Origin of the sequence: Nocardioides sp. zg-1230, assembly GCF_013155335.1 — a bacterium.
GTDB lineage: Bacteria > Actinomycetota > Actinomycetes > Propionibacteriales > Nocardioidaceae > Nocardioides.
Map to the genome: position 1 here is coordinate 1 of NZ_JABJQZ010000004.1, position 56193 is coordinate 56193.

The window sequence follows — 56193 nt, forward strand, 5'->3', positions numbered from 1 at the left end:
AAGAAGCTGGTCACCAGGAGCTCTGACATCGGCGCGCGCGTCGACGGACTCGAGCGCGCCGCCGAGGCGGCGCGCGGTCGGGTCGACGACGCGGTCGTCGACGACGCCAGCGCGGTGGCCGCCCGCGCCGCGAGCCGGCTCAAGCTGTCCGCGGAGCACACGGTGGTCGCACTCGGCGGCGCCACCGGCTCCGGCAAGTCCTCCACCTTCAACGCGCTGAGCGGCCTCGAGCTCGCCGCGGTCGGCGTACGCCGTCCCACGACGTCGTGGGCCACCGCGGTCGTGTGGGGCAAGCAGGGCGCCGAGGAGCTGCTGGAGTGGCTCGGCATCCCCGCCCGCCACCAGGTCACCCGCGACTCCATGCTGTCCAAGGCCGACGAGGACGTCGAGATGCGCGGCGTCGTGCTCCTCGACCTTCCCGACCACGACTCCACGGAGGTGTCCCACCACCTCGAGGTCGAGCGGCTCGTCCAGCTCGCCGACATGATGGTGTGGGTCCTCGACCCGCAGAAGTACGCCGACGCCGCGATCCACGACCGCTTCCTCAAGCCCCTCGCGGGCCACCAGGACGTGATGCTGGTCGTGCTCAACCACATCGACACCGTCCCGGAGGACCGCCGCGCGGGCATGGTCGACGACGTACGCCGCCTCCTCGAGGCCGACGGCCTCGCCGGGGTCCCGGTGCTGCCGGTCAGCGCTCGCCACGGCTGGGGCATCGAGGAGCTGCGCGGCATGATCGCCAAGCGCGTCGCGGAGAAGAAGGTCACGCGCTCGCGCCTCGAGGCCGACGTGCGCTCCGCGGCCCAGCGCCTGGAGACGGCGACCGGCGCCGGCAAGGTGCCGACCCTGTCGAAGGAGCGCGTCGCCGCGCTCAACGACGCGTTCGCCGACGCGGCCGGGGTGCCCACCGTGGTGAAGGCGGTGGCCGACTCGACCCGGATGCGTGCCAACCGCGCGACCGGCTGGCCCGTCACCGCGTGGTTCTCGCGCCTCAAGCCCGACCCGCTCAAGCGCCTCCACCTCGACCTCGGCTCGGCGGGCAAGGAGCTCACCGGCGCCGCGCGCACCTCCGTGCCGCAGGCGACCGGTGTGCAGCGTGCGCGCGTCGATACCGAGGTGCGCGCGCTCGCCGACCAGGTGGGGGAGGGCATGGCGCCGTCCTGGGCCAGCGCGGTGCGCGCTGCGTCGGTGTCGCGTCTGCCCGACCTCGGTGACCGCCTCGACCGCGCTGTCGCCGCGACCGACCTCGGCGCGACGAAGATCCCGTGGTGGGCCGGCGTCGTGCGCGTCCTGCAGTACGTCCTGATCCTCGCCGCGATCGTCGGCGCCGGCTGGCTCGCGCTGCTCACCCTGGGGTCCTACGCCCGGCTGCCCGAGCCGCCCACCCCGGAGGTGGGCGCCTTCCCGCTGCCGACCCTCCTGCTGCTCGGCGGGATCGGCCTCGGCCTGCTCCTCGCCCTCGTCTGCCGCTGGCTCGTCGCGCTCACCGCGCGCTCGCGCGCCCGGGCTGCCGACAAGCGGCTGCGCGACGGGATCTCCGAGGTCTCGGCGGAGCTGGTCGTGGCCCCGATCGAGGCCGAGCTCGCCTCCTACGCCGCCGTCCGCGACGGGCTGTCGGCCGCCCTGCGCTGAGCTGTCGCCACTCGGCCGCGCTGGGCCACGAATCGTCCACAGCCCGGGCCGATCTCCCGTCGTCCACAGGATCGACGCGACCGCAAGCTCCGGCGTCGGTCGTCGGCCGGAGCCTTGGGGCAGGTGCGGCGGACCAGCTGCCGCGGACGACCAGGAGGCACACACATGAACGACACGCGGATCACGCTGACCGGATGGATCGGCGGCGACGTCACCTTGCGAGAGCTCACCGACGGGCGGGCCGTCGCCAGCTTCCGGATGGCGTGCACCCCGACGCGCTACCGCGACGGCGAGTGGGTCAAGGGCACCCCCACCTGGCACACCGTCAAGGCATGGAACCGCTTGGGCCGCCACGTCGCCAGCTCGCTCGCGAGCAGCGACCCCGTGGTCGTGCACGGTCGGCTGGTTGCCGACGTGTGGGAGCGAGACGGAAAGCCGCAGACGTCCTTCGAGGTCGTCGCCTCCGCGGTGGGCCACGACCTCTCGTTCGGCACCACGGTCCTCACGCGCCCGGTCCCGGCGAGCGAGCCCGCGCCCGAGGTGGAGCAGCCGGCCCGGGCGGCCTGACGCCGGGCGCCTGACGGGTCGTGGGCCGACGGGTGCGATTGTCGGGGCGGGGTCGCTTCCCCGTAGGCTCGCCCGCATGGCTGAGTACGTCTTCACACTGCGCAACGTGCGCAAGGCCCACGGTGACAAGGTCGTCCTCGACAACGTCACCCTCTCGTTCCTCCACGGCGCCAAGATCGGCGTCGTCGGACCCAACGGCACGGGCAAGTCCTCGTTGCTCAAGATCATGGCGCAGCTCGACCACGCCAACAACGGCGACGCGATCCTCGACCCCGAGGCGACCGTCGGCATGCTCCAGCAGGAGCCGCCGCTCAGCGAGGGCAAGACCGTGCTGGAGAACGTCGAGGAGGCCGTCGGCGAGCTCAAGGCCAAGATGAAGCGCCTCGAGGACGCCTACATGGAGATGGGCGACCCCGACGCCGACCAGGACGCTCTCATGCAGGAGACGGGCGACCTCCAGACCGAGCTCGACAACGCCAGCGCGTGGGACCTCGACAGCCGTCTCGACCAGGCCATGGACGCCCTGCGCTGCCCGCCGCCGGACGTGCTCGTCGACAACCTCTCCGGTGGTGAGCGCCGCCGCGTCGCGCTGTGCAAGCTGCTCCTCCAACAGCCCGACCTCCTGCTCCTCGACGAGCCCACCAACCACCTCGACGCCGAGTCCGTCCAGTGGCTCGAGGGCCACCTGGCGTCCTACCCCGGTGCCGTCCTCGCCGTCACCCACGACCGGTACTTCCTCGACAACGTCGCGCAGTGGATCCTCGAGCTCGACCGCGGCAAGGCGCACCCCTACGAGGGCAACTACTCGACGTACCTCGAGACCAAGAAGGACCGTCTCAAGGTCGAGGGGCAGAAGGACGCCAAGCGCGCCAAGATGCTCGAGAAGGAGCTGGAGTGGGTCCGCTCCAACCCCAAGGCCCGCCAGGCCAAGAGCAAGTCGCGTCTGGCGCGCTACGAGGAGATGGCGGCCGAGGCCGACCGGATGCGCAAGATCGACACCTCCGAGATCAACATCCCAGCGGGTCCGCGCCTAGGTGACGTCGTGCTCGAGGCCGAGAAGCTCGGCAAGGGCTTCGAGGGCCGCACGCTCATGCACGACGTCTCGTTCAAGCTGCCCCGCGCCGGCATCGTCGGCGTCATCGGCCCCAACGGCGTCGGCAAGACCACGCTCTTCCGGATGATCACCGGCCAGGAGCAGCCCGACGAGGGAGACCTCACCGTCGGTCAGACCGTGAAGATCTCCTACGTCGACCAGAGCCGTGGCGGCATCGACCCCAACAAGAACGTCTGGGAGGTCGTCTCCGACGGCCTCGACTTCATCAAGGTCGCCAACTTCGAGATGAACTCGCGCGCGTACGTCGCGTCGTTCGGCTTCAAGGGTCCCGACCAGCAGAAGAAGGCCGGCGTGCTCTCCGGTGGTGAGCGCAACCGCCTCAACCTGGCGCTGACGCTCAAGATGGGCGGCAACATGCTGCTGCTCGACGAGCCCACCAACGACCTCGACGTGGAGACCCTGTCCTCGCTCGAGGACGCGCTCCTCGACTTCCCGGGCTGTGCCGTGGTCACCTCGCACGACCGGTGGTTCCTCGACCGCGTCGCCACCCACATCCTGGCGTGGGAGGGCGACGAGGAGGACCCGGCCAAGTGGTTCTGGTTCGAGGGCAACTTCGCCGCCTACGAGGAGAACAAGATCGAGCGGCTCGGCATCGAGGCCGCCCGCCCGCACCGGGTCACCCACCGGCGCCTCACCCGAGACTGAGTGCTACTGGCGGATCTCCGACTCCGGGTGCCGGTTGACGAGGTGGTCGGACACCCGGTCGAAGACCCGTCCCACCGCCGCGAAGTCCTCCGCGGGCACGAGGTCCACGATGTTGCGTCGCACGCTCTCGACGTGGCACGGGGCCGCCCGCACGAGCAGGTCGTAACCCGTGTCGGTCATGGTCGCCACGACGCCGCGCCCGTCCTCGGGCGTCGTGCCGCGGGTGACGTAGCCGACCGCCTCCATCCGGGCGACCGTGTGCGTCACCCGGCTGCGCGAGTGGGCCATCGCGTCGGCGAGCTGGGCCATCCGCATCGCCCGCCCAGGTCGCTCGGACAGCCGGACGAGCACCTCGTACTCGGTCAGCGACATGCTGAACTCGCGCCGGAGGTCGTCGTCGAGACGCTCCAGCAGCAGGGTGATCCCCATCATCAGGGCGCGCCAGGAGTGCTGCTCGTCATCACCGAGCCAGCGCGGCTCCCCCGTCGTGGTCATGGGGCAAGCCTAGTGCGCGAACGCCCCGGAACGGCTCAGGAGAGCCGTTCGAGGATCATCGCCATGCCCTGGCCGCCGCCCACGCACATGGTGATCAGGCCGGTCGTCTTGTCGTGCCAGTCCAGGCTGTTGAGCATCGTGTTCTGGAGCCGGGCGCCGGTCATGCCGAAGGGGTGGCCGACGGCGATCGCGCCGCCGTTGACGTTGAGCCGGTCGAGGTCGATGCCGAGGTCCTGGTAGGACGGCACGACCTGTGCGGCGAAGGCCTCGTTGATCTCGACGAGGTCGATGTCGCCGATGCTCATGCCGGCGTACTTCAGCGCGTTCTTCGTCGCCTCGACCGGGCCGAGGCCCATGATCTCGGGGGAGAGGCCGGACACGCCGGTGGAGACGATGCGGGCGAGCGGGGTGAGACCGAGCTCGGCGGCCTTGGTGTCGCTCATGACGACCACCGCGGCCGCGCCGTCGTTGAGCGCGCAGCAGTTGCCGGCGGTCACGACGCCGTCGGGGCGGAACACCGGGTCGAGGCCGGCGATGGCGTCGTACGTCACTCCGGCGCGGGGGCCGTCGTCCTTGGTCACGATCGTGCCCTCGGGCGTCGTGACCGGGGTGATCTCGCGTTCCCAGAAGCCGTCGGAGATGGCCTTCTCGGCGAGGTTCTGCGAGCGGACCGCGAACTCGTCGAGCTCCTTGCGGTCCAGTCCGCGCAGCCGGGCGACGTTCTCGGCGGTCTGGCCCATGGCGATGTAGATGTCGGGCAGCTGGCCGTCCTCGCGCGGGTCGTGCCAGTCCTGGCCGCCCTTGGCCATCTCGTCGGTGCGCCTGCCGGCGTCGGCGAAGAGCGGGTTGCGAGTGTCGGGGAGGTGGTCGGAGGTGCCCTTGGCGAACCGGGAGACCGTCTCGACGCCGGCCGAGACGAAGATGTCGCCCTCGCCGGCCTTGATGGCGTGGAAGGCCATCCGGGTGGTCTGCACCGACGAGGAGCAGTAGCGCGTGACCGTCGCGCCGGGGACCTCGAGGCCGAGGAGGGTGGTGACGACGCGGGCCATGTTGTTGCCCGACTCCCCGCCGGGCAGGCCGCAGCCGAGGAGGAGGTCCTCGATCGCGGTCGGGTCGAGTCCGGGGATCTTGTCCAGCGCGGCCCGGACGGCCAGGACGGTCAGGTCGTCGGGGCGGAAGTCCTTCAGCGAACCCTTGTTCGCGCGTCCGATGGGGGTGCGCGCTGCGGAAACGATCACTGCCTCGGGCATGGAGAACTCCGGTTCACTGGCGGTTGCACGGTCTCTGCGCACCCTAGTGCGGTGTGGGGGATCAGGTCTGCGCAGGGTTGGGTCCGAGCCCCGACAGGAGCTGCTCGACGCTGTCGCTGACGAACGTACGACGTCGTCGCCGGGGGAGGAGGAGCGACGCGAGCAGCACGCCGTCCAGCGCCGCGACGAGGGTCTCGGCCGATGCGCCGCCGTCCTCGTCCGCTGCCTCCATCACCCCGCGCACCATGCCCACGAGGTCGTCGCGCCACTGCGTGAAGCGCTCGGCGAGGGCCGGGTCGCGGGTCGCGGCGACGGTCAGCTCGAGCCGGGCGGCCAGCAGGTCGGGCTCGCCGAGCCACCGCGAGAACAGCCGGGACACCTCCGTGACCGCGCGCTCGTGGTCGCCGGGGCACGAGGCGAGCCTCGCACCCAGGGCGGCCACGTCGGCGGCCAGCCGGTCCGCGACGACGTCACCCAGGGCTCGGAGCAGTGCGTCGCGGGTGCGGAAGTAGGCCGACGAGCTCCCCTCGGGCAGCCCCGCCTCGCGGTCGACGGCACGGTGGGTGAGCCCGCGGTTGCCCTGCTGCGCCAGCACGGTCGTCGCCGCCGCCAGGATCTGCCGGCGACGCGGTGACAGCTCCTCGCGCGCGTGGCTCACGCTCTCCTCCTCGTACGCCGCCCGGGACGGGGCGCGCGGTGACGCAGGACACTACCGGCCCGACTTGCGATCGGGCGACGTCGGCGTACGCTTCTACATACGTAGAAGTTCTACACCTGTAGAAAGGAACCGACATGCAGCTCCTCGACCCCGTTGCCGCCATCGCCCTCCTGGTCCTCGTCGGCGTCGCCGCCCTCGCCGCCCTCGTCCTGGCCCTGGTCGCCGTTCCGCCCGCGCTCCGCGAGACCCGCAGCGACCGCATCGGTCGCCGGGAGTCCATCCCGACCTACTACGGCCGCCTGCACTTCGCCCACTGAGCCTCGACCGGCTGGCGGCCGATCATCTGCGACGATCGGGGCGTGCGCCATCTCTACCGCTGCCCCCTGAGGTGGGCCGACCTCGACCTGCTCGGCCACGTCAACAACGTCACCTACGTCGACTACCTCCAGGAGGCGCGGGTGGACATGTTCCGCACCCACGCCCCGGACAGCCGTGCGGAGGACCTGGCCGAGGGCGTCGTGGTGGTCCGGCACGAGGTCACCTACGTCGCCTCGCTGACGTTCGGCTTCGAGCCGGTCTCGATCGAGTGCTGGGTCACCGAGATCCGCGCCGCGAGCTTCACGATGGCCTACGAGGTCTTCGAGGAGGACGAGTCGGGCGAGCGCACCGTCTTCCTCCGCGCGCGCACCGTGCTCACCCCCTACGTCTTCGCCACCGAGCGACCGCGGCGGCTCCACCCCGAGGAGCGCGAGTCGCTCGGCCGGTTGCTCGAGCCGGACGAGCCGGTGCGGCCCCCGGCCCCGTCGGAGGTCGTCGAGGTGCCGGGCGGGCGCTACCCGGTGCACGTGCGATTCAGTGACGTCGACGTCTACGGCCACGTCAACAACGTGAAGTACTTCGAGTACTTCCAGGAGGCGCGCATCCAGCTCATGGTGGCCAGCGGCCGCGAGCTGGGCCAGGGCTTCCACCTCGTCGTCGCCCAGACCGACGTCGACTACCGACGCCCGATCCTGTTCCGTGCCGAGCCCTACGACTGCTCCACCTGGGTCTCGCACGTCGGCAGCACGTCGGTCGTCTTCGAGTCGGTCGTCCGGGACGGTGACGAGGTGCTGGCCCGGGCGAAGGTGGTCGGCGTGTGCATCGACAGCGCGACCGGGCGACCCGCGCCGGTGCCCGAGGAGCTCCGCGGGATGGTCGCCGCGGTCACTCCATCGAGTTGACCATGAACTGGGCCGCGTGCGTCACGTAGTCCCAGAACCTGGCGTCCTGCTCCTCGGTGAGGCCGGCCTCGTCGAGCCCGGCCCGGAAGTGCACGAGCCACCGCTGCGCCGCGTCGGGCGTCACGCGGAACGGGGCGTGGCGCATCCGCAGCCGCGGGTGCCCCCGCGTGTCGCCGTACGTCGTCGGGCCGCCCCAGTACTGCATGAGGAACAGCGTGAACCGCTCCTCCGCGGGACCGAGGTCGGCCTCGGGGTACATCGGCCGCAACACCTCGTCCTGCGCCACGCCGGCGTAGAAGCGGTGCACGATCGTGCGGATCGTCTCCTCGCCGCCGATCTCGTCGTAGAACGTGGTCGTCACGCCACCATCCTCCCGGCTCGCCCCAGCGCGACGCGCACCGGGGCTACGCCTCCTCCGCCGGCTCGGCGTTCGCGGCCGACGGCGCACTCTCCTGCCACTGCACGCGCTGGGCCACCGCGAGGTTGATGCCCTCGTGCTCGAAGCGCGCCTTCACCCGCTCGCGCATCGCCCGGGCGATGCCCCACTGCTCCATCGGCGCGGTCTTCAACGTCACCCGGACCACGACGCCGTCGACCCCCATCGACTCCACGCCCCAGACCTCCGGCTCCTCGATGACCAGGCCCTTGAAGTCCTCGTCCTCCCACAGGTCGTGGGCGACCTCCTCCAGCACGCTGCGGACCTTGACCAGGTCCTCGGTGTAGCCGACCGTGACGTCGATCACGGTGCGCGCCCAGTTCTGGCTCATGTTGCCGACGCGGAGGATCTCGCCGTTGCGGACGTACCAGACCGTGCCGTTGACGTCGCGCAGCCGCGTCACGCGCAGGCTCACGGCCTCGACGGTGCCGGAGGCCTCGCCGAGGTCGACGACGTCGCCGACGCCGTACTGGTCCTCGAAGATCATGAAGATGCCGGACAGGAAGTCCTTGACCAAGGCCTGCGAGCCGAAGCCGATCGCCACGCCGATGATGCCGGCGCTCGCGATGAGGGGGCCGATGTCGTAGCCGAGCTCGGCGATGAACATCAACGTGACGACGGTCAGGACGACGCCGGTGACGATGCTCTTGAGCAGGGAGCCCATCGTGGCCGCGCGCTGGACACGTCGGGTGTAGCCCGGGTCCTCACGCAGGTTGAGGGCAGCCCCCATGCGGCCGCCCGAGACGGCACGGCTGAGGCGGTCGGGCAGCACCCCGTGCTCGGCCTTGCGGACGACGCGGTCGATCAGGCGGTGGAGCACCCACCGGACGAGGAGCCCGATGAGGATCAGTCCCAGCAGCGCCGACGGCTTGCCGACGACCCAGTCCACGGCCGTCGACAGCGTGGCGTCGCCGGTCTGGTCGTACGTCAGGTTGCACAGGCTCGCGTCGTCTTCACAGGGATTGGTCTCGCTCCCGGAGACCTCGGTCATGTTCATGATCGGGGTGGTGAGGGGGTGAGGCATGCCGGCCAGTATGGGCGATACCCTGTTGCCCGTGACCACGCACGTCAGTCCCGCCCGCTCGTCCCGCAGCCCGCGTGCCCGCCGGACGGGCCGTGCCGCGGCCCTCGCCGCCGGCGCCGTCCTCGCCCTGCTCGCGGCGCCGGCCCACGCCGACGTCCCCGAGGGCTGGGGCGGCCAGACCGAGCACTCCAGCCTCGACGTGCTCGGCGCCCTGGGCCTGTTCGTCGGCGCCCCGCTGCTGCTCTTCGCGCTCATCGCGGTCGCCGTCTACCTGCCGGCCATGGTCCGCGGCGAGAAGCTCCTGCCCGACCACTCGGCGGGCGAGGTCCAGTGGATCGGCGGACCCCGCCAGGGCGTCGCCGAGCTCCCCGCCCCCGATGGCGACGACTCCCGAGCAGGTGGCGCAAGTGGCCGCTGGTGAGGTGCTGAGCGAGACCGACCGGCTCGCCCTCGACAAGACGATCCGTCTGGCCGAGCAGACCTGCCGGTTCGAGTTCTCGGTCTACGTCGGCCCGGTGGAGGGCGAGGACACCCGCGCCTGGGCGACCCGGCTCCACAACCGGCTCGTGGTGCCGGCCCGCAGCGTGCTGGTGCTCGTCGACCCGCGCCGCCGCGTCATCGAGGTCGTCACCGGCGGTGAAGTACGCCGACACCTCAGCGACGCCGAGGTCGAGCTCGCCGTCCTGGCCATGTCGTCGGAGTTCGCCGCCGGCAACCTGCTGGTCGGTCTCCAGCGCGGCATCGCCATGCTCGCCGAGCACGCCCGGCCGCAGAAGACCCTCCACGCCTGAGGGCTGGTCACCCCCCGGCGCGACGCTCGAGCCCGAGCGTGGCGATGAGATCTTCGTGCAGCTGCATCCACACGACGTGGCACGAGTCGATGCCGACACCGTCGACCCACCGGTGCTGCCCACCCACCGACCGCGCCAGCGCGGCGTCGTACCGCGACACGTAGCCCGCGAACCTCGGCAGCGCGCCGACGAGCTCGGCCTCGAGGTGGCCGAGCCGGCGACCGATCGCCGCCAGTGAGGCCAGGACACGGTCGTCCCAACGGAAGTCGCTGTGGTCGTTGGCCGCGAACGCGTTCGCGCCGACCGGACGCAGCTGCCACCGCGTCACCGCGTCGAGGAGCCGGCCGTTGAGCGGGAGGAAGAGCGTGTGGGCCTCCGCCACGGCGTCACGAGCGCCGGTGGCGTCCAGCTCGGTGGCGAGCAGTCGCTCGTCCTCGCATCGGCCGCGGTCGGTGAGGGACCAGCCGCTGGTCCCGGCGAACTCGCTCCTGGTCACCCAGCCGCGGGCCCGGAGGTCCTCGAGGTGCGACCCGACGCCGTCGCGATCGAGCCGGTAGCGCGCGGCCACTCGCGCCGTGTCCGCGAAGCCCAGCAGCCGTACGGCGTGCAGCGCCAGCAGGGCGGGGTCGGTCACCGCCAGCTCCTCTCGACGTGAGGACGGCGGAGCCCTGAGGTCATCGGGTGACTTCAGGGCTCCGCCGTGTGCTCTGGAACCGGTCAGCGGGCGTCGTAGCGCTGCGCCGCCAGCGCGCGGGCGATCTCCGCGCGCGCCTCGCCGACGTAGCGCTGCGCCTGCTTGGGCGCCGAGCTGTCCGCGAGCCACTCGTCGAGCCGGGTAAGCGTGGCCTCCGAGCCGAGCGGCCGGGGGAAGCCGTACTCGAGGATCGTCGAGGCCTTGTGGAAGCCCAGCACGTCGACGAGCGTCTCCGACGCGGTGAGGAACTTCTCCAGGTACGGCTCGAGCACGTCCTCCTGGCCGAAGCGGAAGATCGAGAACGCGATCTCGCGCGACGTCTCGTTGGGCGTCGTGGGGTCGAGGAGCGCGTCCCACGCGGCCGCCTTGGCCTCCGCGGTCGGCTGGGCGGCGCGGGCCGCGGCTGCCTGCTCCTTGCCCGAGATGGTCCTGTCGACCTCGAGCTCGGCGTCGATCTCGGCGTCGCCGAAGCGACCCTGCTTCGCAAGGGCCGTGATGAGCGCCCAGCGCATGTCCTGGTCGACGGCGAGGCCCTCGACCTCGAACGACCCGTCGAGGAGGCCGATGAGGTCGTCGAGCGCGGCGTCGCTGTGGGCGGCGCCGGCGTAGGACCGGGCGAAGGTGAGCTGGTGGTCGCTGCCGGGCTCCGCGGCGAGCAGCAGCTCGCGCAGGCCCTTCTCCCAGGCTGCCTTCAGCTCACCGCGGTGCGCGGGGTCGGAGTAGAAGCTGATCGCGAGCGCGGTGGACGCCGGGATCCGGGTCACCGCCCATGCGTCGCTCTCCTGGCCGATGTTGGCCAGGACCAGGTCGGCCCAGTCGCGGGTGCGCATCTCGCCGTCGCGGGTCATGTCCCACGCGGCGCCCCAGACGAGCGCCCGCGGCAGCGAGTCCTCGAAGGTGGACAGCGACCCGATCGCGGTGGCCAGCGACCGCTCGTCGAGGCGGATCTTGGCGTAGGCGTGGTCCTCGTCGTTGAGCAGCAGCAGCGCCGGCTGCTTCACGCCGATGAGCTCGGGCACCTCGGTGCTGGCGCCCTCGACGTCGATCTCGAGGTAGTCGCGCCGGACGAGCCGGCCACCTACCTCGTCGTACAGGCCGATGCCGAGGCGGTGGCGGCGCAGCGTCGGCCAGTCCTCGTGGGCCGTCTGGCTGACCGCGAAGGACGAGTAGGCGCCGGCGCCGTCGAGCTCGAACGACGGGGCGAGGGTGTTGACGCCGGCCGTCTGGAGCCATTCCTGCGCCCAGCCCTGCAGCTCACGGCCCGAGGACTTCTCCAAGGTGGTGAGCAGGTCCTTGAACTCGGGGTTCCCGTACTCCCACTCCTTGAAGTAGGCGCGCAGGCCCTCGAGGAAGGGCTCGATGCCGACCCACGCCACGAGCTGCTTGAGCACCGAGGCGCCCTTGGCGTAGGTGATCATGTCGAAGTTGACCTCGACCGCGTGCAGGTCGACGTTGTCGGCCGCGATCGGGTGGGTCGAGGGCAGCTGGTCGGCGCGGTAGCCGGTCTGCTTGCGGGCGTTGGCGAACCCGGTCCAGGCGTCGGTGAACTCGGTGGCGTTGGCCTCGCACCAGTAGCAGGCCCACTCGGCGAACGACTCGTTGAGCCAGAGGTCGTCCCACCACTTCATGGTGACGAGGTCGCCGAACCACATGTGGGCCATCTCGTGGGTGATGACGGAGGCGCGGAACTCGAAGAACGAGCGCGGCTGGCGGCTGCGGGGGAGGTACTCGTCGCGCAACGTCACGCAGCCGGCGTTCTCCATCGCCCCGGCGTTGTACTCGGGGACGTAGAGCTGGTCGTACTTCCCGAACGGGTAGGGGTAGTCGAACTGCTCCTCGAACCACTCGAAGCTCTGCTTGGTGAGCTTGACCAGCTCGGCCGTGTCCATGTGCTCCTTGAGCGACTGGCGGCAGTAGTGGCCGAGCGGGATCGTGCCGAACTTGCCCTCGTAGGTGTCGAACTCGCCGTGGTACTCACCGGCGACGATCGCGGTGATGTAGGTCGACATCCGCTTGGTGGTGGGAAAGCGCCACACCGACGCGCCGTTCCCAGCCTCGACCGGCTCGGGAGTGGCGGCGTTGGAGACGACCACCCAGTGCGACGGCGCGGTGACGTTGAAGGTGAAGACGGCCTTCAGGTCGGGCTGCTCGAAGGTGGTGAACACGCGGCGGGCGTCGGGCACCTCGAACTGGCTGTAGAGGTAGACCTTGTCGTCGGCCGGGTCGACGAAGCGGTGCAGGCCCTCGCCGGTGTTGGAGTAGGCGCAGTCGGCGGTCACGACGAGCGTGTTGGTCGCCTCGAGGCCGTCGAGCGCGATGCGGTTGTCGGCGTACGCCGTGGTGGGGTCGAGGCTGCGTCCGTTGAGCGTGATCTCGCGGACGTGGGGGGCGACGAGGTCGGCGAACGTGTCGGTGCCGGGCTGCCGGCAGGTGAACTCCAGCGTGGTGGTGGAGACGAAGGTGGTCTCGTCCGGCTGGGTGGCTGACGTCAGGTCCAGGTCGACGGTGTACGCCGTGACGTCCAGGAGGGCGGCGCGGGTGGCGGCCTCGTCCCGGGTGAGGTTGGTTCCAGGCATGCGGGCATCCTGCCACCGGGCTCGAGGAATACCAGCGTCGGAGGGGCACTTGTGCCTGGCATGGCTACCGCTGATCTCTGGTTCGACCCGCTCTGCCCGTTCGCCTGGATCACCTCGCGCTGGATTCGCGAGGTCGAGCAGGTCCGCGACATCGACGTGCAGTGGCACGTGATGTCGCTGGCCTACCTCAACAAGGACAAGGACATCCCCGCCGACTACCGCGAGATGCTCCAGGGCACCGAGAAGCCGGTGCGCGTCGCGATCAAGATCGCCGAGCTCCACGACAACGCGACCCTGGGTGAGTGGTACACCGCCATCGGCACGCGGCGGCACAACAACGGCGAGGAGCTGTCGCGGGACACCGTCGCCGCCTCGCTGGCCGACGTGGGCCTGCCCGCCGACCTGATCGACGCGTGGGACGACGCGTCCCTCGACGACGCGGTGGCGAAGAGCCACCACGAGGGCATGGACGCCGTCGGCGACGACGTCGGCACGCCGACCATCCACATCAACGGCTCGGCGTTCTTCGGTCCGGTGCTCTCCAAGATCCCGCGCGGCGAGGAGGCCGGCGAGCTCTGGGACGGCGCCGTCGCCGTCGCGAAGTTCCCCTACTTCTACGAGCTCAAGCGCTCCCGCACGGGCGACCTCGACTTCAGCTGATGCCGGGGTCCGGGCCGGCGGCGCGCACGGCCTGGTCCGCCAGCTCGGCGCCCGCTGCGTCGTAGAGACCGACGACAGCGGCGCGCTCTGCGAGGTGGGCGACCTCCTCGTCGTAACGAGTCACCGCCGTCACCGCTCCACCGAACCCGCTGCGACGGAGCTGGTCGAGGGCCGCGACGTTGCTGCCGTGGAACGGCATTGCCAGGACGACGAGGCGTACGGTGCCCTCGTCGCTGACGCGTGCCCAGAAGAGCGGGTCGGTGGCGTCCCCCTCGACGACGTGGAGACCCTCGGCGCGCAGGTCGTCCACCCGCGTGGCGTCGGAGTCGACACCGGTGGCGCGCAGGCCGTACGTGTCGACGAGCCGCCCGCTCGCTGCTCGGCCGAGGCGCCCCATGCCCAGCACCAACGCATCGGCGCGTCCCAGGTCGATGGGTCGTTCCTCCGGATGGAGCCGCGCGGGGTCTGCCACCCGGCGCGACGCAGAGGACGACAGGAGGTCCACCGCGGCGCTCGTGACTGATGCGACGACGAAGCTCATGGCGACGGCCGTCGAGATCGTGGCGAGCCACTCGCGATCGACGGCGTCGGCAGCGGTCGCCGCGACGACGACGATGAGCGCGAACTCCGAGAAGCTCCCGAGGGAGGCGGCCGCCCGGGTCGCCGTGCGGACCCGGAAGCCGGAGGCCCGCAGGAGCAGCGCGAACAGGACGGCCTTGAGTGGCACCAGCGCGACGAGAGCCAACGCAAGGGCGATGCCTGACGGGTCGGGTGCTCCATGCAGGCCGACGGACAGGAAGAAGGCGACTTGGAGCAGTTCCTTGACCGAGAAGATGGACTTGGCCAGCTCCTCCGCCCTCGACGAGGGTGCCAGCAGGACGCCGACTGCGAGGGCCCCGAGGTCTCCCTTGAGCCCGGCGGCGTCGAACAGGGCGTAGCCGGGGACGAGCGCGAGGGTGATTCCGACGAGCGTGAGGAGCTCGCCGTGGTCGAGCCCGTCGAGCATGCGGCGGACCAGCCAGGAGGCGGGCACCAGGAGCAGGAGCAGCGGCGCCCACCAGCTGGGGGCCTCGCCCTCGACGACGGCGAGTGCGGCCACGGCGACCAGGTCCTGGACGACCAGGATGCCGATGGTCGTGCGCCCGTGGAGCGAACGTGTCGCGTTCTGCTCCTCGAGGACCTTGACCGCGACCACCGTGCTGGAGAACGACAGGGCGAGGGCGACCAGCAGCAGGTCGGTGACCTCGACTCCCGCGAGCAGGCGGAGCCCGAGGGCGCCAGCTGTCGCGAGCACGGTCAGCACCAACCCGATGCTCAGGAGGGCGTGCACGGCACCCACCCCCAGCACTTCGCGGCGTACGAGCACGCGCACGTCGAACTTGAGCCCGATCGCGAAGAGCAGCAGCACCACTCCGAGCTCCGCCAGCGCGTCCAGCGCAGACGTCCCGGTCACACCCGCCCCGGCCATGGCGAAGCCGGCGACCAGGAAGCCGACCATCGGCGGCAGGCGCAGGGCATGTGCCAGCAGGCCACCGGCCGCGGCCGCCGACAGCATGAGCACCAGGTCGACCGACATCCCACCTCCCACGGACCGTCGGCGCCACCCTAGGTGCTGGGCGATCCCCGCGTGCCGCACTCAGGACCGGCTCGGGACCGGTCGGTGTGCCTCACTAGGCTTGCGCCCATGACTCGTGTCCTGTCCGCCGTCGCCTGGCCGTACACCAACGGCCCGCGCCACATCGGCCACGTCGCCGGTTTCGGCGTGCCCTCCGACGTCTTCAGCCGGTTCATGCGGATGGCGGGACACGACGTCCTGATGGTCAGCGGCACCGACGAGCACGGCACGCCGATCCTGGTGCTGGCCGACAACGAGGGGCTGCCCGCCCGCGAGCTGGTCGACAAGTACAACCAGGTGATCGTCGACGACCTCTGCGGCCTCGGCCTGTCGTACGACCTCTTCACCCGCACCACCACCGGCAACCACTACGCGGTGGTGCAGGAGATGTTCGAGACGTGCCGCCGCAACGGCTACATGGTCGAGGAGACCACCAAGACGGCGATCAGCCCCTCCACGGGTCGCACCCTGCCCGACCGCTACATCGAGGGCACCTGCCCCATCTGCAAGTACACCGCGGCGCGCGGCGACCAGTGCGACAACTGCGGCAACCAGCTCGACCCGACCGACCTGATCGACCCGCGCTCGAAGATCAACGGGGAGACCCCGGAGTTCAAGGACACGCAGCACTGGTTCCTCGACCTGCCGGCGCTCGCCGGGGCGCTGGGGGAGTGGCTCGACCAGCGTGAGGCGACCGGCCTGTGGCGCCCCAACGTCATCAAGTTCAGCCAGAACATCCTCAAGGAGATCCGGCCGCGCGCGATGACCCGCGACATCGACTGGGGCATCCCGGTCCCGGGCTGGGAGGACCAGCCGACCAAGCGCCTCTACGTCTGGTTCGACGCCGTCATCGGCTACCTGTCCGCCTCCATCGAGTGGGCCCGCCGCTTCGGTGAGCCAGACAAGTGGCGCGAGTGGTGGAACGACGCCGACGCCGAGTCGTACTACTTCATGGGCAAGGACAACATCGTCTTCCACTCCCAGATCTGGCCGGCCGAGCTGCTGGCCTACAACGGGAAGGGCGACAAGGGTGGCGAGCCGGGGACGTACGGCACGCTCAACCTGCCCACCGAGGTGGTCTCGAGCGAGTTCCTCACCTTCGGCGACTCCCAGTTCTCCACCAGCCGCGGCAACGTCATCTACGTCGGCGACTTCCTCGCCCGCTACGGCCCGGACGCGCTGCGCTACTACATCTGCGCCGCGGGACCCGAGACCTCCGACGCCGCGTTCACCTGGTCCGACTTCGTCACCCGCAACAACTCCGAGCTCGTCGCGGGCTGGGGCAACCTGGTCAATCGCACCGCCACGATGATCGCCAAGAACTTCGGCGAGATCCCCGCAGCCGGCCCGCTGGAGGAGGTCGACGAGCAGGTGCTCGCGACCGTGCGCGAGGGCTTCGCGACCGTCGGCGGCCTGGTGGAGAAGCACCGTCTGCGCGCGGCCATCGCCGAGGCGATGCGGGTCGTCGGCGAGGTCAACAAGTACCTCACCGTCACCGAGCCCTACAAGATGAAGGACGACGCCCAGCGCGAGCGGCTCGGCACCGTGCTGCACGTCGCGGCGCAGTGCGTGAGCGACTGCAACACGCTGCTCTCCCCGTTCCTCCCGCACGCGGCCAACAAGGTGCACGCGGTGCTCGGCGGCGAGGGCGACTTCATGCCGATGCCGCGCATCGAGCAGGTGGAGGAGCTCGAGACCGACAACGGCGCCGGCCACATGTCGTACTCGGTCATCACCGGTGAGTACACCTCGACGCCGGCGTGGGAGTCACGCCCGGTCGTGGTCGGGGCGAAGGTCGACAAGCCCACGCCGGTCTTCACCAAGCTCGACCCGTCGGTCGTCGAGGAGGAGCTCTCCCGATGACGTCCGGGACGCCCGCCGAGATGTACCTGCCCCACTTCGTGGTGAAGCAGAAGCTCACGATGATGGTCAACCGCTACGAGGTGTCGGAGTCGGACGAGTCAGGCAACCCGACGCGGCTGATGGCGCTCGCCGAGCAGAAGCGGATGGCCTTCAAGGAGCAGGTCACCTTCTTCTCCGACGCGAGCAAGTCGCGCGCGGTGTTCGGCTTCAAGGCGCGCAGGAAGCTCGACCTCAACGCCGGCTACGACATCACCGACGAGTCGGGCGCCCAGATCGGCTTCTTCCGGAAGGACTTCGGCGCCTCGCTGCTGCGCTCGACCTTCCACATCGAGGGCCCCGGCTACGCGGGCACCGGCCAGGAGCGCAACCAGGTCGCCGGCCTGCTGCGCCGCTTCACCGAGCTCGACTTCATCCCCATCCACTTCGACTTCGTCGACGCGGGTGGTGCGCCGCTCTTCTCGGTCGAGCGCAAGATGTCGATCGGTGACCGCTACCGCGTGACCGTGCCGGACCAGCGGGTCGACTTCCGCGTCGCCGCTGCTGTCGCGGTCGCCCTCGACGCGCTGATGGCGCGCTGATCCCGTGATGTACCCCGAGGTCCGCGCGGCCGTCGAGGCCGACGCCGGTCCCGACCTCAGCGCGCCCGGCTTCGACCTCGCCGCCCACCGCGAGGACGTACGTCGCTTCAACCTCCGCCAGCCGCGGGAGGACGTCGCCCGCGTGGAGGACGTCGACGCCGACGGTGTCCGCTGCCGGCTCTACGTCCCGGCCGACGCGGTGCCGGGGCTCGTCGTCCACGCCCACGGCGGTGGGTTCGTGCTCAACGACGTCGACGTCCACGACGGCATCTGCCGGCGCATGGCCAACCGCGGCCGCCGGGCGGTGCTGAGCGTCGACTACCGCCAGCCGCCGGAGCACCCGTTCCCCGCCGCCCCCGACGACCTCGACACGGTCGTCGGCTGGCTCCGCCGGGAAGGTGCCGGGTCGGGCCTGACCGGGCCGTACGCCGCCCACGGCGACTCGGCCGGCGCCAACCTCGCCGTCGTGGCTGCCCTGCGCAACCCGGGCTTCTTCGCCGCGGTCGCACTCATCTACCCCTTCCTCGACCCGCGCAACGCCTTTCCGTCGTGGGAGCTGGGGGCCGCGTCGGGCTTCGACCCCGCTGAAGCGACCTGGTATTGGGAGCAGTACGCCCGCACCGAGGCCGACTACGACGACCCCGACCTCGCACCGCTGCTCTCGGAGCGCCTGCACACCCTGCCGCCCACCTTCGTCGCCACGGCGGAGGCGGACCCGCTCCGTGACGAGGGGGAGGAGCTCGCCCGGCGCATCGCGGAGGCCGGGGTCGAGGTCGTCGGCATCCGCTGCCTGGGCCAGACACACGGCTTCTGGCGGCACGCGACCTTCACGGCCTCCGAGCCCCTCGTGCGCCAGGTCGCCGGCTGGCTCGACCAGCACCTCACAGCTGGCTGAGCGGCGGCGCCGGCGATCATCGTCCGGCTGGTCTCACGGGGTGCCCGCCGGCGCTCGACTGCGCGAGCGAGCATCTTCGGGCACCTCGTGAGCATCACTAGGTCTACTCCGAGGGTCGGGGTCTGCACAACCATGGTTGAACTGTCGACCTCTTCAACCTGTTCCGACGCCTAGCCCCAGGCTCACCCTCAGTCGCTGCTCACGCGTCCGATGACGTCGTCCACGGTTTCCCGGCGCGGATGGTCGTCTCGTCGAGGCCGTCGACATACGCCGCTCCGTGTCGCCGTAGCGGTCGGGATGCAGGATGCCCTCGACGGTCGGCGGAGAAGCACTGGTCCAGCGCGTAGCGGGCCATCACGTCGATCATGCCGATGGCCGGGTTGCCCGCTCGATCGTTCGCCCACAGCACCTCTCGACGGACCACGTCCTGCGAGATCACGGCGAGCTGGTTCCTGCCTCGCCGGCGTTGCCACGGTGGTCTTGCCCGTGAGGCCTGGGACTACGAGGCCAGGGTGTAGTTGCTGGCGAGCCGGAGCTCGACTGGGGAGTAGCCGACGGTGCCTGCTGGTCCGCCCGGTAGTGGTGGTGAGGTGGAGCGGGTGATGCGGAGGTGTTCGGTGACGCTGTGGACCTCGTGGAGGTGCTTGTGGCCGGGGTCGGCGACCCAGGAGGTCCAGCCGGGTGATTCCTTGACGTAGTTGCAGCGCTCGCACAGGCCTTGGCCGTTGGCGGCTTCGGTGGGCCCGCCATCGGCGGCGGGGGTGATGTGGTCGTGGTGCCGGATGGCGGCGTTGCAGCCCGGGGTGCGGCAGGTGCCGGCGTCGCGGAGGTCGAGGAGCTCGGCGAGCTGGCCGTCGAAGCGGCGGCTGGTGGACTCCATCGCCACGAGCACCCGGTCCTCGGGGCTGGCGAAGAGTCGCCGGAGGGTGGCCTTCGCGGCGTCGCTGGCGCGGCGTACCCACTCCGTGCAGAGTGCTGCGGGCAGGAACCCCTCACCGGGGACGAGGCCGGGCTCGGTGCCGGTGTCGAGGAGGGACTCGACCCCGATGACGAGGTTGACGCGCACCGGGACCGGGTCGGTGACGGTCTCGGCGCCGGTGATCCGGGCGGCGAGGGTGTCGGCGCGGACCTGCCCGGCGGTGCGCACGTCACCGTCGGTGCGGGCGGTCGCGGCCGCAGCGTCGAGGGCCGTGCGGACCGCGGCGAGGACCTCGAGGGGCAGGGTGGCGGTGAGCTGTCCGGTGCCGTCGTCGAGGGCACGGCTGGTAACCCGCCGGTCGGCGCGAGCTCGTCGGCAACGCCGGGTCTCGGACTCGGCGGCGTGGGTGAGGCACGAGCGGCGCACCGCCTGGCGCAGGCGGACGTCGCCGAGGCCGGCCAGTCGTGGGACGAGGTCGGCGTCGACCATGCTGCGCTGCTCGGGCGTGAGGTGGGCCACCTCGCGCGCGATGGCGAAGGCTCGCTCCTCGGTGAGCTCGCCGCGGGCGAGGGCGCTCAGGGTGAGGGGGAGGTGGTCGCGCAGCCGCCGCGACAGCAGCACCCGCTGCTCACCTGCGTGGGGGCTCGCCATCGTGGCGAGCGCTACCTCGGCGCCGATCGACATCGCCCGCGGCGGCGTACGCCGACCGCTCACAGGCACGTCCACGTCGACCTCGGTGTCGGCAGCGTCTGCGAACGTGGCCGTGACGACCACCTTCGCCGCCGCGGCGGCTGACGTGATCCGCTCGAGGGCCTCGAGCTGGTCGAGGTGGTCGACCGGCGTGGCACCGGGTGTCAGGTCGGCGAGCAGATCGGCGAGGGCGTGCAGGTCGGCGGCCTGCCACACCTGACCGTCTGCTTGAGCCGCCGTCATCTCATCTCCCCGAGCCGTCGTCGAACGTGTGTTCGATTGTCCCACGACTCGTGTCCCACCGTCAACGCCGGCCAGTCCCCGATGTGGATGATTCGACGCCGGGACGGGGAGGCCGGGGCATCGGTCCCGACAGCCGTGCCGCTGCCCTCCCTCATGTCGAGCGGGCGCGAGGAGCGCTGCGAGTCCGCAGCCACACTCAGCCGCTTCGGTGCCGGCGGTCCGGCTCTGCCAAACTCCTCCCATGCGTGTTCACCTGGGCTCCGACCATGCCGGCCTCGAGCTGAAGGACCACCTGATGACCTGGCTGGTGGACCACGGCTACGAGGCCGTCGACCACGGTCCGTTCGTCTACGACGCCCTCGACGACTACCCGTGCTTCTGCCTCCGGGCGGCCGAGGGGGTCGCGGCCGACCGCGCCGAGGGGCTCGACAGCCTGGGCGTCGTGATCGGCGGCTCCGGCAACGGCGAGCAGATCGCGGCCAACAAGGTCGAGGGCATCCGATGTGCCCTGGCCTGGTCGGAGGAGACGGCGGTGCTGGCCCGCGAGCACAACGACGCCAACGTCGTCTCGGTCGGCGGCCGGATGCACCCGGTGGACGACATGACCCGGTTCGTCGAGGTCTTCCTGACCACGCCCTTCTCCGGCGACGAGCGACACGTGCGTCGCATCGGCCAGCTCTCGACCTACGACGAGTCGGGCGAGCTGCCCCCGCTGCCGGAGTCGGCCCTGCGTGGTCCCGACCCGGAGACGTCCTCCGACGACGCGGATGCCTGAGGGGCACACCCTTCGCAAGCTGGCCGACGACCTGACCGCCGCCTTCGCTGGGCGGAGGGTCCGGGTGTCGTCACCGCAGGGCCGCTTCGCCGCCGACGCGGAGCAGCTCGACGGCTCGCGCGTGGTCGGTGCCGACTCCGCCGGCAAGCACCTGTTCCTCGAGCTCGAGGGTGAGCGCGTCGTGCACGTCCACCTCGGCCTGATCGGCCAGCTCGACGTGCGTACGACGCCCGCGGGCGGCGTGGTGCCCGACCCGGTCGGCGCCGTACGACTGCGTCTGGTCACGGTGGGCGACCCCGTCGACCCCCGCCCGGCGGCGTACGCCGACCTGCGTGGCGCCATCATCTGCGACCTGGTGGGTGCCGCGCGGCGCGCCGAGATCCTGGGGCGCCTCGGTCCCGACCCGCTGCGACCCGACGCCGACCCCGACCTCGCCTGGCGCCGCATCTCGGCGAGCCCTCGGGCGATCGGCGACCTGCTGATGGACCAGAAGGTGCTGGCGGGCGTCGGCAACGTCTACCGCGCCGAGGTGCTCTTCCGGCACCGCATCCACCCGCTGCGCCCGGGCAACACCCTGCGCAGCGGCCAGTGGCGGGCGATGTGGGCCGACCTCGTCGAGCTCATGGCAGAGGGCGTGCGCACCGGCAGGATCGACACGGTGCGACCCGAGCACACCCCCGAGGCGATGGGGCGCCCACCCCGCAAGGACGACCACGGGGGCGAGGTCTACGTCTACCGCCGCACCTCGCAGCCCTGCCTGGTCTGCGGGGCGACGGTGCGTACCGGTGAGCTGGTCGGACGCAACACGTTCTGGTGCCCCAAATGCCAGCCGAAGTTCCGCTCCCGGGCCGTACGATCTGCCACCAAGGGGACCGGGAGAGCAGGAGGGGCTCGGGGATGAGTTCTCCATCGCTCAACACCGCCGCGAACCGGCTCGTTCCGCGGGGGTCGCGCACCCTGGTCGCGCTCGTCGTCGCGACGGTTCTCATCGGCCTGGCCATCTGGCGCTTCGACGAGAGCCTCCCGCTGGTCAGCCTGCTCGTCCCGTTGGTGCTCTCCAGCCTGGTGCTGGGGCCGCGGCAGCTGCCGTGGTTCGTGGTCTTCGTGCTCCTGGTCCTGGCCCTGGTGGTGCCGACCCAGGAGAAGATCGACCTTCGTATCGCGCTGACCGTGGCCATCATCTTCGGCCTCGGGTTCGTAGTGCTGCTGTCGTCGTTCCGTCGCACGCGCCTCGGCGTGGCGGGCATCCAGGGCGAGATGATGTTCGTCGACCTGCGCGACCGCATCCTTCGACAGGGCGGCATCCCCGACCTGCCCGCGGAGTGGTACGCCGCCAGCGAGCTCCGGTCGGCCGGGGGCACCCCGTTCGCCGGTGACTTCGTCGTCGCCTCGCGCGTCGAGGGCCGCCTCGAGGTGGCCGTCGTCGACGTCTCCGGCAAGGGCCAGGGCGCCGGCACCCGCGCCCTGCTGCTGTGCGGCGCACTCGGCGGGCTGCTGAGCGCCCTGCCGCCCAGTGAGTTCCTCGACGGCGCCAACCGGTTCCTGCTCCAGCAGGACTGGGACGAGGGGTTCGCCACCGCGATCCACCTCTCGCTCGACCTCGCGACAGGCCACTACGACATCCGCAGCGCCGGTCATCCCCCGGCCGCCCTGCGCCACGCCGGTTCCGGTCGCTGGGAGGTGCTGGAGTCGGAGGGGCCGATCCTGGGCCTCATCGACGGGGCGAGCTTCCCCGCGGTCTCGGGGGAGATGCGCCGCGGCGATGCGCTGCTGCTCTACACCGACGGCATGGTCGAGACCCGCAACCGCGACATCGCGCTCGGCATCGACCGGATGCTCGGCCAGGCCGAGCGGCTGCTGCGCGGCGAGTTCGAGGGCGGGGCCACCCGCCTCGTCGAGGCGCTAGGGTCGCGCAACGACGACCGCGCCCTGCTGCTGGTGCACCGGCGCTGAGCCGGTTGGGGCGCACGCTCACGCGTGTGGCACCATGACACCCGCACCGGCGAGAACCACGTCGTCGGGACGCGCGCGGATGTAGCTCAATGGTAGAGCCCCAGTCTTCCAAACTGGCTACGCGGGTTCGATTCCCGTCATCCGCTCCAAGCAGGCCGCGGCGTCTCCTCCCGGAGCGCGTCGGGGCCCGTTTGGCGGGGCGTAGCGTAGTGGCTAGCGCGCCTGCTTTGGGAGCAGGAGATCGCAGGTTCGAGTCCTGTCGCCCCGACCCACCAGCCGACTCCAGCCCCACCCGTCACGCCGGCGAGGGCCACGCTTCGCGTGATTCGGCCTGTGCGCGCGCCGTCGATAGACTGGCGAGGTTTGCGGTCGCCGGGCTCCGTGCCGTGGCGATGCCGCACCTTTCCCCGTGTGGTCCACCCACAGACCTTCAGCATCAGGAGACATTTGTGAAGAGCGCCGTCGAGACCTTGAGCCCCACCCGGGCCAAGCTGACCGTCGAGGTGCCCTTCGAGGAGCTCAAGCCGAGCCTCGACGCGGCGTACCAGAAGATCGCGAAGCAGATCAACGTCCCGGGCTTCCGCCGGGGCAAGGTCCCGCCGGCGGTCATCGACCGCCAGGTCGGCCGCGGCCCGGTCCTCGACGAGGCGATCAACGCCGTCGTCCCGCAGCAGTACATGGCTGCCCTGCAGGAGCACGACCTCGAGCCGCTGGCCCAGCCGGAGATCGAGGTGACGAAGTTCGAGGACAACGAGTCCTTGGAGTTCACCGCCGAGGTCGACGTCAAGCCCGACTTCGAGCTGCCGGCCTACGACGGCCTCGAGGCCAGCGTCGAGGACGTCGAGATCAGCGACGCCGACGTCGACGAGCAGGTCGAGGCGCTGCGTGAGCGCTTCGGCACCCTCGTCCCCGTCGAGCGCGCGGCTGCCGACGGCGACTTCGTCACCATCGACCTGGTCGCGGCCAAGGACGGCGAGACCGTCGAGGGCGGCGAGGTCACCGGCATGTCCTACAAGGTCGGCCGCGGCGGCATGATCGACGGCCTCGACGAGGCCCTCGTCGGCCTCTCCGCCGGCGACGACGCGACCTTCGACTCCGAGCTCGCCGGTGGTGACCTGGTCGGCGAGCCCGTCCAGGTGACGGTCAAGGTCACGGCCGTGCAGGAGCAGCAGCTCCCCGAGTACGACGACGAGTTCGCCCAGCTCGCCTCCGAGTTCGACACGGCCGAGGAGCTCACCGCCGACGTGCGCGAGCGCCTCGGGCGCGGCAAGCGCCTCGAGCAGGCCGCCGCCGCCCGCGACGCGGTCCTCGAGGCCCTGCTGGAGAAGGTCTCCATCCCGCTGCCCGAGGTGATGGTCACCGACGAGCTCAACGCCCGTCGTCAGAACGTCGAGCAGCAGCTCGGCTTCGCCGGCATCACCATGGAGAAGTACCTCGAGGACGAGGGCCAGACCCAGGAGGAGTTCGAGGCCGACCTCGAGCGCCGGGTCCGCGACGCCGTCGCCGCCCAGTTCATCCTCGACAAGATCGCGAAGAAGGAGGAGTTCGGCATCGACCAGGCCGAGCTCTCCGAGCACCTCGTGCGGCGCGCCCAGCAGTCCGGCCAGGACCCGCAGGAGTTCGCCAACCACATGTTCGAGCACAACCACATCCCCGAGCTCGTGCAGGAGATCCTGCGCGGCAAGGCGCTGGCCACGATCGTCGAGGCGGCGACCGTGAAGGACGCCTCGGGCAACGTGGTCGAGCTCAAGAACCTGCGCCCCGACGGCACGATCGGCGCGGAGCCGGTCGAGACGAGCACCGACGAGGCTGCCGCTCCCGAGAAGGCGGAGTCCGACGAGGCCTGAGCCTCCCGCACCACGAGCACCACGACCGGCGTCCACCCTCGGGTGGGCGCCGGTCGTGTCGTTCGGGGGTCAGCTGATCGAGCCGCCGGAGGAGACGATCGTCAGGTCGTTGATCAACCACTCGTCGTCACGCTGCTCGAGCGTCGCGGTGCCGTCCCAGTGGCCCTCCGCAGCCAGTGGGTCGTCGCGCTGCACCTCGTCGCCGATCATCGGATAGCTCAGGCCGGTGCTGCGGAACTCGAAGTCGACGAGGATCTCGTCCCCGACCCACCGCATGTCGGACAGCTCGACGCTCACCTCGTCGTCGGTGATGAGCGACGGGCGGTCGCTCGTGCTGGACTCGTACGCTGCGGCCGGGTTGACGTCAGGGGACGTGAGGTAGGCCGCCTGCTTGTCGAGCCGGACGCTGAACGGGTCCTCGGCTCGCCCCTTCACCGCGAAGAAGGCCCGCACCGTCGCTTCCGCTTCGCGCATCGCTGCCGCGTCAGCGGTCCCGGACGAGACGGACGGGCTCGGTGCGGGCTCGTCCGAGGAGGACTGCGTGCCGCACGCGGTCATGCAGAGCGCCAGTGTCGCCCCGGCACAGCGTGCCGCCCGGCTGAGCCGGTGTCCCCCGTCCACCGTCCCACCCTAGGGAGGAGGACGCCGCGCGTCAGCGAAACCGCGCGTCAGCGAAACTCAGCGGTCGGTCAGCTCGAGCACGTCGAGGGCGTAGCGGGCGATCGCGGCACGCTGGCGCGACCAGTGGTCCAGCGCGGCCTCGTCGGGGTCGTCGAGCCTCTCGAGCGGCAGGCTGGGCAGGCCGTTGAACAGCATCAGGCTCACGGCGTGGGCGCGGCGGACCTCCTGCAGCGAGACGTCGAGGCCCTCGTCGGCGAGCCCGGCGGCGTACGACGCCACGCACGCGGCCGCTCGCTCGGGCAGGTCGTCGGCGTCCTGCTGCCCGATCTGGATGTCTCCCACCAGCAGCTGGGCCAGGTCGAAGCCCACCGGTTGGGGCCGCCAGAAGCCGAAGTCGATCAGCGTGAAGCCCGGGTCGCCCGCGCGGCGCAGCAGGTTGTTGGGGCAGGCGTCGCCGTGGGAGGCCAGGTGGCGGGAGGAGGCGAACTCCTGCGCCAGCACGTCGAGGTGGCGTGCTGCTGCCAGGAGGCCGTCGCGCAGGTCGCCGAAGTGCTCGGCGACGACGGGGTGGCGCCACGTGGCGTCGTCGTGCAGGCCGGGGAGCACGGTGTGGGCCAGTCGGCCGGCGACGAAGCTGTCGACGTGCCACGGCTGCGGGTCGATGCCGGCCAGCCCCGCGACCTCGGGACTGGCGGAGAGCCGGCCGAGCAGGCGCGCGGCACGGACGCTGTCGTCGGCGTCCCACGCCACGGGGTCGGCCGCGACGGCCTCCATCCAGACCACGGCGGTCTCGTCGGGACGCTCCTCGACGCGCAGCCCGCGCGGCATCGTCAGTCCCTCGGGGAGCCGTTCGCGCAGGTCGGAGGCGTAGACGAGTGGTTCAGCACGCCACGGGAGCGAGGCGGCCGCCCACTCGCCGATCTCAGGAGGTACGCCGGCGAAGGCGGGGGAGTGCCGCCAGTTGTGCACTCGCTTCACGAAGAGGGTGAACGGCGCCGGACCGTTCCCCGCGTCGGCGTGCCCGTGGACCCACGTGCGCGCGCCGGTGAGGATCGACGGGACGTCGTAGGCGACGGGCTCGGCCGTGGAGTCGAGCAGCCGTACCGACGGCAGGTCCCACAGTTCGGCGACCATCGCCTCGAGCTCGGCGCCGGTGACGTCGTCGGCCCCGAGCACCTCACGCCGGTCGACCCCGGGCAACGGCGTGAAAGTTGCTTTCATGGACAAGGAATGTAAGTTGCTTTCATGACTGGCGTCAAGAGGCTTCCGGCGGCCCGACCGCACCTGCCGATGCTGATGGGGATGGTCTTCGGACGGCTGCGCGAGCGGCTGGCCGCGGACGCGCCCGACCTGCGGCCCTCCCAGCTGCGCGTGCTGGAGTGGCTGCCGCAGGAGGGGCTGACGATCAGCGAGCTGGCCGAGTGCGCCGAGATGACCACCCAGGGGTGCGGCCAGTTCGTCCGCCAGCTCGAGGCGCTCGGCATGGTGACCGTGACCGTGGCCGACCACGACGCCCGGGCCCGCGTCGTACGCATCACCGACGCCGGCCGTGACGCCCTCGCCCGTGCCGCGGCGGTGCTGGCAGCCTGCGACGAGGCGTGGGCAGCGCAGGTGGGCCCGGAGCGGTGGCGGGTCTTCCGGGAGGTGCTGGAGGAGGTCGCCCTCGACTGAGGGTGCGGCCCTGAATCCGCTGTGGGCGAACAGGGTGGGTCAGCGCGTGGAAGTGTCCGTCCTTCCGGCTAGTGTCGCCAGCGTGAACCAGAACTCCAGCCCAGCCCTCTCGCCCGAGATGAACGGCGCCGGTGGGATGTATGGCCTCGACGACCACATCTACCAGCGCCTCCTCCGTGAGCGCATCGTCTTCCTCGGCTCGGAGGTGCGCGACCAGAACGCCAACGCGATCTGCGCGCAGCTCCTCCTGCTCTCCGCGGAGGACCCGGAGGCCGACATCTTCCTCCACATCAACAGCCCCGGCGGCTCGGTCGACGCCGGCATGGCGATCTACGACACGATGAACTACATCCCCAACGACGTGGCGACCGTGGGCATGGGCCTGGCGGCCTCGATGGGCCAGTTCCTGCTCTGCGCCGGCACCAAGGGCAAGCGCTACGCCCTGCCCCACGCGCGCATCATGATGCACCAGCCCTCCTCGGGCATGGGCGGCTCGGCGTCCGACATCAAGATCCAGGCCCAGCAGTCGTTGCACATCAAGAAGGTGCTGCTCGACCTCATCGCCGAGCACACCGGCCAGAGCGTCGAGCAGGTCGTGGCCGACGCCGACCGTGACCGGTGGTTCACCGCCGACCAGGCCGTCGACTACGGCCTCGTCGACCAGGTCATCACCAGCGCCCGCGAAGCCGCCGACGAGGGCCGCCCGGCCCGGACCAAGGACTGAATCCCATGAACTACTACATCCCGCAGTGGGAAGAGCGCACCTCCTACGGTTTCCGCCGCATCGACCCCTACGCCAAGCTGTTCGAGGAGCGCATCATCTACCTCGGCACGCCGATCAGCGACGACGTGGCCAACGCGGTCATCGCCCAGCTGATGTGCCTGGAGACGATGAACCCCGACACCGACATCAGCATCTACATCAACAGCCCCGGTGGCTCGTTCACGGCGCTGACGGCGATCTACGACACGATGAAGTTCATCAAGCCCGACGTGCAGACCGTGTGCCTGGGCCAGGCGGCCTCGGCGGCCGCGATCCTGCTCGGCGCCGGCGCCAAGGGCAAGCGGATGGCGCTGCCCAACAGCCGCATCCTGATCCACCAGCCCTACACCGAGGGCACGTTCGGCCAGACCTCCGACATCGAGATCCAGGCCAACGAGATCCTGCGCATGCGCGAGCTGCTCGAGAAGATGATCTCCGAGTCCAGCGGCAAGGACATCGAGCAGGTCAGCCGCGACATCGAGCGCGACAAGATCCTGACCGCCGAGCAGGCCGTGGAGTATGGCCTGATCGACGCGGTCATCGAGTCCCGCAAGGGCGCCCCGGCCCTCGCCTGAGGGCGTGCCGAGGCTGAGCCGAGGCTCGAAATGATGGTCGACGACATCTCGTGTCCGGCCCCCGTCCGGGGCCGGCACGGGGTACCGTCGTACGGCCCTTGGTCAAGCACGACTGTGCAAGGTGTGGAGTGCCGGAGCCCCCATCCGGCGAGACTGGAGGACACGACTCGTGGCACGTATCGGTGACGGTGGCGACCTGCTCAAGTGCAACTTCTGCGGAAAGAGCCAGAAGCAGGTCAAGAAGCTCATCGCGGGCCCCAACGTGTACATCTGCGATGAGTGCATCGAGCTGTGCAACGAGATCATCGAGGAGGAGCTCGCCGAGGGCGCCGAGGTCAGCCTCGAGGAGCTGCCCAAGCCCCGGGAGATCTTCGAGTTCCTCAACTCCTACGTGATCGGCCAGGAGCACGCGAAGAAGTCCCTCGCTGTCGCGGTCTACAACCACTACAAGCGCGTCCAGGCCGGGCTGCAGCCCGTCAGCGGCAAGGCCAAGGACGACGTCGTCGAGGTCGCCAAGTCCAACATCCTGGTCATCGGCCCCACCGGCTGCGGCAAGACCTACCTGGCGCAGACGCTCGCCCGGATGCTCAACGTCCCCTTCGCGATCGCAGACGCGACCGCGCTCACCGAGGCCGGCTACGTCGGCGAGGACGTGGAGAACATCCTCCTCAAGCTCATCCAAGCCGCCGACTACGACGTCAAGAAGGCCGAGACGGGCATCATCTACATCGACGAGATCGACAAGGTGGCCCGCAAGGCGGAGAACCCCTCGATCACACGCGACGTCTCCGGTGAGGGCGTGCAGCAGGCACTGCTCAAGATGCTTGAGGGCACGACCGCCTCGGTCCCGCCGCAGGGTGGTCGCAAGCACCCGCACCAGGAGTTCATCCAGATCGACACCACCAACATCCTCTTCATCGTGGGTGGTGCGTTCGCGGGCCTCGAGCAGATCATCGAGCAGCGCGTGGGCAAGAAGTCGCTGGGCTTCACCGCGGAGGTGCGCGGCGCGGCCGAGCGCGAGGCCGACGACCTGCTGGTCCAGGTCCGTCCCGAGGACCTCACCAAGTTCGGCCTGATCCCCGAGTTCATCGGTCGCCTGCCGCTGATCGCCAGCGTGAGCAAGCTCGACCGCGAGGCGCTCGTCCAGATCCTCACCGAGCCGCGCAACGCGCTCGTCAAGCAGTACCAGAAGCTCTTCGACCTCGACGGCGTCGAGCTCGAGTTCACCGACGACGCGATCGACTCGATCGCCGAGGCGGCCCTCGAGCGCGGCACCGGTGCCCGCGGCCTGCGGGCGATCATCGAGGAGGTCCTCCTCTACGTGATGTACGACGTCCCCTCGCGAGGCGACGTCGCGAAGGTGATCGTCACCCGCGAGGTCGTCGAGGACGACGTCGCCCCGACCCTCATCCCGCGCGAGGCCGAGGGCCGGAAGAAGAAGTCCGCCTGACCCCTGGCCCGACATGACCATGGCGATCTAGTCATTTCGGGCTATTCCGGGCCATCGACGCGGGACATGCGTCATGGCCCGGAGAGACTGGCGTCTCGTCAGCATGTGGGAAGGGGACCCCGTGGGGGTTGACCAGAAGCGGCCGCTCGTCGGCTTCGCGCTCGTCGCCGTGCTCTGCGCCGTCCTGATGTCGGTGTCGGTCAGTCGCGGATTCGGCCTCAGCGACATCGTCCGGCCCGGAAAGCCCATCGCCGCGCCGGTCGAGCGCGCCCCGCTCGAGCCGCCGGTGGCGCCCGCTGCGCCCGAGGCGCCGGCCGCCATCCCGGCCGAGCTGAGCGCCCAGCCGCTGGAGGCAGTGGTCGCCGCCGCAGCCGAGCAGGCGTCCCGCGACACGGCGTCGGAGGACACCGACGCGGCGGGCACGTCCGGTGGCTCTTCGAACGACTCCGGCACTGCTGCCGCGCAGTCCTCCGACCCCGCGTCCTCGGACGACGACGGCTCGTCGTCGGCGGACCGCGACGCCGCGAGGGAGGCCGAGAAGGCCGAGCGGGCCGCGCAGCGGGAGGCCGAGAAGGCCCAGCGTGCCGCGGAGCGGGAGGCCGCCAAGGCCCAGCGTGCCGCGCAGCGGGAGGCCGAGAAGGCCCAGCGTGCCGCGCAGCGGGAGGCCGAGAAGGCTCAGCGTGCCGCGCAGCGGGAGGCCGCGAAGGCTCAGCGTGAGGCCGCCAAGGAGCAGCGGGCTGCCGAGCGGGAGGCCGCCAAGGCCCAGCGCGAGGCCGAGCGGGCAGCAGCCCAGGCCGCGCAGCAGGCGGCGCAGAACCCCGGCAACGGCAACGGCAATGGCAACGGCCCCGGCTCGAACAACGGCCACGGGAACGGCAAGGGCTGACGCCCCACCACCGCTCGGCGGTGCGGAGGAGCTCCCGGACGCACGGATCCCCCTCCCGCACCGTCCAGCAGGTGCGGGAGGGGGATCGGTCGTGCTCAGTCCTCGGTGGGCGCCAGGTCGGCGGCGGTGACCCGCAGCTCGGTGGCCGACTCGTCGGTGACGAAGTCCAGGTCACCGACGATGGTGCCGACGGCCCGTAGGTCGTCCTGCGCCTGCTGGGCGGCTTCCACCAGGGATGCCGGGCCGGTGATCTCGACGCGGGAGAGCGGGGCGCGCATCTTGGCCTTGGCCTGCGACTTGGCGCCGCGGATGCCGGTCAGCGCAGCCGCCACCGCGTCGAGGACCAGCGGCTGAGAGGCAGCAGCCGAGCCGAGGTCGGCGGCGGTGGGCCACGAGGCGTGGTGGATGGAGCCGTCCTGCCACCACGACCAGACCTCCTCGGTGGCGTAGGGCAGGAACGGCGCGAGCAGCCGGAGCTGGACGTGCAGCGCGATGGCCAGGGTGGCGCGCGCGGAGTCGGTGCCAACGCCGCCCTCGGCGTCGTACGCGCGCTCCTTGACCAGCTCGAGGTAGTCGTCGCAGAACTCCCAGAAGAACTTCTCGGTGACCTCGAGCGCGGTCGTGTAGTCGTAGGCGTCGAAGGCCTCCGTCGCCCGTCGGACCACGATCTCGAGACTGCCGAGCAGCGCGCAGTCGACCGGGTTGATGACGACGGCCGGGCTGAGCTCGGTGGCGCCGACGTTGCCGAGGACGAACTTCGAGGCGTTGAGCACCTTCATCGCCAGGCGGCGCCCGACCTTCATCTGCGACTCGTCGAAGGGGGAGTCCATGCCGGGACGGCCGATGGCGGCGCGCCAGCGGACGGCGTCGGCGCCGTACTTGTCGAGGATGTCGGTCGGGACGACGACGTTGCCCTTGGACTTCGACATCTTCTTGCGGTCGGGGTCGACGATGAAGCCGGAGATCATCGCGTGCGACCACGGCACGACCTGCTGCTCGAAGTCCGCGCGGACGACGCGGGAGAACAGCCAGGTGCGGATGATGTCGTGCGCCTGGGTGGCCAGGTCGTAGGGGAAGACGCGCGAGAACAGGTCGTCGTCGACGCCCCACTGACCCGCGATCTGCGGGGTGAGGGAGGACGTCGCCCAGGTGTCCATCACGTCGGGGTCGCCGACGAAGCCGCCGGGCTTGCCGCGCTGGTCCTCGGTGTAGCCCTCCGGCGCCTGCGTCGACGGGTCGACCGGCAGCTGCGCCTCGGTCGGCATCAGCGGGTGGTCGTGGTCGGGCTCGCCGTCGGCGTCGAGCGGGTACCAGACCGGGAACGGGATGCCGAAGAACCGCTGGCGTGAGATCAGCCAGTCGCCGTTGAGGCCGCCGACCCAGTTGTCGTAGCGGTGCTTCATGTGGGTGGGGATCCAGGTGATCTCCTCACCCCGGACCAGCATCTCCTTGCGGAGGGCCGCGTCCCTGCCGCCGTTCTTGATGTACCACTGGCGCGTGGCGATGATCTCGAGCGGCTTGTCGCCCTTCTCGTAGAAGTTCGCCATGCGCTGGGTGGCCCTGGGCTCGCCGTCGAGGTCGCCCGACTCGCGCAGCAGCGCGACGATCGCCTCGCGGGCGCTGAAGGTGGTCTTGCCGGCCATCTCGGCGTACGCCGTCGCGGCGCCCTCGGCCCCACCCGAACCAGCACTGAGCCACTCGGGCGTCTCGCGGGTGAGGCGCCCGTCGCGGCCGACGACCGTGCGGACGGGGAGGCTGAGCTCGCGCCACCACATCACGTCGGTGAGGTCGCCGAACGTGCAGCACATCGCGATGCCGGCGCCCTTGTCGGGCTCGGCCGCGTGGTGGGCGAGGACCGGGATCTCGACGCCGAAGACCGGCGAGGTGACCGTGGTCCCGAAGAGGTCCTGGTAGCGCTCGTCGTCGGGGTGGGCGATCAGCGCGACGACGCTCGGGATGAGCTCGGGACGCGTGGTCTCGATGTGGACCGGAGTGCCGTCCGGGCGGTGGAACGCGACGCGGTGGTAGGCGCCCGGGTAGTCGCGTGCCTCGAGCTCGGCCTGCGCGACGGCGGTCTGGAAGGTGACGTCCCACAGCGTCGGCGCCTCGGAGAGGTACGCCTCGCCGCGGGCGTAGTTGCGCAGGAACGCGCGCTGGCTGACGGTGCGCGAGTGGTCGCCGATGGTCGTGTAGGTCGGGTTCCACTGGACCGAGAGCCCGAGCTGGCGCCACAGCGCCTCGAACGCCTTCTCGTCCTCGACGACGAGCTGCTCGCACAGCTCGATGAAGTTGGGCCGGCTGATCGGGACCTGCTTCTTGGCGTCGGGCTTCTCCGGCGGCGTGAAGTCGGGGTCGTAGGGCAGCGTCGGGTCGCAGCGGACGCCGAAGTAGTTCTGCACGCGCCGCTCGGTCGGCAGGCCGTTGTCGTCCCAGCCGATCGGGTAGAACACGGCCTTGCCCTGCATCCGCTGGTAGCGCGCGATCAGGTCGGGGTGGCTGTAGGAGTAGACGTGGCCGACGTGCAGCGAACCGCTCACCGTGGGCGGCGGGGTGTCGATCGAGTAGACGTTCTCCCGCGGCTGCGTGCGGTCGAAGGCGTAGGTGTCCTCGTCGGCCCACCGCTGCGACCACTTGTCCTCCAGCCCCTCGAGCGCCGGACGCTCCGGTACGACGACGGCACGCTGGTCGGTGCTCGCTGTCGTCGGACCAGTGTCCGGGGCCTGGGTGCTGGGGTTCTCAGTCATGCGCCGAGTCTATTGACGGGCCTCCGGCCTGCGAAAACGAGTATCGACGCACGTGCACCGACCCCTAGCGTGACGACATGGCTCTCCCGACTGACGGCGCCTTCGCGCTCGAGTTCTTCGACGCTCCGCAGCCCTTCCTCGACGCGGCCAGTGACGTGCTCGCCGCCGACCCGGTGATGGGGAGCGTCATCGCCAGCGTCACGGAGCGGACGGCGCGCGAGCTCGCGGCCGGGCGTGGCTCCTGGGCGGAGGTCGACGCGCCGTTCGAGCGCTGGTGGGTGGTCGTGCGCGACGCCCCGGGCAGGGTCGTGAGCGCCACCATGCGGACCGCCCCCTTCCCGCCCCACCCGTCCTTCTCGATGCCCATGCCGGACGCGGCCGCCCGCCTGCTCGCCGCGGCACTCCACGAGCGCGGCGAGCTGCTCGGCGGCGCCAACGGTGCCCTCCCCGGGGCCGAGGTGCTGGCCCGCGCCACGGCCGAGCTGGCCGGGGGAGTGGTGGTCGCCGACAAGGCGACCCGCCTGTGGGAGGCCACCTCGGTCACCGTGCCGCCTGCGCCCGAGGGACGCCTGCGGCTCGCGACCGAGGACGACGCCGCCCTGGTGCTGTCCTGGTTCACCGCCTTCCACGTCGAGGCCGACGAGCAGGCCGGACGTGAGCCCGACCCCGCCTCGGGTGAGCACAACACGCTCGACAGCGTGCTGGTCCGCATCCGGGAGGGTGTCGAGTGGCTGTGGGAGCTGCCCGACGGCACGATCGCCCACCTGACGGGCGCGGGCCTGCCGTCGTACGGCGTCTCCCGCATCGGTCCGGTCTTCACGCCCCGAGAGTTCCGCGGGCGCGGGATCGCGTCGTACGTCGTCGGCGAGCTGACGCGGCGCGGCCTGGCTGCGGGCCACCGGATGTGCCTGTTCACCGACCGGGCCAACCCCACCTCCAACAAGATCTACGCGGCGCTGGGCTACGAGCCGACGGTGGACATGGCCGAGCACGTCGTCCGGGTGCCCGGCGACGAGTCGTCGCAGGGTGCAGCGGGTCAATAGACTCGGAGGGCGATGACTGACGCCCACGACACTGCCCCCGACGCCCCCCGCCTCGCCGAGACCTTCGCCGAGGTCGAGGACGCGCTGCTGTCGCGCTGGCCGGAGACCAGGCTGGAGCCCAGCCTCGACCGGATCGAGGCCTTCACCGAGCTGCTCGGTGAGCCGCAGCACTCCTTCCCCTCGATCCACCTGACCGGCACCAACGGCAAGACCAGCACCAGCCGGATGATCGAGACCCTGCTGCGCGCCCTCGACCTCCGCACCGGCCGCTTCACCTCCCCGCACCTCGAGCGGATGAGCGAGCGGATCAGCATCGACGGCGAGCCGCTGGACGACGAGGCGTTCGTGCGCGCCTTCAACGACGTCGCCCCATACACCCATCTCGTCGACGCCGAGCAGGACCACCCCCTCAGCTTCTTCGAGACGATCGTCGCCATGGCCTTCGCCGCCTTCGCCGATGCGCCCGTCGACGTGGCCGTGGTCGAGGTCGGCATGGGCGGCAGCTGGGACGCCACCAACGTCATCGACGCCGACGTCGCCGTGGTGCTGCCCGTCGCCGTCGACCACGCCAAGTACCTCGGCGAGGACGCGGTGACCATCGCGGCCGAGAAGGCCGGGATCATCAAGGCCGGCTCCGTCGCCGTGCTGGCCGAGCAGACGCCCGAGGTCGCCGCCGTGCTCCTCGAGCGCGCGGCCGAGGTCGGCGCGACGATCGCGCGCGAGGGCATCGAGTTCGGTGTCGCCTCGCGCACCCCCGCAGTCGGCGGACAGGTCGTCTCCCTGCAGGGCCTGCGCGCCCGGTACGACGACGTGTTCCTGCCGCTCTACGGAGCCCACCAGGCCCAGAACGCCGCCGTGGCGCTCGCCGCTGTCGAGGCGTTCGCCGGGACCGGCGTCCTCGACGACGAGGTGGTGCGCGCTGCGTTCGCCGAGGTCACCTCGCCCGGCCGGCTCGAGATCATCCGGCGCAGCCCGACCGTGCTGCTCGACGCCGCGCACAACCCGCACGGCGCGGAGGCCGTCGCGGCCGCGCTCGAGGACTCCTTCTCGTTCAGCCCGCTGGTCGGGGTCCTGGGCGTGATGGAGGACAAGGACCACGAAGGCCTGCTGGCGGCGTTCGAGCCCCACCTCGCGCACGTGGTGTGCACCCAGAACTCCACCCCGCGCTCGATGTCCGCCGCGGCCATCGGGCGAGCCGCTGCCGAGATCTTCGGCGAGGACCGCGTCAGCGTCGTCCCCGACCTCGCCGACGCGATCGACCGGGCCGCGACCCTGGCCGAGGCAGGGGAGGCGATCGATGTCTCGATCGGCGCCGGCGCGGTGCTCGTCACCGGGTCGGTCGTCACCGTGGGCGAGGCCCGCTCCCTGCTGAAGGGACGCCGATGAGCGAGGAGACCCCCGACCCGGTGCCGACCAACACCGAGCGCTCGCCGCGGCGCGGGATGGCCGCCGCCGTCCTGAGCCTCGAGGCGATCACCCTCGGCCTGACCACGCCCGTGATGATCACCATCGCCGACGTCCCGGCCGGCACGGCCGTGACCGTCGGTCTCGGCCTCGCGGTCGTGTGCCTCCTGCTGGCCGGGATGCTGCGGGCCGAGTGGGCCTACCTCGCCGGCTACGTCGTGCAGGTCGCGGCCATCGCCCTGGGCTTCGTCGTCCCCGTCATGTTCGGCCTCGGAGCCGTCTTCGCCGCGCTCTGGACGGCCGCGGACCTCCTCGGCCGGAAGATCGAGCGCGAGCGCGCCGCCGCGTGGGCGGCGTACCGCGCGGAACAGGGCTGAGCCTCCTCGCTAGGCTGCCCCGCATGACCGACGTCCAGCGTTCCCTCGTCCTCGTCAAGCCCGACGGCGTGCGCCGCGGCCTCTCGGGCGAGGTCCTGCGCCGGATCGAGGCCAAGGGCTACACGCTCGCGGCCGTCGAGCTGCGCACCGCGACCCCGGAGATCCTCGCCGCGCACTACGCCGAGCACGAGGGCAAGCCGTTCTACGGCCCGCTCGTGGAGTTCATGCTGTCGGGCCCCGTGCTCGCGGTGGTGATCGAGGGCGAGCGCTGCATCGAGGGCTTCCGCTCGCTCGCCGGCGCCACCGACCCGACCGTGGCCGCCCCCGGCACCATCCGCGGTGACCTCGGCCGCGACTGGGGCGTGGCCGTCCAGCAGAACCTCGTGCACGGCTCGGACTCCGAGGCCTCCGCCGCCCGCGAGATCGGGATCTGGTTCAGCGACCTGGCCTGACGCCAGCCGCGTGTCCTCCCGGGAAGACCCGCTCCCGCTCCTTAACCTGAGCGTGGGTCGGCAGCCTCGCCGTCCCCTCTTCCCGAGTACGACCCGACCTGCAAGGGCAGCAGCGGCAATGGCACTGAATGGCACAACAGGGGGCTTCATCGGCCGCGACATGGCCGTCGACCTCGGCACCGCCAACACGCTCGTCTACGTCCGCGGCCGGGGCGTCGTGCTCGACGAGCCGTCCGTCGTGGCGATGAACACCACCACCGGCGAGGTGCTGGCGGTGGGCCACGAGGCCAAGCGGATGATCGGTCGCACACCCGACACCATCGCTGCCATCCGCCCGCTCAAGGACGGCGTGATCGCCGACTTCGAGGCGACCGAGCAGATGCTGCGCTACTTCATCCACCAGGTGCACCGCCGCCGCTACTTCGCCAAGCCGCGCATGGTGATCTGCGTGCCGAGCGGCATCACGGCCGTCGAGCAGCGCGCGGTCAAGGAGGCCGGCTACCAGGCCGGCGCCCGCAAGGTCTACATCGTCGAGGAGCCGATGGCGGCCGCGATCGGCGCCGGGCTGCCCGTCCACGAGGCCACCGGCAACATGGTCGTCGACGTGGGCGGCGGCACCACCGAGGTCGCGGTCATCAGCCTGGGCGGCATCGTCACGAGCCTGTCGGTGCGCACCGCCGGCGACGACCTCGACCAGGCGATCATCGCGTGGATGAAGAAGGAGTACTCCCTCATGCTGGGGGAGCGCACCGCCGAGGAGATGAAGATGACCCTCGGCTCCGCCTTCCCGCTGCCCAGCGAGCCCGACGCCGAGATCCGCGGGCGCGACATGGTCTCCGGCCTGCCGCGCACCGTGGTCGTCTCCAGCTCCGAGCTGCGCCAGGCGCTCGAGGAGCCGCTGCACAGCATCATCGACGCCGTCCGCACCACCCTCGACCAGACGCCGCCCGAGCTCGCCGGCGACATCATGGATCGCGGCATCGTCCTCACCGGTGGCGGCGCGATGCTGCGCGGCCTCGACGAGCGGCTGCGCCACGAGACCGGCATGCCCGTCCACGTCGCGGAGGACCCGCTGTCCTCGGTGGCCTACGGCGCCGGTAAGTGCGTGGAGGAGTTCGAGGCGCTCCAGCAGGTCCTGGTCTCCGACCCGAGGCGCTTCTGATGGGGGCCTTCGGGGGGCACGAGGGTCGCGAGCGGCGCTGGACCGGCCTCGACCGGCTCGAGTCGCGCAACCGCCCGCCGCGCTCGCTGCTGGTGGCGCTCGTCCTGGCCAGCGTCACGCTCATCACCCTCGACGTGTCCGGCGGGGCCAGCTCGCCGATCGAGCCGGCGCGACGCGTGGTGGGGGAGGCCTTCGGTCCCGCCGAGACCGGCGTCGCCGCAGCCGTGCGCCCCTTCACCGCCGTGCCCGCGTGGTTCCGCAGCAAGGGCGACCTCGCCGACCAGGTGCGGGACCTCGAGGCCAGCAACGCCGAGCTCAAGGGCCAGGTCGAGCTGGCCGGCTTCGACCGCAACCGCCTCGAGCAGTACGACGGACTCACCACGGCCGCGGAGGACCTGGGGTCGGCCCTCGTCCCGGCCCGCGTGGTCGCGCTGGGCTCGCGCCAGTCGCAGAGCTTCACGGTCACCATCGACGCCGGCTCGGAGGCCGGCGTCGGTCCCGACATGACGGTCGTCAACAACGACGGCCTCGTCGGCCGGGTGCTGCGGGTCACCCGCACCACCGCCACCGTGCTGCTCGTCATCGACCCCGACTCGACCGTCGGCGGTCGCGTCGGGTCGAGCATGGAGATCGGGTTCGTCACCGGCAGCGGGTCGCTCGACCAGGAGTCGGGCCTCGACCTGCGCCTCGTCGACGACGCGTCGGTGCCCGCTCGCGACGACACCGTCGTGACGTGGGGCAGCACGACCGGCCCCTACGCCCCGGGCGTGCCCATCGGCACCATCACCGAGGTCTACAGCTCGCTGCGCGAGGCCTCCCAGCGCGCGGTGGTGAAGCCCTTCGTGGACTTCTCCGCCCTCGACGTCGTCGGCGTGATGGTCCCGAGCGGCGTTCGGAGCGACCGCGCCCTGGTCGAGGCCGACGGGAGCCTGCGATGAGCTACCTCCGCTGGCTGGCCGCCCTCGCCGCGGTCGTCGTGGCGCTCGTCGTGCAGGTCACCCTCTTCCCGCACGTCGCGTGGCACGGCATCGTCCCCAACCTCTGCCTGCTGGTCGTGGTCGCGGCGGCACTGACCGTCGAGGCGCCGTTCGCCCTGGTCCTGGGCTTCGCGGCCGGGCTCACCCTCGACCTCGCGCCACCGGCCGACCACGTGGCCGGTCGCTGGGCGCTCGCACTGACGGTGGTGGCGTTCCTCGCCGCCCGGGTGCGCCAGGACCAGAAGCCGACCGCGCTCGCCGTGGTCGGCACCGTCGCCGCGGCGTCGTTCGTGGCGACGTCGTTGTTCGCGCTCTCGGGCGTGCTGCTCCAGGACCCCGCCATGTCGGTCGCCGGGCTGCTCGAGGTGGTCCTGGTCGCTGTCGCGTGGGACGTGCTGCTCACCCCGTTCGTGCTCCCGCCGCTGATGAAGCTCTTCACGCGCCTCAGCCCGCAGTGGGCCGCCTCGTGAGGCCTGCCACCCGGGGCAGGGGCGACCGGAGCCGCCTGCGGCTGGTGGTGGTGCAGGCCCTCGTCTTCTCGCTCTTCGCGACCCTGTTCGTCCGGCTCTACTACCTCCAGGTCATCGGCGGCGAGTCCTACCAGGCGCAGGCCGCCGACCAGTCCGTGCGCGACATCGTCGTCCAGCCCCAGCGCGGGCTGATCGTCGACAACCAGGGCCGACCGCTCGTGGCCAACCGCACCTCGTGGGTCATCTCGATGGATCGCACGCTCCTCGGCAAGCTGGAGGAGCGCCAGCGCACCGAGCTGGTCCGGCGCGTCTCCGTGGTCGTCGACGCCCAGCCGGCCGACGTCGAGGCCCGCCTCGTGACGTGCGGCGACCCCGGAAGCGTGCGCGACGTGTGCTGGAACGGCTCGCCCTACCAGCCGGTGCCGGTGGCCACCGACGTACCGAAGAGCGTCGCCCTGCAGGTGCTCGAGCAGCCGGAGGACTACCCCGGCGTGCTGGCCGAGCAGCAGAACGTCCGCTCCTACCCGCGACCCTTCGGCATCAACCTCGCCCACGTGCTGGGCTACCTCAGCCCGGTCACCGAGGAGGAGTACGACCTCGCGGCGGAGCGCGACGACCGCTCCCTCAACGGCGCGTCCGTCGTCGGCCGTGCCGGGGTGGAGAAGCAGTACGACGAGTGGCTGCGCGGCCTGCCCGGATACCGCCGCGTCGCGGTGGACTCCATGGGCCGCGTCCTTGGCGACGACTCGCTCGTCGACAGCACGCCCGGCGACACGCTCGTCACCTCGATCGACGCCAAGGTGCAGTCGGTCGTCGAGCGCCAGCTGGCCGAGCGGATCGCCTTCCAGCGCACGCAGCTCGACACGGTGACCGGCCGCAAGTACGTCGCCGACTCCGGCGCCGCCGTCGTCCTCGACGCCAAGACCGGACGGGTGGTCGCGATGGCCAGCCAGCCGACGTACGACCCCGACGTGTGGACCGGTGGCATCAGCCAGGAGCAGCTCAAGAGGCTCTACTCCGAGAAGGCCGGCACGCCGCTGCTCTCGCGCGCGACCCAGGGCCAGTTCGCCCCCGGGTCGACGTGGAAGCCGTTCATGACGGCCGGCGCGCTGACCAACGGCTACTCGATGGACACTGCGCTGCCGTGCTCCTCGGGCTTCCAGGTCGGCAACCGGGTGTTCAAGAACTACGAGTCCGGCGCCTACGGCAGCATCGGCTTCGCCAAGGCGCTCGAGGTCTCCTGCAACACCTTCTTCTACCGCATCGGCTACGACTTCTGGCAGCGCTTCGGAAGCGACCCGGCCGACATCGACGCCAAGGACCCGCTGGTCGAGGAGGCCAAGGACTTCGGCTTCGGCTCCCGCACCGGCATCGACCTGCCCGGTGAGGCGCCCGGCCGGATCGCCGACCGCCATTGGAAGCAGGCCTACTACGAGTCACAGAAGGACTACTACTGCGAGCTCAGCGCCAAGCCGCAGACCGACGACACGAGCGACTTCGTCTACAAGTTCGCCCGCGAGTTCTGCCTCGAGGGCAACCTCTACCGCGCCGGCGACGCCGTGAACTTCTCCATCGGCCAGGGCGACACGATCGTCACGCCGCTCCAGCTCGCCCGCGGCTACGCCGCGCTGAGCAACGGCGGCACCCTCTGGGCGCCGACCGTCGCCAAGGCGATCGTCAGCCCCGAGGGCAAGGTGCTGCGCCGCATCGCCCCACGCAAGGTCGGCGAGGTCGACGTCCCGAAGAAGTACCTCGACTACATCGACGGCGCCCTGGAGAACGTCTCCCGGGTGGGCACGATGGCCTGGAAGCTCGTCGGCTTCCCCATCGACGACGTCACCATCCGCGCCAAGACCGGCTCCGCGGAGGTCTACGGCAAGCAGTCGACCGGCTGGGTCGCGTCCTACTCGAAGGACTACGTCGTGGTCATGATGATCAGCCAGGGCGGCACCGGGTCGGGCTCCACCGGCGAGGGCATCCGCGCGATCTGGGAGGCGCTCTACGGCGTCGAGGGCGAGACCGTGCGTCCGGCACGCGCCGCCATCCCGGGCACCGTGCCGCCGGCCAGGCTGCCGCAGTTCCTCGAGGACGGGTCGATCATGCCGCCCGTCCCCGGCACGGCAGCAGACAAGGGAGGGGAGTGAGCCGATGACCGTCCTGTCCACCCGGCCCACCGGTCGTCCTGCCCGGCCCCTGCGCGCGGCGACGAGCCTGCGCGCCCCAGGACTCGACTGGCTGCTGATGCTGGCCGCGCTGGCGCTCGTCACCCTCGGCACCCTGCTGGTCTGGTCGGCCACCTCGACCCGCGCCGACCTGACCGGCGGCGACCCCAACGCCTACCTGCGCAAGCAGCTGGTCAATGTCGCAATCGGTTTGGTGCTGATGGTCGCCGTCCTCGCCACCGACCACCGGTGGGTGCGCATCCTCGCGCCGCTGGCCTACCTCGCCAGCGTCGGCGGCCTGGTCATGGTGCTCGTGGCCGGCAGCACGATCAACGGGTCCCGGTCGTGGATCCAGCTCGGCGGCATGTCGATCCAGCCCGCGGAGTTCGCCAAGCTCGCCGTGGTGATCGGCATGGCGCTCGTCGTGGCCGAGCGCACCGAACGACGGTGGGGCCGGCGCGTGGGCAGCCTCGAGGTCGTCGTCATGCTCGCGATCGCCGGGGTGCCCGCGGCGCTGATCCTGCTCCAGCCGGACCTCGGCACCATGCTCGTGCTGTCGGCGACGGTCTTCGGCGTGCTCGCGGTGGCCGGCGCCGGCCGGCTGTGGCTCGCGGGCCTGACGCTCGGCGCGGTCGGCGGCGCCGTCGTGGCGGTGTCCATGGGCGTGCTCAAGCCCTACCAGGTCGACCGTTTCCTCGCCTTCACCAACCCCGGGCTCGACCCGCGCGGCGCGGGGTACAACGTCGAGCAGGCGCGCATCGCCGTCGGCAACGGCGGCCTCCTCGGCCAGGGCCTGTTCGACGGGTCCCAGACGCGTTCGGGGTTCGTGCCCGAGCAGCACACCGACTTCATCTTCACCGTCGCCGGCGAGGAGCTCGGCCTGGTGGGCGCGGGCGTCCTGATCCTGCTCGTCGCGGTCGTGATCTGGCGCGCACTGACGATCTCCGCCCAGGCCCCCGACCTCTTCGGCCGCGTCGCCGCTGCCGGTATCGCCTGCTGGTGGGGGTTCCAGGCCTTCCAGAACATCGGCATGTGCCTCGGCATCATGCCCGTCACGGGCGTGCCGCTGCCGTTCGTGTCCTACGGCGGCAGCTCGCTGTTCGCAGGCATGCTGGCACTCGGCCTGCTGCAGAACATCCACCTGAGGTCGGCGGGCCCGCTGCGTCGATGAGCGGGGGCCGCTGAGCCTCGCTGAGCCCCGCTGAGTAGGCCGCACCACCCGCGTCGACGTAACCTTGAGGGTCGACGCGGCCGCCGTGCCCGTCCTTCCCTGGTCCCGAACCGTGTCCCCAGCCATGTCGAGGTGTTGCTGTCATGTCCGTCGCGTCGGTCTTCCCGCGCCTGGAGGCGAGGCTTCCGTCGGTGCAGAAGCCCATCCAGTACGTCGGTGGCGAGCTCAACTCGGTCGTCAAGGACTGGGACTGCGCGGAGGCGTCGGAGACCGGCGGCCCGACGGTCCGCTGGGCGCTGATGTACCCCGACGCCTACGAGGTGGGCCTGCCCAACCAGGGCGTGCAGATCCTCTACGAGGTGCTCAACGAGCGCGACTGGATCCTCGCGGAGCGCACCTACTCGGTGTGGCCCGACATGGAGCAGGTGATGCGCGAGGGTGACGCGCAGGGACCGATCCCGCAGTTCACCGTCGACAGCCACCGCCCGGTCGGCGCCTTCGACCTCTTCGGCCTGAGCTTCTCGACCGAGCTCGGCTACACCAACATGCTCAACGCCCTCGACCTGGCCGGGATCCCGCTCCACGCGGTCGACCGCGGTGAGGACGACCCGGTCGTGATCGCCGGCGGGCACGCCGCGTTCAACCCCGAGCCCATCGCCGACTTCGTCGACGCGGCCGTGCTCGGCGACGGCGAGGAGGTCGTGCTCGCCATCTCCGAGGTCGTGCGCGAGTGGAAGGCCGAGGACCGTCCGGGCGGTCGCGAGGAGCTGCTGCGCCGGCTCGCGGTCACCGGCAACATCTACGTCCCGCGGTTCTACGACGTGGCCTACGCCGCCGATGGCTCGATCGAGGCCGTCGTGCCCAACCGCCCGGGCATCCCGTTCCGGGTCCGCAAGCACACGCTGATGGACCTCGACCAGTGGCCCTACCCGGCCAACCCGCTCGTGCCGCTGGCCGAGACCGTGCACGAGCGCTTCTCCGTCGAGATCTTCCGCGGCTGCACCCGCGGCTGCCGCTTCTGCCAGGCCGGGATGATCACCCGCCCGGTGCGCGAGCGGTCCATCGAGACCATCGGCGACATGGTCGAGAACGGCATCCGCAAGTCGGGCTTCGAGGAGGTCGGCCTGCTGTCGTTGTCCAGCGCCGACCACACCGAGATCGGTGATGTCGCCAAGGGGCTGGCCGACCGCTACGAAGGCTCCAACGTCTCCCTGTCGCTGCCCAGCACGCGCGTCGACGCCTTCAACATCACCCTGGCCAACGAGTTCTCCCGCAACGGGCGCCGCTCGGGCCTGACCTTCGCTCCCGAGGGTGGCTCGGAGCGGATGCGCAAGGTGATCAACAAGATGGTGAGCGAGGACGACCTCATCCGCACCGTCGCAGCGGCGTACTCCCACGGCTGGCGCCAGGTGAAGCTCTACTTCATGTGCGGCCTCCCCGAGGAGACCGACGAGGACGTGCTCGCCATCGCCGACCTCGCCAAGCGCGTGATCAAGACCGGCCGCGAGGTCTCGGGCCGCAACGACATCCGCTGCACCGTGTCGATCGGCGGGTTCGTGCCCAAGCCGCACACGCCGTTCCAGTGGGCCCCGCAGCTCGACCACGAGGCCACCGACGAGCGGCTGCGGCTCCTGCGCGAGGTGGTCCGCGAGGACAAGAAGTACGCGCGTGCGATCGGCTTCCGCTACCACGACGGCAAGCCCGGGATCGTCGAGGGCCTGCTCTCGCGGGGTGACCGCCGTGTCGGCCGGGTCATCGAGGAGGTCTGGCGCGACGGCGGCCGCTTCGACGGCTGGAGCGAGCACTTCTCCTACGACCGCTGGATGACCTCGGCGGAGAAGGCGCTGGCGGGCACCGGCGTCGACGTCGACTGGTACACCACCCGCCCGCGTGACTACGACGAGGTGCTGCCGTGGGAGCACCTCGACTCCGGCCTCGACAAGGACTGGCTGTGGGGCGACTGGGAGGACGCCCTCGCGACCGCAGACGGCGCCGACATCGAGATCGAGGACTGCCGCTGGACGCCCTGCTACGACTGCGGCGTCTGCCCGGAGATGGGCACGGAGATCCAGGTCGGCCCGACGGGCCAGAAGCTGCTCCCGCTCTCCGTCGTGTGAGGGTGGTCTGACCTCGGGCCTGCCCGGCGGCGGTCCCGGCTTGGGATAGCCTGACGCGCGCACGGAGCAGGTCCGGCGCGCACCGCGCGCGGCAGCAAGGCAGGCAGCAGGCGGAGGAGACAGGGTGACCCAGGACGCGACGACGGCGACGGGCGAGTCGGAGGTCGAGCGGCTCCGCCGCGAGATCGCCGAGGTCCGCCACGAGCTGCTGCTGAGCCGCGACCAGGTCATCGGCAGCGACGCCGAGGTCGGTCGGGTCAACCGCGACCTGACCCGGCTCACCCAGGAGCTGCGCTCGACCACCCGCAAGCTGCGCCGCACGACCGCCCGCCGCGACGAGCTCCAGCAGCGCCTCGACCGCTCCCGCAAGCGCCAGGAGGAGCAGGTGCAGCGCCTGCGCAACCGGGTGGCCCAGCTCGAGGGCGAGCTGTCGGCAGCACGCACGTCGTTCCCGCGACGCGTCGCGCGCGCCGTGCGCCGGCGGCTGCGGTGAGCCCGGCACGGGCGGGCAGCCGCGGGGAGGCCCCGCTCTTCTCCATCGTCACACCTGTCTTCGACCCGCCGATCGAGGTGCTCGAGGAGACGATCGCCTCGGTGCTCGCCCAGGAGCACCGCGACTGGGAGTGGATCTTCGTCGACGACGCCTCGACCGACCCGCGCGTGGTGGGCACCATCACCCGCCACATGCTCGCCGACGAGCGGATCCGGCTGCTCGAGCGCGACGTCAACGGACACATCGTGGCGGCGTCCAACGACGGCATCGAGGCCGCGCGTGGCGAGTTCATCGTGCTGCTCGACCACGACGACCTGCTGACCGCCGACGCGCTCGCGGTCAACGCGCGCTGGATCGCCGAGCACGACGACGTCGACTACCTCTACTCCGACGAGGACAAGGTCGACGACCGCGGCCGCACCTACGGCCGTTTCGCCAAGCCCGACTGGTCCCCGGAGCGGCTGCGCGGCCAGATGTACACCTCGCACCTGTCGGTGATCCGTACATCGGTGGTGCGCGAGGTCGGCGGCTTCCGCGAGGGCTACGACGGGTCACAGGACCACGACCTGGCGCTGCGCGTGGGTGAGGTCGCCCGCCGCGTGGTGCACATCCCTGAGGTGCTCTACCACTGGCGTGCCGTCGCCGGGTCCGCGTCCGCCGCGATCGATGCCAAGCCGTATGCCACCGTCGCGGGTCAGCGCGCGGTGCAGGACCACCTCGACCGCACCGGGGTGCCCGCCCGGGTCGAGCAGGGCGCCGAGCCCGGCCGCTACGTCATCCACCGCGACCTCGACCCGGGCATCCGCGTGTCGGTCGTCATCCCGACACTCGGCCAGAGCGACCTCGTCTTCGGGCGGCGGCGGGTGATGGTCGTGGAGGCCGTGCGCTCGCTCCTGGCCCGCACCGAGCACCGCGACGTCGAGGTGGTCGTCGTCCACGACGCCCCGACCCCGCCCGAGGTGCTCGAGCAGCTGCGCGAGGTGGCCGGGGACCGGCTGGTGCTGGTGCCCTACGCCAAGCCGTTCAACTACAGCGAGAAGATGAACCTCGGCGCCGTCGCCGCCACCGGCGAGCGGCTGGTGCTGCTCAACGACGACGTCGAGGTGATCTCCGATCGCTGGTTGGAGAACCTCGTCGCGCCCCTCGACGACCCCCGGGTCGGGATGACCGGCGCCAAGCTCTACTTCGCCGACAGCACCGTCCAGCACGCCTGCCACGCCTACTGGGGCACCCACTACCGGCACCCGTTCCGGTTCTGGACACGGGACGAGGCCGGTCCGTTCGGCGAGCTCGTGGTCAACCGTGAGGTCAGCGGCGTCACCGCGGCCTGCGCGGCGATGAGGCGCGAGACCTACTTCGAGGTCGGCGGCTTCACCGAGACGCTGCCGGCCAACTTCAACGACGTCGACCTCTGCTACAAGGTCCGCCACGTCGGCCGCTCGATCGTGTGGGTCGCCAACTGCGAGCTCTTCCACTTCGAGTCGCGCACCCGCGAGGGGAAGGCCGAGGCGTGGGAGCGCTACGCCGTCGTACGCCGCTGGGGGATCCCCGAGGAGGACCCGTTCACACCGAGTGCGGTTGCCTCTCCGATGATCGATCCGCACCGGATCCTGCGGGAGCGGATCCGTGAGGCCGATCCCGGCCTTCGAGCCCCTGCCGCAGTGCCGCCGCCACCACCCAGGTGAAGCCGAGGGACGCCGCCAGCCAGACCAGCGTGGCGTCCGGCGCGGAGCTCCACCACCACTCGAGGTCGTCGCCGAAGATGATCTTCGAGACGTCCAGACCCGTGACGTAGCGCCGGATCTGGATGTGGAGCGAGACGGCGTGGGTGAGACCGAGCGCCGCGACGATCGCCCAGTAGGCGACGGGCGTCAGGCGCAGCGTGGTGTCCCGGGTGCCGAGCAGGCTGAGCCCGGTGAAGATGAGCAGGATCGGCAGCACGTAGCGGGGCTGGACGCCCTCCCCGACGAGCACGTGCGACTGCATCAGCAGGTACATCGGATGCACGAAGAGGGCAGCGCCGATCAGTGCGAGCCCGACGAGCTTGGCCGGGAACATCCGGCGCCAGCCCTGGAGGAGCACGCCGAACCACACCGCGATGCCGAGCATCGGGACCATCGGCGGGAAGGGGGTGTCGAACCAGCCGATGTTGCCGAGCGGCCCCGAGCCGAACATGCCCAGCCACAGGGTGGGCAGCGAGGAGAGGTTGATGAGGAAGAGCTGCGTCGTGGTGAGCTCGATCCGTGTGTAGCCGAAGCCGTCGGTGAGCGCCGAGGCGTGCCCCGACGACAGGAAGATCGCGGCCGCCAGGGCGAACGAGATCGCGGCGGCTGCCGTCACCACGGGAGCGCGACGCAGGTGGCGCACGCGGAGGATGACGACGAGGGCGACGCTCATCAGCACGAACAGGCACCCGTCGGCACGGGAGCCCGAGCCGATGAAGGCGGCGAGGACGGCGAAGGCGGCCAGCGCGTTGCGGCGCCAGCCCTCCTCCTCGTACGCCACGTAGAGCGCCGGCCAGAGGGTCGCGGCCCCCAGGATCGCCCAGCTGCTGGGGTTGGTGGAGGCGAGCACGGCCACCAGCAGAGGCACGGACATGAGCACGAGCGGCACGGCCGCGAGAGGGCGCCGTCGACGGGGCAGCAGCGCAGCGAGGCCCGCCACGAGCGCGACGGCGATCAGTGAGTTGACCATCCGCATCACGGCGACGGCCGGCCCGACGTCGGGGCCGACGAACAGCGACATGGTGGCGTAGAAGTACGGCGGGTAGGCGCCACCCCAGTTCCCGTGGTCGATCCCGGTCTGGGGGCCCTTGAGGGTGAACTGCTCCTGGCACGCTGCGCTCGCCGCGAAGTCGCCGCCGTAGCAGATCCCGGCACCGGAGGCGAGGTACGGGAGCAGCCGGTGGTCGGGCATCCCCTCCATCTCTCCGCAGCGGTCAGGGTCGATGCCCTGGGCGCACCAGATCGAGGCCAGGTGGTAGTCGTCGTCGGGGGACGAGCCGGCCGGGGAGGCGATCGACCAGCCGGCGAGTGCCGCGAACGCGGCGAGGCAGGTGGCGACCCACGCGGCAACGGTCCTCGCGGTGGGGCGGGAAGTCGTGCTTGCGGCTGCGGGCGCGGCCCCGTGATTGCCCCTCGACATGAGGGCAGAGCCTAGCTTCCGCCGGGCTGTGAACCCCGAACCGGGTCACCGGGACCGGGCTCCGACGAGGACGGGTGGTCGCCCGCCGGCGGTGCCGTCGGACGAGGCTTGTGACGCAGCGCCGGTCGCTCGATGAGCCGCCACGACGCGATCGCCAGCAGCCACACCACCGGAGTCGCGAGGGCCATCATCACCCAGGGGTCGTCCACGCCCCACTGCACCAGAGCCTGCTGCACCGGGAACGCCCAGATGTAGACGCCGTAGGACGCGTCACCCCATCGGACGAGCACCTGCCCCACGGGGCGGACGGCGTAGGCGAACCAGTAGGACAGGTAGACCGCCGCCGGCGTCCACACCAGCACCCGGACGGCGTCGGGGCCGAGTCCCGACGCGACGCAGAGCGGCACCAGGGCCAGGGCGACGGGCCACGCGAGCACGATCCGGTCGCGCCACGTGTAGGCGGCGGCACCGAGCGCGAAGGCCGACAAGACGTAGGTCGCGCCGACGGCCTCCGACGTCACGGTCACCCACCAGGCCGCCCACACCAGGCTGAGCCCGGCGAACGTCGTGACCAGCCACCGGCGGCCCAGCAGGCCCGCCAGCCCCAGCAGGAAGAGGCAGAAGTAGGCGAAGACCTCGACCGGGAGGCTCCACAGCGGCCCGTTGACCCCGGGGTAGAGGTTGCCCTCGAAGACGCCCGGGAGCGGCGCCCCGAACGTGTAGAGCAGGGTGACCCGCACCGGGTAGATCCACGTCTCCCACGACGAGTAGTACGACGACAACGACCGGCTCGTCACGAGCGGCCCCAGCACGAAGGCGGTCACGAGCGCGACCGTCGCCAGGGCGGGGAGCAGGCGCAGGGCGCGCTTGACCCAGAAGTCGCGCGGCGACGGGTCGTGCTCCCAGCTGCGGCGGATCAGCAGGCCGCTGACGGCGAAGAAGACCAGGACGCCGACGTTGCCCAGCGTCGTGCCGAACTGGTGCAGCGGCTCCTCGCGCCCGACGAGGGCGAAGGAGTGTGACACCAGGACCGACCACGCCGCCATCAGCCGGAGCACGTCGAAGTTGTTCTCCCTGCTGCCGAGCCGGTCCGCGAGGCGTACGCCGCGCAGCTGGGGGACGGTCATCCGACCGCGTCGCGCAGCGGGCGCTGCGAGCCGGTGGTGAGGTCCTGCACCACCAGGTGGGCGATCTCGTCGAGGCGCGCGCTGCCGGAGAGGTGGGTGAGGTTGCCCGAGGCGTCGCGCGACTCGCGGAAACGGGACTCGACGTAGCCCTCGGCCGCCGACAGCGCCCGGAGGTCGCCGAGCTGGTCGAGCCGGACGAAGTAGGCGTTGTTGCCGTTGCTGTTGCTGCCGACGAAGGCGTAGCCCTTGCGCTCGGCGAGGTCGCACAGGGCACCGAGCGAGGCGCCGAAGAAGAGGTGGGAGTGGTGCGCCGCGCGCCGCGTGAAGTCGGCCGCGTAGGGGACGGTCACCTTGGCCTCCGGGCCGAAGACGCTGTTGTACTCCGCGACGACGACGACGGGGGAGACGACCTCGATCGCCTCCCAGACCCAGTAGTCGTTGCCGTCGATGTCGATGCTCAGCAGGCCCACCTCGCCGGTGAAGCCGGCCGAGGTGAACAGGTCGTTGATGTTCTCGCGCGTGATGAAGCTGGCGACGGCGGTGAGGTCGTGGCGCCAGTGCTCCGCCATCGTCGTGATGCTCGCGACGTTGGCCTCGCTGCCGTCGATGACGAGGCCCCGCCAGTTGTCCTTGACCAGCAGGAAGCGGGTGTTGGACTCGCGGTAGGTCTCCACGCCGAACTCGATGAAGCTCTCGGGAGCGTCCACGTGCTGGAGCAGGTACTGGATGATGCCGTCGTCGCCGAACTGGGAGAACACGCGGAACTCCACCTCGCGCAGCGACGACACGCTCGCCGGCAGCTGGCGCGCCAGCATCGTGCCCGTCAGCACCCGGTTGAGCTCGATCTCCCGGGTGAGCTGACCCGGCGTCTGCGCGCGCACCTGCTGGAGCACCTGGGCCACCCGCGGTGAGCCCGCCACCAGTCGCTCTCGCAGCATGTCGTCCCCTGTGTGTCGGCGTCTCGGACGGCTCGGACGATACAGGTCCACCGCGCCGTCACCGCGGAGCGGTCGCGCCGGTGCCTCGACGGCGGGTGCCCACGCCTACGATGGCTGATCGTGTCGAGACGATCGCAGCTGGTGGGCTCGCCGACCGCCCTCGTCCTCGGTGCGTCCCTGGTCAGCGGCGTCTCGGGCTACCTCGCGCTCATCCTCGCCGCCCGGACGCTCAGCCCGGCCGACAACGCCGAGTTCCTCGTCTTCTGGGGCACGGTCTTCGCGCTCTACGGCGTCCTCATCGGCGTCACCACCGAGACCACGCGCGCCGTGACCACTGCCCGCGACGACCGGCCCGCGACCACGCCGCTGATGCCGGTGGTCGTGGGCTTCGGGCTCACGCTCGTGGCCGTCGTCGCCCTGAGCGGGCTGGTCTGGGCGCCTGCTGTGCTCGGCGCCGACTGGCTGGCCCTGCTCGGCGCCACCGCGCTCGGCAGCGCTCTGTTCGCCGTCCACGTCGCCGTGTCCGGCGTCGCGTCGGGTCGGGGGGCCTGGTCGGGCTACAGCCTGCTGGTCGCCGGCGAGACGGCCTCACGCCTGCTCCTCTTCGTCGTCGTGGCGCTCACCGCCGCCAGCGTCACCGGCTTCGCGGTGGCCAGCGCGGTCGCGTCTGGCTTCTGGCTCCTGGCGACGCTGTTCTCGCGCCGCTACCGCGACCTCTGGAACCAGCGCGTGGAGGCCGACGTACGCGGACTGCTCCGGCGGCTCGTCGCCTCCTGCTCGGCCACCGGCGTCTCGGCGCTGCTGCTCGTCGGCTACCCGGTGCTGCTGCGGGTGACCACACCCGACGACGTCTTCGCGGGGGCGGCGCCCCTCGTGCTGGCCGTCTCGCTGTGCCGCGCCCCGCTGCTCGTTCCGCTCGGCGCCTACCAGAACGTCGTCGTGTCGAAGGTGGCCGCGCACGGCGTGCGCGCGCTGGTGCCGGTGCTGGTCGGGCTCGGCGCCGTCACCGCGGTCGGCGCGCTGGCGGCGTGGCCCGTCGGGCCCTGGGCGCTCCGGCTGGTCAACCCCGACTACCACGTCGACGGGCCCGTCTTCGCGGGCCTCGTCCTCGGTGCGGGGCTGGTCGCGGTGCTCACGGTGACCGGAGCGGCGGCCGTGGCACTGGACCACCACACGGTCCACCTCGCGGGCTGGATCGCCGCCACCGTGACGACCCTCGGGGTGCTGCTCGTGCCGGGGATGCTCGAGGCCCGCGTCGTGACGTCGCTGCTGGTCGGCCCGGCGGTCGGGGTGCTCGTGCACCTCGTCTGGGGGCGGCGGCGCATCCGTTAGGGTCTGGGCCGTGCCAGAGCGTCCCCTCGTCCTCGTCGACATGCTGTCCTACACCGGCACGAAGGGCGGGATGGAGACCTACACGCGTGAGCTCTACCGCGCGCTCGGCCAGCTCGACACCGGCCTCGACTTCGTGGCGTTCGCCAGCAAGGAGGGGGCCCGCCTCGACCTGTCCTGGTTCCCCGGCGAGGTGGTCGCCTCGCGCATCAGCGGCGAGAACCGCTTCGTGTGGGCCTTCGGAGAGCTGGTCGCGTCGAGCTGGGTCGCCCGGCGCCGCCGCGCGGACCTCGTGCACTCACCGGCCACGCTCGGCCCGATGTGGACCTCGATGCCGACCGTCATCACCATCCACGACATGCTCTACTGGAGCCACCCGGAGCTGATGACGACCCCGCTCTACACGCGCCCGGTCATGTGGATGGAGAAGCGGGGAGCCGCCAACGCCTCCCACGTCATCACCGACAGCCAGGTCTCGGCCGACGAGATAGTGAAGTACCTCGGCTTCCCGCGAGAGCGCCTGCACGTCACCCTCCTCGCGGCCGAGCACCCCGACACCCCGCCGTCGCTCGACCGCGCCACCGACAACCTGCTCCTGGCGAGCGGCCAGCGACGCCCCCACAAGAACTGGGACCGGCTGATCCGCGCCCTCGCGCTGGTCGAGGAGGAGGCTCGTCCGCGGCTGGTGATCACGGGCGGCCGCGGCGAGGACCCGCTGGCGCCGGTGGTCGCGGAGACCGGAATGGGCAACTGGGTCGAGCTCCGCGGCTGGGTGGACGACGACGAGCTCGCCGACCTGCGCTCCCGCGCCCGGGCAATGGCCTTCCCGACCCTGGCCGAGGGCTTCGGCCTGCCGATCCTCGAGGCGATGGTGCTGGGCCTGCCCGTCATCGCCTCCGACCTCCCGGTCCTGCGCGAGGTCGGGGGAGACGCCGCCCTGTGGTTCGACCCCTACGACCTCGACTCCATCGCCGACGCGATCCGCACGGTCGCGACGAAGCCCGAGGTGCTGCCCGTCATGGCCGCCGCGGGCCTCGAGCAGGCCGCCCAGTTCAGCTGGGAGCGGGTCGCTCGCGAGACGCTCGACGTCTTCCGGACCGCGCTGGGCGGTCGCCGCTGACCCCTCGTCGCCGGGGGGTGGCCCGGGCTCAGCGCTCGGTCGCGTGCGCGAGCAGGGACCGTACGGCGCTGCGCTCGCGCTGGCGCAGCGCGGTGGGCAGCAACGTCACCGCGTGCAGCCGCGAGGTCCAGCGCAAACGCGCCGTGCGGGCGGCACGGCTCCACCCGCGATCGCCCATCTGCGCGGCGGCGGAGGCGTAGTAGCGACGCTCGTCGGCGAAGCGGGTGCCGTGCAGCAGGCTGCTCGCGGAGGCGCTCTGCGTGTGGCGACGGTAGGAGAAGCAGACGGTCGGGTCGAGCACAAGGGACTCGCCGGCGGCCGTCATGTCGATCAGCAGGGCGAGGTCCTGGATGATCGGCAGGCCGTCGCGGAAGGCGTAGCGCTGCAGCGCCTCGGTGCGGAAGACCAGGGCGGGCCAGTAGTGCCAGGCGCCCCGCAGCAGGCTGGTGGCCAGCCGCTCGCCCGAGAGCTCCGTGCGCCGCTCGACCGACGGCCGGATCGCGCGCTTGACCCGGTCGGTCAGCGGGTCGATCGGAGCACCGTTCTCGTCGATGACCTGGACGCCGACCTGGATCGTGGCCGCCGTCGGGAACTCGCGGTGGGCGGCCTTCACGGTCTCGACGAACGTCGGGTGCATGAGGTCGTCGCAGCCCATGAACATCATCAGCTCACCCGAGGCCAGCTCGCGGCAGCGCTGGTAGTTGTCGGTGATGCCCAGGTTGGTCTCGTTGCGGACGTAGGTGATCCGCGGGTCGTCCTCCGCGGCGAAGTGCTCGGCGACCCCCGGGTCGGGGTAGCAGTCGTCGACGACGGTGATCGTCCAGCCGGGGTCGGTCTGGGCCTTGACGCTCGCGACGGTGGCGTAGAGCAGCGCGGGGTCACCCCAGAAGGGGATGAAGACCTCCAGCGGGCTCGGGGTCGCGGCGCTCACTCGCGCGGCTCGTCGCTGGGCTCGCCGGTGCGGAGCGCACCGCCGGCGTGGCGGTGCTGGTCGATCTCGAGGCGGAGCAGGGCGATCTCCTCGGCGAGGGTGCGGGTGCGCTCCTCGAGACGCCCGAGCTCGGAGCTGTGCTGCAGCGTGAGCACCATGATGACCATCGAGGCGCCGAAGAACAGCAGGTTGGCGGGCACCTCGAGGCCGATGGCCTGCGAGGTGCGGATGAGGATCGCCGGGAAGGCCGCGACCGTGATGATCGACAGTGCGACCAGTGCCCAGATGAGGGCGTACTTCTCGCGCAGCCGGTGGCGGCGCATCATCTCGAACAGCGCGAGCAGGATGATGACCGAGCCGACCAGCCCGAGGATCGTGACGCCGCTCACGGGTGGGCCTCCTCGTGGGGATTGGCGGGCAGGGCCCCGGCCGCGACCGGCTCGGCCTCGAGGTCGTCGGCCGTCGCCCCCTCCTCGAGCTGGGCGGGCCAGTCGCGCACCAGCGCCAGCACGAGCGCCACCATCGCGCGGCAGAGGTAGACGGCCGCCTTCACCGGGGAGTGCGACGCGCGTCCCGCGACGCGGGCCCGCATCGTGACGGGCACCTGGGTGATCGTGCAGCCGGCGCGGGCCGCGATCACCAGCGACTCCACGGTGTCGCCGAGGTACTCGGCCGGGTAGTGGGTGGCGAAGACCGAGATGGCGCGGCGGTTGGACACCCGGAACCCGGAGGTCACGTCGGTGAGCCGCGTGTGCGCCAGTCGCGAGAGCACGCGTGCGAGCAGGACCATGGCCCAACGCCGCGGTCCCCGCACCTTGTAGGGGTCGTCGGGGGTGGCGAAGCGGGCACCGATCACGACGTCGGCGGTGCCGAGCTGGTCGAGCAGGCGCGCGAGGTAGCGCGGGTCGTGCTGGCCGTCGGCGTCGATCTGCACGGCGGCGTCGTAGCCGTGACGCAGGGCGTAGCGGTAGCCGGTGCGCATGGCGCCACCCACGCCGAGGTTGAAGGGCAACGGGCACACGGTCGCCCCGGCCGCCTGGGCCCGCTGCGCGGTCAGGTCGTGGGACCCGTCGTCGATGACGAGCAGGTCGGCGTGGGGGACGCACTGACGGATCTCGGCGATGGTCCCGCCGATGGCGTCCTGCTCGTTCCACGCGGGCACGATGATCAGCACGCGCTCGCCAGACATGGCCGCGATACTATCGCGGCCGCTCGTCCGTCCAACTCCTCAGGAGGCCTCGTCCCGGTGGGCCACGCAACTGTTGGCGCACCGCGTCGGACCCGGCTCGCCTCCCTCCCGTGGCACGTCGTCGCGCCGGTCGTCCTCTACCTCCTCGTCTCACTGGCGGGGGTGTCCCAGTCCTCGATCGGGGCACCGGAGCTCCGGGTCGACCCGGCCGACCCCACCGGCGTGATGCTCGGGGAGGCACGGGCCACGCGCTCGGACGAGTTCCTGACCGCGACCCCGCTCGTGCTGGGCGTGCAGGCGACCGGCCGGACCGAGGACCACAACCCGCTCACGGCGCAGCAGGCCGTCCTGAACGTGCTGCCGTCGGGTCCGGTGACGTCGGTGCTCTTCCTCGACGGCACGGTCCAGCGTGCGGGGCCCTGGCTGCCCGACAGCGTGCTGTTCGCCGCGCGGCACTGGCTGGGCGTCCTGCTCCTGCTGCTGGCGGCGCCCGCGTTCTTCCGCACCCTCACCGGAAGCCGCTGGATCGGCTGGTTCGCCGCGGCGCTGATCCTCTTCTCGCCGGCCAACGCGTGGTGGTCCGGCACCCACGCCAACCTCCTCGGGTTCGCCTTCGCCGGCGCGGTCGCGCTCGAACGGGCCGTCCGCGGGGTCGACGACCGACGTTGGGCGGCGGCCGGCGCCTGGTCGCTGCTCGCCGCGGCCCTCCTGGTCCGTACGCCGCTGCTCTACCCGCC

General features: G+C 71.3%; 53 protein-coding genes, 2 tRNA genes and 1 pseudogene (1 of these 56 only partly in view). 37 read left to right on the forward strand and 19 right to left on the reverse strand.

Translation table 11 applies throughout. The annotated features are described in order from the left end of the window. The 3 genes from HOO61_RS11955 to ettA all read left to right on the forward strand — a co-directional run. Positions 1–1632 (forward strand): GTP-binding protein (locus tag HOO61_RS11955; protein WP_253942380.1); only part of this gene is annotated, 1632 nt, incomplete at its 5' end. A 165-nt stretch (positions 1633–1797) separates the two neighbouring features. After that, positions 1798–2199: a single-stranded DNA-binding protein gene (locus tag HOO61_RS11960; RefSeq protein ID WP_172258959.1), complete on the forward strand. Its 402-nt coding sequence runs from the start codon at positions 1798–1800 to the stop codon at positions 2197–2199. A 76-nt stretch (positions 2200–2275) separates the two neighbouring features. Next, the gene (gene ettA / locus HOO61_RS11965) at positions 2276–3958 is read left to right on the forward strand and encodes an energy-dependent translational throttle protein EttA (protein WP_172258960.1); all 1683 of its coding nucleotides are present in this window, start codon (positions 2276–2278) and stop codon (positions 3956–3958) included. 3 nt (positions 3959–3961) lie between these two features. Here the strand turns inward: ettA and HOO61_RS11970 are convergent, their stop codons facing one another. The 3 genes from HOO61_RS11970 to HOO61_RS11980 all read right to left on the reverse strand — a co-directional run bounded on the left by HOO61_RS11970 (position 3962) and on the right by HOO61_RS11980 (position 6361). Further along, positions 3962–4453, reverse strand: a complete 492-nt coding sequence (locus HOO61_RS11970; protein WP_172258961.1) for a MarR family winged helix-turn-helix transcriptional regulator — start codon at positions 4451–4453, stop codon at positions 3962–3964. A 35-nt stretch (positions 4454–4488) separates the two neighbouring features. Further along, positions 4489–5703, reverse strand: coding sequence for an acetyl-CoA C-acetyltransferase (locus HOO61_RS11975; protein ID WP_172258962.1), 1215 nt, complete (start codon positions 5701–5703; stop codon positions 4489–4491). 61 nt (positions 5704–5764) lie between these two features. Further along, positions 5765–6361, reverse strand: a complete 597-nt coding sequence (locus HOO61_RS11980) for a TetR family transcriptional regulator (protein ID WP_172258963.1) — start codon at positions 6359–6361, stop codon at positions 5765–5767. Positions 6362–6495: 134 nt separating this feature from the next. On the opposite strand from HOO61_RS11980, the gene HOO61_RS11985 reads away from it, so the two are divergent. Both HOO61_RS11985 and HOO61_RS11990 read left to right on the forward strand, forming a co-directional pair. After that, a complete protein-coding gene (locus tag HOO61_RS11985; RefSeq protein ID WP_172258964.1) occupies positions 6496–6678 on the forward strand; it encodes a hypothetical protein in 183 nt (60 codons plus the stop codon). 42 nt (positions 6679–6720) lie between these two features. After that, positions 6721–7581: a thioesterase family protein gene (locus tag HOO61_RS11990; RefSeq protein WP_172258965.1), complete on the forward strand. Its 861-nt coding sequence runs from the start codon at positions 6721–6723 to the stop codon at positions 7579–7581. On the opposite strand, the gene HOO61_RS11995 is transcribed toward HOO61_RS11990, so the two are convergent. Next, positions 7565–7942: a globin gene (locus HOO61_RS11995; protein ID WP_172258966.1), complete on the reverse strand. Its 378-nt coding sequence runs from the start codon at positions 7940–7942 to the stop codon at positions 7565–7567. The genes HOO61_RS11990 and HOO61_RS11995 overlap by 17 nt on opposite strands. A 43-nt stretch (positions 7943–7985) precedes the next feature. Beyond that, complete coding sequence (locus HOO61_RS12000; protein ID WP_253942381.1) at positions 7986–9041, reverse strand: mechanosensitive ion channel family protein; 1056 nt, start codon at positions 9039–9041, stop codon at positions 7986–7988. 31 nt (positions 9042–9072) lie between these two features. On the opposite strand from HOO61_RS12000, the gene HOO61_RS12005 reads away from it, so the two are divergent. Both HOO61_RS12005 and HOO61_RS12010 read left to right on the forward strand, forming a co-directional pair. Further along, positions 9073–9462 carry a hypothetical protein gene (locus HOO61_RS12005; RefSeq protein ID WP_172258967.1) on the forward strand — a complete coding sequence of 130 codons (390 nt, stop codon included), beginning with the start codon at positions 9073–9075 and terminating at the stop codon, positions 9460–9462. Next, on the forward strand, positions 9449–9832 hold the full coding sequence (locus HOO61_RS12010) for a DUF5130 family protein (RefSeq protein ID WP_172258968.1): 384 nt from the start codon (positions 9449–9451) through the stop codon (positions 9830–9832). The genes HOO61_RS12005 and HOO61_RS12010 overlap by 14 nt, the downstream gene beginning before the upstream one ends. Before the next feature lie 7 nt (positions 9833–9839). On the opposite strand, the gene HOO61_RS12015 is transcribed toward HOO61_RS12010, so the two are convergent. Beyond that, positions 9840–10466 carry a transcriptional regulator gene (locus tag HOO61_RS12015; protein WP_172258969.1) on the reverse strand — a complete coding sequence of 209 codons (627 nt, stop codon included), beginning with the start codon at positions 10464–10466 and terminating at the stop codon, positions 9840–9842. A gap of 83 nt (positions 10467–10549) precedes the next feature. Beyond that, a complete protein-coding gene (gene pepN / locus HOO61_RS12020) occupies positions 10550–13102 on the reverse strand; it encodes an aminopeptidase N (protein WP_172258970.1) in 2553 nt (850 codons plus the stop codon). A 60-nt stretch (positions 13103–13162) separates the two neighbouring features. Here pepN and HOO61_RS12025 point away from each other — a divergent pair, with 60 nt between their 5' ends. Further along, positions 13163–13762 (forward strand): DsbA family protein, encoded by a 600-nt coding sequence (locus tag HOO61_RS12025; protein ID WP_172258971.1) that lies wholly within the window; start codon positions 13163–13165, stop codon positions 13760–13762. Here the strand turns inward: HOO61_RS12025 and HOO61_RS12030 are convergent. Beyond that, entirely contained in the window at positions 13755–15338 is a 1584-nt protein-coding gene (locus HOO61_RS12030; RefSeq protein ID WP_172258972.1) for a cation:proton antiporter, read from the reverse strand. The genes HOO61_RS12025 and HOO61_RS12030 overlap by 8 nt on opposite strands. A 108-nt stretch (positions 15339–15446) precedes the next feature. On the opposite strand from HOO61_RS12030, the gene metG reads away from it, so the two are divergent. The 3 genes from metG to HOO61_RS12045 are packed head-to-tail and all read left to right on the forward strand — an operon-like array spanning position 15447 to position 18713. Then, on the forward strand, positions 15447–17240 hold the full coding sequence (metG, locus tag HOO61_RS12035) for a methionine--tRNA ligase (protein WP_172258973.1): 1794 nt from the start codon (positions 15447–15449) through the stop codon (positions 17238–17240). Then, on the forward strand, positions 17237–17818 hold the full coding sequence (locus HOO61_RS12040) for a hypothetical protein (RefSeq protein WP_253942383.1): 582 nt from the start codon (positions 17237–17239) through the stop codon (positions 17816–17818). The genes metG and HOO61_RS12040 overlap by 4 nt, the downstream gene beginning before the upstream one ends. A 7-nt stretch (positions 17819–17825) precedes the next feature. Beyond that, positions 17826–18713 (forward strand): alpha/beta hydrolase, encoded by an 888-nt coding sequence (locus tag HOO61_RS12045; RefSeq protein WP_172258974.1) that lies wholly within the window; start codon positions 17826–17828, stop codon positions 18711–18713. A 199-nt stretch (positions 18714–18912) separates the two neighbouring features. On the opposite strand, the gene HOO61_RS12050 is transcribed toward HOO61_RS12045, so the two are convergent. Together HOO61_RS12050 and HOO61_RS12055 are read right to left on the reverse strand one after the other, a co-directional pair. Continuing rightward, positions 18913–19152: a hypothetical protein gene (locus HOO61_RS12050; protein ID WP_172258975.1), complete on the reverse strand. Its 240-nt coding sequence runs from the start codon at positions 19150–19152 to the stop codon at positions 18913–18915. A gap of 60 nt (positions 19153–19212) precedes the next feature. After that, on the reverse strand, positions 19213–20565 hold the full coding sequence (locus HOO61_RS12055) for an HNH endonuclease signature motif containing protein (RefSeq protein WP_172258976.1): 1353 nt from the start codon (positions 20563–20565) through the stop codon (positions 19213–19215). Positions 20566–20806: 241 nt separating this feature from the next. Between HOO61_RS12055 and HOO61_RS12060 the strand changes: the two genes are divergently transcribed. From HOO61_RS12060 to tig, 6 genes are all read left to right on the forward strand, one after another. After that, the gene (locus tag HOO61_RS12060) at positions 20807–21340 is read left to right on the forward strand and encodes a ribose-5-phosphate isomerase (RefSeq protein ID WP_172258977.1); all 534 of its coding nucleotides are present in this window, start codon (positions 20807–20809) and stop codon (positions 21338–21340) included. Continuing rightward, the gene (locus HOO61_RS12065) at positions 21333–22241 is read left to right on the forward strand and encodes an Fpg/Nei family DNA glycosylase (protein WP_172258978.1); all 909 of its coding nucleotides are present in this window, start codon (positions 21333–21335) and stop codon (positions 22239–22241) included. The genes HOO61_RS12060 and HOO61_RS12065 overlap by 8 nt, the downstream gene beginning before the upstream one ends. Then, positions 22238–23293: a PP2C family protein-serine/threonine phosphatase gene (locus HOO61_RS12070; protein WP_172258979.1), complete on the forward strand. Its 1056-nt coding sequence runs from the start codon at positions 22238–22240 to the stop codon at positions 23291–23293. The genes HOO61_RS12065 and HOO61_RS12070 overlap by 4 nt, the downstream gene beginning before the upstream one ends. A gap of 75 nt (positions 23294–23368) precedes the next feature. Then, a tRNA-Gly gene (locus HOO61_RS12075) sits at positions 23369–23442 on the forward strand. Positions 23443–23488: 46 nt separating this feature from the next. Next, positions 23489–23561, forward strand: a tRNA-Pro gene (locus HOO61_RS12080). A 181-nt stretch (positions 23562–23742) separates the two neighbouring features. Next, the gene (gene tig, locus HOO61_RS12085; protein ID WP_172258980.1) at positions 23743–25140 is read left to right on the forward strand and encodes a trigger factor; all 1398 of its coding nucleotides are present in this window, start codon (positions 23743–23745) and stop codon (positions 25138–25140) included. 69 nt (positions 25141–25209) lie between these two features. On the opposite strand, the gene HOO61_RS12090 is transcribed toward tig, so the two are convergent. Further along, positions 25210–25614, reverse strand: a complete 405-nt coding sequence (locus HOO61_RS12090) for a hypothetical protein (protein WP_172258981.1) — start codon at positions 25612–25614, stop codon at positions 25210–25212. A gap of 204 nt (positions 25615–25818) precedes the next feature. Then, on the reverse strand, positions 25819–26982 hold the full coding sequence (locus HOO61_RS12095; protein ID WP_172258982.1) for a phosphotransferase: 1164 nt from the start codon (positions 26980–26982) through the stop codon (positions 25819–25821). Between the two features lie 24 nt (positions 26983–27006). Between HOO61_RS12095 and HOO61_RS12100 the strand changes: the two genes are divergently transcribed. From HOO61_RS12100 to HOO61_RS12120, 5 genes are all read left to right on the forward strand, one after another. Beyond that, a complete protein-coding gene (locus tag HOO61_RS12100) occupies positions 27007–27432 on the forward strand; it encodes a MarR family winged helix-turn-helix transcriptional regulator (RefSeq protein WP_172258983.1) in 426 nt (141 codons plus the stop codon). A 136-nt stretch (positions 27433–27568) separates the two neighbouring features. After that, positions 27569–28156, forward strand: coding sequence for an ATP-dependent Clp protease proteolytic subunit (locus HOO61_RS12105; RefSeq protein ID WP_299925124.1), 588 nt, complete (start codon positions 27569–27571; stop codon positions 28154–28156). Between the two features lie 5 nt (positions 28157–28161). After that, positions 28162–28770 (forward strand): ATP-dependent Clp protease proteolytic subunit, encoded by a 609-nt coding sequence (locus HOO61_RS12110; RefSeq protein WP_172258984.1) that lies wholly within the window; start codon positions 28162–28164, stop codon positions 28768–28770. A 169-nt stretch (positions 28771–28939) separates the two neighbouring features. After that, positions 28940–30220, forward strand: coding sequence for an ATP-dependent Clp protease ATP-binding subunit ClpX (gene clpX / locus HOO61_RS12115; protein ID WP_172258985.1), 1281 nt, complete (start codon positions 28940–28942; stop codon positions 30218–30220). Positions 30221–30341: 121 nt separating this feature from the next. Then, the gene (locus tag HOO61_RS12120) at positions 30342–31106 is read left to right on the forward strand and encodes a hypothetical protein (protein ID WP_172258986.1); all 765 of its coding nucleotides are present in this window, start codon (positions 30342–30344) and stop codon (positions 31104–31106) included. Between the two features lie 95 nt (positions 31107–31201). Here the strand turns inward: HOO61_RS12120 and valS are convergent, their stop codons facing one another. Then, complete coding sequence (valS, locus tag HOO61_RS12125; RefSeq protein ID WP_172258987.1) at positions 31202–33850, reverse strand: valine--tRNA ligase; 2649 nt, start codon at positions 33848–33850, stop codon at positions 31202–31204. A gap of 77 nt (positions 33851–33927) precedes the next feature. Here valS and HOO61_RS12130 point away from each other — a divergent pair, with 77 nt between their 5' ends. From HOO61_RS12130 to HOO61_RS12185, 12 genes are all read left to right on the forward strand, one after another. Then, complete coding sequence (locus HOO61_RS12130) at positions 33928–34893, forward strand: GNAT family N-acetyltransferase (protein WP_172258988.1); 966 nt, start codon at positions 33928–33930, stop codon at positions 34891–34893. A 12-nt stretch (positions 34894–34905) separates the two neighbouring features. Beyond that, positions 34906–36279 carry a folylpolyglutamate synthase/dihydrofolate synthase family protein gene (locus tag HOO61_RS12135; protein WP_172258989.1) on the forward strand — a complete coding sequence of 458 codons (1374 nt, stop codon included), beginning with the start codon at positions 34906–34908 and terminating at the stop codon, positions 36277–36279. Continuing rightward, on the forward strand, positions 36276–36674 hold the full coding sequence (locus HOO61_RS12140; RefSeq protein ID WP_253942384.1) for a DUF4233 domain-containing protein: 399 nt from the start codon (positions 36276–36278) through the stop codon (positions 36672–36674). The genes HOO61_RS12135 and HOO61_RS12140 overlap by 4 nt, the downstream gene beginning before the upstream one ends. 23 nt (positions 36675–36697) lie before the next feature. Continuing rightward, a complete protein-coding gene (gene ndk / locus HOO61_RS12145) occupies positions 36698–37126 on the forward strand; it encodes a nucleoside-diphosphate kinase (protein WP_172258990.1) in 429 nt (142 codons plus the stop codon). A 118-nt stretch (positions 37127–37244) separates the two neighbouring features. Continuing rightward, entirely contained in the window at positions 37245–38288 is a 1044-nt protein-coding gene (locus HOO61_RS12150) for a rod shape-determining protein (RefSeq protein ID WP_172258991.1), read from the forward strand. Next, positions 38288–39226 (forward strand): rod shape-determining protein MreC, encoded by a 939-nt coding sequence (mreC, locus tag HOO61_RS12155; protein WP_172258992.1) that lies wholly within the window; start codon positions 38288–38290, stop codon positions 39224–39226. The genes HOO61_RS12150 and mreC overlap by 1 nt, the downstream gene beginning before the upstream one ends. After that, positions 39223–39735: a rod shape-determining protein MreD gene (gene mreD, locus HOO61_RS12160; protein WP_172258993.1), complete on the forward strand. Its 513-nt coding sequence runs from the start codon at positions 39223–39225 to the stop codon at positions 39733–39735. Before mreC ends, mreD begins: the two co-directional genes overlap by 4 nt. Further along, the gene (gene mrdA / locus HOO61_RS12165) at positions 39732–41879 is read left to right on the forward strand and encodes a penicillin-binding protein 2 (protein ID WP_172258994.1); all 2148 of its coding nucleotides are present in this window, start codon (positions 39732–39734) and stop codon (positions 41877–41879) included. Before mreD ends, mrdA begins: the two co-directional genes overlap by 4 nt. A 4-nt stretch (positions 41880–41883) precedes the next feature. Continuing rightward, positions 41884–43068: a rod shape-determining protein RodA gene (gene rodA / locus HOO61_RS12170; protein ID WP_172258995.1), complete on the forward strand. Its 1185-nt coding sequence runs from the start codon at positions 41884–41886 to the stop codon at positions 43066–43068. A gap of 143 nt (positions 43069–43211) precedes the next feature. Beyond that, positions 43212–45185 carry a TIGR03960 family B12-binding radical SAM protein gene (locus HOO61_RS12175; RefSeq protein ID WP_172258996.1) on the forward strand — a complete coding sequence of 658 codons (1974 nt, stop codon included), beginning with the start codon at positions 43212–43214 and terminating at the stop codon, positions 45183–45185. A 124-nt stretch (positions 45186–45309) separates the two neighbouring features. Further along, complete coding sequence (locus HOO61_RS12180; protein ID WP_172258997.1) at positions 45310–45678, forward strand: hypothetical protein; 369 nt, start codon at positions 45310–45312, stop codon at positions 45676–45678. Next, positions 45675–47363 carry a glycosyltransferase gene (locus tag HOO61_RS12185; protein WP_172258998.1) on the forward strand — a complete coding sequence of 563 codons (1689 nt, stop codon included), beginning with the start codon at positions 45675–45677 and terminating at the stop codon, positions 47361–47363. The genes HOO61_RS12180 and HOO61_RS12185 overlap by 4 nt, the downstream gene beginning before the upstream one ends. A gap of 247 nt (positions 47364–47610) precedes the next feature. On the opposite strand, the pseudogene HOO61_RS24130 reads toward HOO61_RS12185, so the two are convergent. The 3 genes and pseudogenes from HOO61_RS24130 to HOO61_RS12195 all read right to left on the reverse strand — a co-directional run. Further along, positions 47611–48822, reverse strand: a pseudogene (locus HOO61_RS24130) (DUF2142 domain-containing protein); the annotation flags it as partial. 11 nt (positions 48823–48833) lie between these two features. After that, positions 48834–49949 carry an acyltransferase gene (locus HOO61_RS12190; protein ID WP_172258999.1) on the reverse strand — a complete coding sequence of 372 codons (1116 nt, stop codon included), beginning with the start codon at positions 49947–49949 and terminating at the stop codon, positions 48834–48836. Beyond that, positions 49946–50887, reverse strand: a complete 942-nt coding sequence (locus HOO61_RS12195) for a hypothetical protein (RefSeq protein ID WP_216658880.1) — start codon at positions 50885–50887, stop codon at positions 49946–49948. The genes HOO61_RS12190 and HOO61_RS12195 overlap by 4 nt, the downstream gene beginning before the upstream one ends. A 120-nt stretch (positions 50888–51007) precedes the next feature. Here HOO61_RS12195 and HOO61_RS12200 point away from each other — a divergent pair, with 120 nt between their 5' ends. Together HOO61_RS12200 and HOO61_RS12205 are read left to right on the forward strand one after the other, a co-directional pair. Then, positions 51008–52219 (forward strand): hypothetical protein, encoded by a 1212-nt coding sequence (locus HOO61_RS12200; protein WP_172259000.1) that lies wholly within the window; start codon positions 51008–51010, stop codon positions 52217–52219. Between the two features lie 10 nt (positions 52220–52229). Further along, positions 52230–53336: a glycosyltransferase family 1 protein gene (locus tag HOO61_RS12205; protein ID WP_172259001.1), complete on the forward strand. Its 1107-nt coding sequence runs from the start codon at positions 52230–52232 to the stop codon at positions 53334–53336. A 28-nt stretch (positions 53337–53364) separates the two neighbouring features. Here the strand turns inward: HOO61_RS12205 and HOO61_RS12210 are convergent, their stop codons facing one another. The 3 genes from HOO61_RS12210 to HOO61_RS12220 are packed head-to-tail and all read right to left on the reverse strand — an operon-like array spanning position 53365 to position 55456. After that, on the reverse strand, positions 53365–54267 hold the full coding sequence (locus HOO61_RS12210; RefSeq protein ID WP_367650139.1) for a glycosyltransferase family 2 protein: 903 nt from the start codon (positions 54265–54267) through the stop codon (positions 53365–53367). Next, entirely contained in the window at positions 54264–54656 is a 393-nt protein-coding gene (locus tag HOO61_RS12215; protein WP_172259002.1) for a DUF2304 domain-containing protein, read from the reverse strand. Before HOO61_RS12215 ends, HOO61_RS12210 begins: the two co-directional genes overlap by 4 nt. Further along, positions 54653–55456: a glycosyltransferase family 2 protein gene (locus HOO61_RS12220; protein WP_172259003.1), complete on the reverse strand. Its 804-nt coding sequence runs from the start codon at positions 55454–55456 to the stop codon at positions 54653–54655. The genes HOO61_RS12215 and HOO61_RS12220 overlap by 4 nt, the downstream gene beginning before the upstream one ends. A 57-nt stretch (positions 55457–55513) precedes the next feature. Between HOO61_RS12220 and HOO61_RS12225 the strand changes: the two genes are divergently transcribed. Next, on the forward strand, positions 55514–56193 hold the start of the coding sequence (locus HOO61_RS12225; RefSeq protein ID WP_172259004.1) for a hypothetical protein. Its footprint extends 1270 nt past the window's final position; 680 of the gene's 1950 nt are visible here — the first part of the coding sequence; the start codon lies at positions 55514–55516; its stop codon lies off the right edge, out of view.

What these genes read in the sequence shown, in the direction of transcription:
- HOO61_RS11960 (WP_172258959.1), top strand. Translation starts at nt 1,798, where the DNA reads ATGAACGACACGCGGATCACGCTGACCGGATGGATCGGCGGCGACGTC.
- ettA (WP_172258960.1), top strand. Translation starts at nt 2,276, where the DNA reads ATGGCTGAGTACGTCTTCACACTGCGCAACGTGCGCAAGGCCCACGGT.
- HOO61_RS11970 (WP_172258961.1), bottom strand. Translation starts at nt 4,453, where the DNA reads ATGACCACGACGGGGGAGCCGCGCTGGCTCGGTGATGACGAGCAGCAC.
- HOO61_RS11975 (WP_172258962.1), bottom strand. Translation starts at nt 5,703, where the DNA reads ATGCCCGAGGCAGTGATCGTTTCCGCAGCGCGCACCCCCATCGGACGC.
- HOO61_RS11985 (WP_172258964.1), top strand. Translation starts at nt 6,496, where the DNA reads ATGCAGCTCCTCGACCCCGTTGCCGCCATCGCCCTCCTGGTCCTCGTC.
- HOO61_RS12000 (WP_253942381.1), bottom strand. Translation starts at nt 9,041, where the DNA reads ATGCCTCACCCCCTCACCACCCCGATCATGAACATGACCGAGGTCTCC.
- pepN (WP_172258970.1), bottom strand. Translation starts at nt 13,102, where the DNA reads ATGCCTGGAACCAACCTCACCCGGGACGAGGCCGCCACCCGCGCCGCC.
- HOO61_RS12025 (WP_172258971.1), top strand. Translation starts at nt 13,163, where the DNA reads ATGGCTACCGCTGATCTCTGGTTCGACCCGCTCTGCCCGTTCGCCTGG.
- HOO61_RS12030 (WP_172258972.1), bottom strand. Translation starts at nt 15,338, where the DNA reads ATGTCGGTCGACCTGGTGCTCATGCTGTCGGCGGCCGCGGCCGGTGGC.
- metG (WP_172258973.1), top strand. Translation starts at nt 15,447, where the DNA reads ATGACTCGTGTCCTGTCCGCCGTCGCCTGGCCGTACACCAACGGCCCG.
- HOO61_RS12040 (WP_253942383.1), top strand. Translation starts at nt 17,237, where the DNA reads ATGACGTCCGGGACGCCCGCCGAGATGTACCTGCCCCACTTCGTGGTG.
- HOO61_RS12045 (WP_172258974.1), top strand. Translation starts at nt 17,826, where the DNA reads ATGTACCCCGAGGTCCGCGCGGCCGTCGAGGCCGACGCCGGTCCCGAC.
- HOO61_RS12055 (WP_172258976.1), bottom strand. Translation starts at nt 20,565, where the DNA reads ATGACGGCGGCTCAAGCAGACGGTCAGGTGTGGCAGGCCGCCGACCTG.
- HOO61_RS12060 (WP_172258977.1), top strand. Translation starts at nt 20,807, where the DNA reads ATGCGTGTTCACCTGGGCTCCGACCATGCCGGCCTCGAGCTGAAGGAC.
- HOO61_RS12065 (WP_172258978.1), top strand. Translation starts at nt 21,333, where the DNA reads ATGCCTGAGGGGCACACCCTTCGCAAGCTGGCCGACGACCTGACCGCC.
- HOO61_RS12070 (WP_172258979.1), top strand. Translation starts at nt 22,238, where the DNA reads ATGAGTTCTCCATCGCTCAACACCGCCGCGAACCGGCTCGTTCCGCGG.
- HOO61_RS12090 (WP_172258981.1), bottom strand. Translation starts at nt 25,614, where the DNA reads ATGCGCGAAGCGGAAGCGACGGTGCGGGCCTTCTTCGCGGTGAAGGGG.
- HOO61_RS12095 (WP_172258982.1), bottom strand. Translation starts at nt 26,982, where the DNA reads ATGAAAGCAACTTTCACGCCGTTGCCCGGGGTCGACCGGCGTGAGGTG.
- HOO61_RS12100 (WP_172258983.1), top strand. Translation starts at nt 27,007, where the DNA reads ATGACTGGCGTCAAGAGGCTTCCGGCGGCCCGACCGCACCTGCCGATG.
- HOO61_RS12105 (WP_299925124.1), top strand. Translation starts at nt 27,569, where the DNA reads ATGTATGGCCTCGACGACCACATCTACCAGCGCCTCCTCCGTGAGCGC.
- HOO61_RS12110 (WP_172258984.1), top strand. Translation starts at nt 28,162, where the DNA reads ATGAACTACTACATCCCGCAGTGGGAAGAGCGCACCTCCTACGGTTTC.
- valS (WP_172258987.1), bottom strand. Translation starts at nt 33,850, where the DNA reads ATGACTGAGAACCCCAGCACCCAGGCCCCGGACACTGGTCCGACGACA.
- HOO61_RS12130 (WP_172258988.1), top strand. Translation starts at nt 33,928, where the DNA reads ATGGCTCTCCCGACTGACGGCGCCTTCGCGCTCGAGTTCTTCGACGCT.
- HOO61_RS12135 (WP_172258989.1), top strand. Translation starts at nt 34,906, where the DNA reads ATGACTGACGCCCACGACACTGCCCCCGACGCCCCCCGCCTCGCCGAG.
- HOO61_RS12140 (WP_253942384.1), top strand. Translation starts at nt 36,276, where the DNA reads ATGAGCGAGGAGACCCCCGACCCGGTGCCGACCAACACCGAGCGCTCG.
- ndk (WP_172258990.1), top strand. Translation starts at nt 36,698, where the DNA reads ATGACCGACGTCCAGCGTTCCCTCGTCCTCGTCAAGCCCGACGGCGTG.
- HOO61_RS12150 (WP_172258991.1), top strand. Translation starts at nt 37,245, where the DNA reads ATGGCACTGAATGGCACAACAGGGGGCTTCATCGGCCGCGACATGGCC.
- mreC (WP_172258992.1), top strand. Translation starts at nt 38,288, where the DNA reads ATGGGGGCCTTCGGGGGGCACGAGGGTCGCGAGCGGCGCTGGACCGGC.
- mreD (WP_172258993.1), top strand. Translation starts at nt 39,223, where the DNA reads ATGAGCTACCTCCGCTGGCTGGCCGCCCTCGCCGCGGTCGTCGTGGCG.
- rodA (WP_172258995.1), top strand. Translation starts at nt 41,884, where the DNA reads ATGACCGTCCTGTCCACCCGGCCCACCGGTCGTCCTGCCCGGCCCCTG.
- HOO61_RS12175 (WP_172258996.1), top strand. Translation starts at nt 43,212, where the DNA reads ATGTCCGTCGCGTCGGTCTTCCCGCGCCTGGAGGCGAGGCTTCCGTCG.
- HOO61_RS12190 (WP_172258999.1), bottom strand. Translation starts at nt 49,949, where the DNA reads ATGACCGTCCCCCAGCTGCGCGGCGTACGCCTCGCGGACCGGCTCGGC.
- HOO61_RS12195 (WP_216658880.1), bottom strand. Translation starts at nt 50,887, where the DNA reads ATGCTGCGAGAGCGACTGGTGGCGGGCTCACCGCGGGTGGCCCAGGTG.
- HOO61_RS12220 (WP_172259003.1), bottom strand. Translation starts at nt 55,456, where the DNA reads ATGTCTGGCGAGCGCGTGCTGATCATCGTGCCCGCGTGGAACGAGCAG.